The sequence below is a fragment of the Agromyces arachidis genome (assembly GCF_052805135.1).
The window spans coordinates 279,888-334,672 of record NZ_JBRBDK010000003.1; the positions used below are offsets into that span (position 1 = coordinate 279,888).

Sequence of the window (54,785 nt, forward strand, 5' to 3'; positions counted from 1 at the left end):
GCACGGGCACCCGCACGTTCGTCGCCCCGTCGAGCACGCTGCCGTCCGGGATGTGCGGGTCGAAGCGCCCGAACACCGAGACGATGCGGGCGTTGACCGAGTCGGCCCGCGAGAGCATCACGATGGTCTCGTCGCTCGGCAGCAGCGCCCGCACGCTCGGGTCGACGATCAGGCGCGCCATCCGCGACCCGGCGAAGGGCGTGCAGATCGCCACCACGCCGTGCAGTCGCCCCGGTCCCTCGCTGCGGCCCGCGTCGTCGCCCGGCGCCGTCGTGCCCGCGGCATCCGACTCGGCCAGCAGCAGGTGCTTCGCGATGAGCCCGCCCTTGCTGTGCGCGACGATCACCCGACCGGCCGGAGGCGTCCGGACCTTCGCGAGCGCGCGGCCGAGCCGCCGTGCGGTGTCGGCGACGCCGCGGCGGTTCGTGCCCATGCCGTGGACCACCCGGACGCGGTGCCCCGCCGCCGAGAGCGCGTCGCCGAGCGGGCGGAGGAACGACCAGTGCTCGTAGATGCCCGGCAGCAGCACGATCTCGGGCAGCGAAGGGTCGCCCGCCCGCCAACGCGCCGGCGGGCGCCGGCCCTCCACCAGCGCGGCGGCCTGCCGCCAGCCCGCGTACGCGTAGTCGCCCGCCCACCACCAGCCTCGCTCGACGAGCGACGGCGGCGCGGGCTCCGAGACCCGGTCGACCACGTGCCCCACGGCCTCGCCCCGCGCGTGACGCGCGACGAGGTCGGCGACCCGGTCGCCGGCCGTCACCATGGTCTCGTGGCCGCGGTCGGGCACCTCGACGTACCGTCCGCGGGGCAGCATGAGCGACACCTGCTCGGCCCACGGGCGCGGCGCCAGCCGGTCGTGCTCGCCGCGGATCACCAGCGCCGGCGCCGCGACGTCCGGCAGCACGAGCTCGAGGCGGTGGTCGAGCATCTGGCGGAGCTTCTTGAAGTACCAGCGCGGCCCGGCCTGCAGGTAGGAGCGGATGCCGAGCGCCACGACCTTGGGCCGGGTCAGCGACGGGTCCTCCAGCAGGCGGAGGCCCTGCGCCACCGACGAACGCTCGCGCGGGTTGACCGTCGGGGCGATGAGCACGACGGATGCCACGAGCGCGGGCCGCTGCACGGCGGTCTCCGCGACGATCTGCGAGCCCATCGAGTGCCCGACCAGCACGACGGGCCGGTCGAGTCCCTCCGCCTCGATCAGGTCGCCGAGGTAGTCGCCGGACTGCGACATCGTCAGGGGCTCGTCGGGTTCCGGTGCCTCGCCGAACCCAGGGAGGTCGAGCGCGAGCACGCGACCCTCGCGCGCGAGCGCGTCGGCGAGGTCCGACCAGTAGCGGTGGCCCATGCCGATGCCGTGGACGAGCACGAAGACGGGGCGGTCGCCGCCGGAGTCGCCGGACTCCGTGATGACGGTCACGCCGCCGCCGCGGCGGAACTCGCGCGTCCGCGACATCCGCACCCCCTCCCGGTCACGCGCCTGCGCCCATCCTTCCAGCACGTCGCGGCGGGACCGCCGCACGTCGCCCGAGATCAGTCGACGAGTCCGGATGCCGCGAGCCGCCGCAGCACCTCGACGCCGGCCGGCGGGCAACGATCGGCGTCGGCCGTGCCCACCCAGTGCACGGCGTCGACCTCGCCGGCCGGCTCGGGCACGGCGTCCGTCTCGGCGAGGAACACGTGCATCGTGACGTGGCGTCCCTCGCCCTGGCCGTGGGCGAGCTCGCGCACCGTGAACGCCTCGACCAGCTCCGCGGGGTCGAGCACGAGGCCGACCTCCTCCCGCGCTTCGCGCGCCGCGGCCTCGGCGGGCGTCTCGCCCGGGTCGATCTTGCCGCCCGGGAGGTAGTGCACCTCGCGGCCCCGCGCCGTCACCATCAGCATGCGGCGGCCGCGGATCACCGCGATCGCGGCGACGTGCAGGTCGGGCAGGGGCGGCATCCGCTCAGCCTAGGGGCAGCCCGCGGGCGCTCGCCCGGGGACGATCACGGATGCTGCGCCGTGACGAACACGTCGTTCAGGGTGACCGTCGTCAGGCCGCGTTCGTCGAGCAGGTCGGCGAGCGACCCGAACACCCGCGTGGCCGGGTCGTGGTTCAGGTGGCCGATCACGATGCGCCCCGCCGTGAACCACTCGTCGGCCGCCGCAAGGATCTCGCCCTCTGAGGCCGCCGGCGGGCCGAGCTCGCCGTACCAGCGAGTCGGCACGGTGTAGCCGACGGATGCCGCGGCGGCGTCGACCCGCGCGTCGTGCCGGCCGTACGGCGGCCGGTAGTACGGCCGCGCGTCGACCCCGTACACGTCGGCGAGGAAGTCGTGGTTGCGCTGCAGCTCCGCCCGGATGCCGGCGTCGTCGAGCGTGGTGAGGTCGGGATGCGACCAGGTGTGGTTGGCGAGCTGGATGCGGCTGCTCGCGACGTGCGGCCGCAGCGTCTCGGCGTTCTCGGTCCACGAGCGGTAGGTCCCGTTCACGAAGTACGTGAGCCGGAGGTCGCGTTCCACTGCGAACGCCGTGTACGCGGCGACCACGGCGGAGTCGGTGCCGTCGTCGAGGGTGAGCGCGATCAGGTCGCCCGCCTCGGGCGGGAGTGCGGTCAGGGCACCGGCGGGCACGGCCACCCGGGCGACTTCGGGCGCCGGCGCGACCGGCGGCGGGGGAGGCGCCGCCGCGGCGCCCGGCCCAGCTGAACCGCCTCCGCCCCGGGCGTCGGCGGCGAGCTTGCCGAACACCAGGACCGCGCCGATGCCGAGCGAGGCCACGACCGTGCGCCGTGTCACGTCTCCCATGGCGCTCCCGACCGGGCGTCGTCCGGGCGGCGCCCACGCCGCTGTTCTACACCTGCGCGGCGGTGCGGCACGGGCGCAGCACCCGCGTGGTGCGATCCGGTCGGCCGACGCGTCCGCCGGCCGGGGCGCCGGCGCCGGGGCGCGGTGACGGATGCCGAACGTGCGCGCGTTTCGGGGCGGCATCCGCTCGACCGTAGGATAAGGACATCGACTTGCGGGCGCCTCGCCCGACCCCTCCCGCTTTTGGACCATTGGAGCCACCGTGGCCGCACCCAGCCGTCTCGACGCCGTCATCACCCTCGCCCAGCACCGGGGCTTCGTCTTCCAGGCCGGTGAGATCTACGGCGGGTCCCGGTCGGCGTGGGACTACGGCCCCCTCGGCGTCGAGCTGAAGGAGAACATCAAGCGCCAGTGGTGGCGCTCGATGGTGCAGGGCCGCGACGACGTCGTCGGCCTGGACTCGAGCGTCATCCTGCCCACCCAGGTGTGGGAGGCCTCCGGCCACGTCGCCGTGTTCACCGACCCGCTGATCGAGTGCCTGCACTGCCACAAGCGCTTCCGCGAGGACCACCTCATCGAGGCCTTCGAGGAGAAGAAGGGCCGCGAGCCGGAGAACGGCCTCCTCGACATCGTCTGCCCCAACTGCGGCACGCGCGGCCAGTGGACGGAGCCGCGCGCCTTCTCAGGCCTGCTGAAGACGTTCCTCGGCGTCGTCGACGACGAGTCGGGCCTGCACTACCTGCGCCCCGAGACCGCGCAGGGCATCTTCGTGAACTTCGCCAACGTGCTCCAGGCGGCGCGCATGAAGCCGCCGTTCGGCATCGGCCAGATCGGCAAGTCGTTCCGCAACGAGATCACGCCGGGCAACTTCATCTTCCGCACGCGCGAGTTCGAGCAGATGGAGATGGAGTTCTTCGTCGAGCCCGGCACCGATGAGGAATGGCACCAGTACTGGATCGACACCCGTCTCCAGTGGTACGTCGACCTCGGCATCGACCCCGAGAACCTGCGCCTGTTCGAGCACCCGAAGGACAAGCTCAGCCACTACTCGAAGCGCACCGTCGACGTCGAGTACAAGTTCGGCTTCACCGGCGGCGAGTGGGGCGAGCTCGAGGGTGTCGCAAACCGCACCGACTTCGACCTGTCGACCCACGCGAAGGCGTCCGGCAAGGACCTCTCGTTCTTCGACCAGTCGAAGAACGAGCGCTGGACCCCGTACGTCATCGAGCCCGCAGCCGGCCTCACCCGCTCGCTCATGGCGTTCCTCGTCGACGCGTACCACGTCGAGGAGGTGCCGAACGCGAAGGGCGGCGTCGACACCCGCACCGTGCTGAAGCTCGACCCGCGCCTCGCGCCGGTCAAGGCCGCCGTGCTGCCGCTGTCGCGCAACGAGCGGCTGTCGCCCCTCGCCCGCGACGTGGCCGCCCGACTGCGCAAGCTGTGGAACGTCGAGTTCGACGACGCGGGCGCGATCGGCCGCCGCTACCGCCGCCAGGACGAGATCGGCACCCCGTTCTGCGTCACGGTCGACTTCGACTCGCTCGACGACCAGGCCGTGACGGTGCGCGACCGCGACACCATGCAGCAGGAGCGCGTGCCGCTCGCCGAGCTCGAGTCGTACCTCGGCAGCCGCCTCCTCGGCGCCTGACCCCCCACTCACCCTGGGCCCCCACCCCCCTGGGCCCCCACCCCCTGGGCCCCCGCCCCCTACCCTCGGGCCGCCCACCCCCACACGTCCCTCGGAGATCGCCGTGTCTTCGGACGGTTCCCGCGAATCCGTCCGAGGATGCGGCGATCTCCGTCGTCGCGGCGGGCGGGCGACCGTCAGCATTCCGTAACCACGGGCCCGGGCGCCCGCAGCGCGCCGCACGTACCGTGGAAGGACGGAGCGGGCCGAGGGCGCCCGCGGAACGAGGACCACGATGCGCGCACGACCCGACCGACCGGTACGACCCCTCGGCACGATCGCCCTGCTCGTCGGGGCGCTCGCGCTCACGGGGTGCGCCACGACGGATGCCGCGGGCGCCGACCCCGAGGCCACGCAGTCGGAGGCGATGACGTCCGAGCCCACGCAGGACGCGACCGAGACCCCCGAGGCATCCGCCGACGCCGCCGAGGAGCCGGCCGCCCCTGCCGAGGGCGCCTACCTCGACTACGAGGACGGCGCGATCGAGTCGACCGCCGGGCCGAAGGCGCTGTTCTTCCACGCGAGCTGGTGCCCGAAGTGCCGCGCGCTCGACGAGGACCTGAAGGCGCAGGGCGCGCCCGACGGGCTCACGGTCTTCAAGGTCGACTACGACTCCCGCGCCGACCTGCGCCAGCAGTACGGGGTCACCCTGCAGACGACCATCGTGTTCCTCGACGACGCGGGCGAGCCGGTCTCGACCGTGGTGCTCTACGACGACCCGTCGGTGGAGTCGCTCGTCGCGGCGATGCCGTGACCCGCGGAGTCCGTGCATGACCGCCTCGCTGACCCTCGCGCTCGCCGCGGGCGTGCTCACCGTCGCGGCGCCGTGCGTGCTCCCGCTGCTGCCCGTGATCGTCGGCGGCTCGATCGTGCAGGACGGCGACGAGCGCCGGGCCCGGTGGCGCCCGTACGTGATCGCCGGCTCGCTCGCGGCATCCGTCGTGGCCTTCACGCTGCTGCTCAAGGCGACGACCGCGCTGCTCGGCATCCCGCCGCAGGTGTGGCAGGTGATCGCCGGCGGCATCGTCGTGCTCCTCGGCGTCGACCTGCTCTTCCCGCAGCTCTGGGACCGGGTGTCGACCGCGCTCGGCCTGCAGGCGCGCAGCGGCGAGCTGCTCGACCGGTCGGTCCGCCGCCAGAGCGTCGGCGGCGACATCCTCACCGGTGCCGCCCTCGGCCCGGTGTTCTCGAGCTGCAGCCCGACCTACGCGCTGATCGTCGCGGCCGTGCTGCCCGTGTCGTTCGCCGAGGGCGTGACGTACGTGGTCGCCTACGCGATCGGCCTGGCCGGGATGCTGCTGCTCATCGCGCTCCTCGGCCGGAAGCTGGTGCGCCGCCTCGGCTGGCTCGCGAACCCCGACGGATGGTTCCGCCGCGCGATCGGCGTGGTCTTCATCGCCGTCGGCGTGATCGTCATCACGGGCTTCGACAAGACGCTGCAGACGTGGATCCTCGACGCGGGGCTGTACGATCCGATCGCACGCCTCGAGGAGGTGATCGGTGGCGGCTGACGCGGACCTGCTGCTCGACGGGCGCCTCGTGCTGCTCGTCGACGACGACCCGACCGTGCTCGAGGTGTGCCGCGCGTACCTCGAGTCGGCCGGGTTCCGCGTGCAGGACGCGGCGGACGCGTTCGTCGCGCTCGACCGGATCGCCGCCGAGCGGCCCGACCTCGTCGTGCTCGACCGGATGCTGCCCGGGGTCGACGGCATCGAGGTCTGCCGGCGCATCCGCGCAAACTCGCAGGTCCCGGTCATCATGCTCACCGCGCTCGGCGGCGAGGACGACCGTATCGCGGGGCTCGAGGCCGGCGTCGACGACTACCTCGCGAAGCCGTTCTCGCCGCGCGAGCTGACGCTGCGCGTGCAGTCCGTGCTGCGGCGCGCGCTCGCCGTGGAGGCGGCGGGCGCGGCGGCGGCCGGCTCGGAGGCCGCCGTGATCGCTCGGGGGCCGCTGCGCATCGACACGGCCGCGCACACGGTCGACCTCGACGGTCGCCGGCTCGCGCTCACGCAGCGCGAGTTCGAGCTGCTGGCGTTCCTCGCTCGTCGACCGGGCACGGTGTTCTCGCGCGAGGAGCTGCTGCAGGGCGTCTGGGGCTGGAGCCACGGCGACCTCTCGACCGTCACCGTGCACGTGCGGCGACTGCGCGAGAAGATCGAGGCGGATGCCGCGAACCCGCGCATGCTCGTGACGGTGTGGGGCTACGGCTACCGCTTCGACGACCCCGGTGCGGCCCCCGCCACGGCGGACGGGGGAGCCCCGTGAGCGGCACCGACCTGCTCCTCGTGATCGCCGTCTCCGCAGCGATCGCCGCCGGCGTCGGCTTCCTCGCCTGGCTCCTGCTGCGGCGCTTCGCGTGGGCGCCCATCGTCGTGCACCTCGTCACGGTGGTCGTCGCGGCCGTGGCCTCCGTGGTCGGTGGCGTGCTCGTGGCGACGCAGGCGATGTACCTCTCCGATCACGACGCGCAGATCGCGCTCGCGATCGCCGTCACGAGCGGGGTCGTCGCGATCCTCACGGCGTCGATCCTCGGGGCCGAGATCGCGCGCGCTGCGCGCGTGCTGCGGTCAGCGGCCGAGGACCTCGGTCGCGGCGTCCCTGTCGAATCGCGCCCGGTGCCGATCGGCGAGTTCCGGGCCGTGCTCGACGAGCTCGCGGCCTCGGACGCCCGCATCCGCGCCGCGCGGGAGGAGGTCGAACGCCAGGAGCAGGCCCGTCGCGAGCTCGTCACGCGCGTCGCGCACGACCTGCGCGTGCCGCTCGCCGGCATCCGCGCGCAGGCCGAGGCCCTGCAGGACGGGCTCGCGCCCGACCCCGACCGCTACCTCGCCCGCATCGCGTCGCAGGTCGACCGCCTCGACGCGCTCGTCGCCGACCTCTTCGCGGTCTCGCAGATCGACGCGGGCGCCCTGCGACTGCGCACCGAGCGGCTGTCGCTGGCGGACGTCGCGAGCGACGCCGTCTCGGAGCTGCGCGGCCTCGCGGACGGCGCGGGCGTGCGGCTCGACCTCGTCGTCTCGCCGGACGCGTCGAGTACGGTCGAGGGCGACGCGCTGCAGCTCGGCCGCGCCGTCGCGAACCTGCTCGCGAACGCACTCCAGCACACCCCGGCGGGCGGGCGAATCGCGGTCACGGTCGACGGGGGCGGCGACGAGGTGCGTCTCGCCGTCGCCGACACCGGCCCGGGATTCGCGGAGGAGGACCTCGCGCACGCGTTCGAGGCCGGATGGCGCGGGTCGTCCGCGCGCTCTCCGCACCGGCTCGACGTGACGGGGGGCGCCGGCCTCGGGCTCGCGATCGTGCGCGGGATCGCCCGCGCGCACGGCGGAGACGCGTCGGCGTCCAACGCGCCGGAGGGCGGCGCGGTGCTCGCCGTCACCCTGCCGCGGGCCCGCTGACGCGCCTGCGGGGTCGTTGCCGCCCCCGGATCGGCCTGCCATCATGGCGCGGGAGCGCACGTCCGAGCATCCACGGGGGAATGATGACGAACGCATCCGGACCGAACCCGCCCGACGACGGCCGAACCGAGGTGCTCGATGCGCCGGGTCGGGAGCCCGATGGCCGGCCCGAGGCGCGCAACGGCCTCGGCGCCGGGGCGCTCGTCGTCGGCATCGTCGCGGCCGTCGTGGCCCTGCTGTCGTTCGCCTGGGAGTGGGCGTGGATCGCGGCCGTGGTGCTCGCGGCGATCGGCCTCGTGCTCGGCATCGTCGGGCTCACGAAGGCGGACCGCGCGAAGGGCGCCGCGACCGCGGGCACCGTCCTCTCCGGCGCGGCCCTGGTGCTCGCCGTCGTCATCGCCGTGCTCTACGGCACCGGCGCGCTCGGCACGACCGCGCAGCCGGCCCCGTCGCCGACGCCGTCCGCGACGCCGACGGCGACCCCGACGGAGACCCCGACCCCCACGCCGACCGAGACGCCGACCGCGACGGTGCAGGAGTGGGCCGACCAGACCTGGGGCACGTTCGCGAAGGTCGACGCGAGCGGCACGGGCGACGACGTCGTGGCGATCCCGGACGGGATCGCGGGCGGGATCGTGACGGCCACGTTCGACGGGGACGACGGGGCCGTGTTCACGCTCACGCTCCTCGACGCGTCGAACCAGCCCTCGGGCGACCCGCTCGTCGATGCGACCGACGACTACGAGGGCACGACCGCCTGGGGCGTGGCGGATGCCTCGGCGGCGCGCAGCGTGCAGGTGACGGCGAGCGGCTCGTGGACGCTCTCGATCGAGCAGATGTCCGCGGCATCCGAACTGCCGAACGCCGCGAACGGCGAGGACGACGCGGTCCACCTCTACGGCGGGGGTGCGGCGACGCTCGCTGCGACCCACGCCGGCGACGACGCCGAGGACCCGTTCGTCGTCGCCCAGCAGTCGCAGCAGGCGTTCGGCGGGGCGGCGCTCATCGACGTAACCGGCGCGTACGACGGCAGCGTGCCGCTCGCGGCCGGGCCCTCGGTCGTGGTCGTCCGCTCGACCGAGGCCTGGACGCTCTCGGTCGGCTAGGCCGGATCGCGCGTCGCGCCGCCCGCACGCAGCGCGCGCCACTCGCGCCGCAGCATGCCGTACGAGGCGGTGTCCTGCCACTCGCCGTCGTGGTACTCCTCCTCGAGGAGCGTCGCCTCGCGTCGCATGCCGAGGCGCTCGCACAGGCGGGCGGATGCCGCGTTGCGGGCGTCGAGGTGCGCGACGACGCGATGCGCGTCGAGCCGCCCGAAGGCGAGGTCGAGCAGCACGTCGGCCCCCTCGGTGGCGAGGCCGCGCCCGTGGAAGTCGGGGTGCACGACCCACCCGATCTCGAGGCACGCGTGCTCCACGCTCGAGACGCGGACCATCAGGTCGCCGATGACGCGCCCGTCGAGCACCATGGCCAGGAAGGTCGCGTCGCCGTCGGCGACGAGCCGGCGCATGCCGGCGCGCGCCTCGGTGTGCTCACGAGCCTGGTCGCGGTCGCGGTCGGGCCAGGGGATGTACCGGAGGACCTCGGGGAGGCGCTGGTACTCCCAGACGTCGTCGGCGTCCTCCGCCGCGAGCGGCCGCAGCGTCATCCGCGCGGTCGTGTACGGCCGGTGCTCGACCTCGGCGACGTCGAACGGCAGTCGGAGGGCCGGCGGGCCGGCAGCGGCCGCCTGGTCGCGCGGCGCGTCGGGGATGGTGGACATCGAACGGCAGCGTACCGCGCCGGACCGGATCCGGCGGCCGTCAGCGGTCGCCGGCCGCGGGCCGGCTGCGGTCGTCGACCCCGCCGGCCTCCGCGTCGGCGGATGCCGCGGCCTCGGCCCCCGGCCGGATGCCGAACAGTGCTTCGAGCCCGTCGAGCCAGGCCTGCTGCTCGCCGGCTCGCGCGTACTCGCGCGATCGTGCCATCGGGGTGTGCAGCAGTACGCCGGCCATGTGCCGCAGCGCGGCCTCGGTGCGTCCGTCGTCGTCGCCGCGCACCCGGGCACGGCGGATCTCGGCGTCGAGCACGTCGAACACGTGCCGGCGGAGGGCGACGACGGCCGGGGCGAGGTCGAGCTCATCGCCGACCCGGCTGAACTTGCGGGCGGCCCGCTCGACGAGCTCGCGCGCGGCGTCGGTCGCGCCGAACTCCTCCAGCGGCGCGTGGATCTTGATCGTCTCGAGGTCGAGCAGGTCGACTCCGGCGACCTCCGCGACGTCGGGGTCGACGTTGCGCGGCAGGCCCAGGTCGATCACGAGCTGGCGGGGCGCGTCGGCCGGCGCGTCGTCCTCGGCGGCCGAGCCGACCGCGTCGGTGCCCGGCCGCAGCGCCACCGGAGCGGGGAGGGAGGCGACCGCGAGCTCGGTGCGGCCGAGTTCGATGAGCGACCGGTCGACGACGTGGTGGTCGACCGTGGTGCAGGTGACGATGAGGTCGGCACCCGCGGCGGTCATCGCGTAGTCGGCGGAGCCCACGGCCCGGATGCCGTGGTTCTCGGCGAACTTGGCGCCGCGACCGGTCGGCGAGTACACGGCGACATCCGTGACGCCGCGGTCGCGGAGCGCCGCGAGCGAGGCGCCGGCGTACCGGCCGGTGCCGACGAGCAGCACGCGCACGGCGGCCCAGTCGGTGACGCGGCTCTCGGCGAGGTCGAGCGCGAGCCGCACGAGCGATCGCCCCTCGGTGCCGATGCCGGTGCGGTTCTTCACGCGCCGCGACGTCTGCGAGGCGCGCTGGAACAGCCGCTCGAGTTCGGCGGTCGTGGTGCCCTCGCGCCGTGCGCGCTCGAGGGACCGGCGCACCTGGCCGGCGATCTCGCCCTCGCCGACGACGACCGACTCGAGGCCGGATGCCACGGCGAACAGGTGGCCGGCGACGGCGTTGCCGTGCACGAAGTCGAAGGTGGTGCGCAGCTCGTCGGGCTCGAGCTCGGCGACGTCGCCGACCGCGCGTATCGCATCGTGGACCGCCTCGACGGGGGACTCGCCCTCGGCCGTGTCGAGGTCGAGGTACGCCTCGAACCGGTTGCACGTGGCCACGACCACGGCGCCCTGCACCGCGTCATGGCCGTCGAGGATGCGCGGTGCAGCCTGTTCAGCGGTCGCCGAAAGCCGTTCGAGCATGTCGAAGCCGGCGTTCTTGTGGCTCGCGGTGAGGCAGATGAGCACCCGACGATTCTACCGGTGGTCGAAAGGTGCTCCGACCGGCCGTGCGGGATTCGCCGGCAGCCCGCGCGATCAGGCCGCGCTGGCCGGGCGGATGACCGGGATGGCCCCCGTGAGCGGCGGCAGTTCGAGGCCTTCCGCCGCGAGCGCGGCCCGGTGGAGGGCCTTCCACGATCGCACCGTGGCGAAGAACGGCGCGTCGGCGAGGGCGTACCGCCCGAACCGCGGGTCGCTCAGCATCACGGGCAGCTCGATGCTCGACCCGGCACGCCGGATCCGCACCACCGCGACGGGCACGCTCGTGCTGCCGGCCACGGTGGCGTCGGAGCGGATGTTGCGGACCTCGCGCCACGGGAACGACGCCACGCGGCGCGGCCGGCGCCCGCCGCCCCAGAACGAGATGCCGGCGTCGTCGGCGAGGATCGCGAATCGCGCCGGCAGGACGCCCCGCCCGGCTCCCGGCTGCCGCAGCTCGGCGAGGCGCGCGACGAGTTCGCGATTCCGGATGCCGCACGAGACCGAGCCGTCGTACGAGGCGGAGAGGGCGCGGGCACGCGCCCGCTCGCGGGCGGCCGCGCCGGCGCGACGCAGCGCGGCGACGAGCACGGCCAGCGCCGTCGCCGCGGTCGCGACGAGCGCGATCTGGCTGCCGGGTACGTCGGGCAGCAGCGGCACGAGCCGCTCGACCCAGGGCTCGCCGAGCACGAGCCCGGCGACGAGGAGGACGGCGGCGACCGCGACCAGGACGATCAGTCCGGTGCGATGCCGCGATGCAGAGCTGGACATGGGGACTCCGTGGGTGGCGGAGGCGCACCGCCGTCGGGACGCTGCGGCGCGTCGCCGTGCTCGGGGGTGCACGACCGTCCGACTGTAACCCGCGGGCGCGGGAACCACCAGACCTGTCGTCCACGCGGACAGCCGCGAACCGTCGCATGCGCGCCCGGCTCAGCACGCCCCCAGTCGCGATGGGGGAGGATGTTCGGCGTGATCCTCTCCCCGCAGCATCCGCTCGCTTCAGGCCTGACCCACGACTCGCGACTCGTGCGCGCCTACCGAGGCGAGCGGGGCGACACGGTGCCCGTGTGGTTCATGCGCCAGGCCGGCCGATCGCTGCCCGAGTACCGCGACCTGCGGGTCGGCACCCGCATGCTCGACGCGTGCCTCGATCCGGCGATGGCCTCCGAGATCACGCTGCAGCCCATCCGCCGCCACGGCGTCGACGCGGGCATCTTCTTCAGCGACATCGTCGTGCCGCTGAAGCTCGTCGGGGTCGACGTCGAGATCCAGCCGGGTCGCGGACCGGTGTTCGGCCGCGCGTACGGCGACGCCGCGGGCGTCGCCGAGCTCACCGCGATCGACCCGGCGCGGCTCGACGAGGCCGCCGCGCCGATCACCGAGGCCGTGCAGCGCACCGTCGCCGAGCTCGCGACCATCACCGCGCCGGGCGCCCCCACGTCGACGCCGCTCATCGGCTTCGCCGGCGCTCCCTTCACGCTCGCCGCGTACCTCGCCGAGGGCGGCCCGTCGAAGGACCACCTCGCCGCGCGGACGCTCATGCACGCCGACCCGGGTGCGTGGCGCGCGCTCATGGAGTGGACCGCCGAGCTCACCGGCCGTTTCCTGCGCACGCAGGTGCTCGCGGGCGCCTCGGCCGCGCAGCTGTTCGACTCGTGGGCGGGCGCCCTCGCCCTCGCCGACTACGAGGCGCACGTCGCGCCGGCGTCCGCGGCGGCGCTCGCGCACGTGCACGACCTCGAGTACGACGTGCCGGCGGATGCCGCGGGCGCGTCGTCGCGCCGTCGCGTCCCCGTCGTCCACTTCGGGGTGGGCACCGGCGAACTGCTCGGCGCGATGCGGTCGGTCGGCGTCGACGCGGTCGGCGTCGACTACCGCGTGCCCCTCGACGTGGCATCCGCCCGGATCGGCGCCGACGTGCCGCTGCAGGGCAACCTCGACCCGGCGCTCCTCGCGGCGCCGTGGCCGGTGCTCGAGCGGGCCGTGCGCGACGTGCTCGACCGCGGCAGGGTCGCGCCCGCGCACGTCTTCAACCTCGGCCACGGCGTGCCGCCCGAGACCGACCCGACCGTGCTGACGCGGGTCGTCGAGCTCGTGCACGAGGCCGGGCGCGGCTGACCGGCCACCGGCGCCGAGGCGCGCCCCCGGCCGAGCGACGACAATGGGAAGCGTGACCCACGAACCCAGCACGCCGCAGTCCGACCCGCGACCGGATGCCGCGCCGTCGCCCGAGCCGGAGCACCGCGCGACCGACGTGGTCGTCGTCGGCGGGGGGATCGCCGGGCTGGTCGCGGCCCTCGAGTGCGCACGGCTCGGGCTCGGCGTGACGGTGCTCGAGCGGGCCGGGCGGCCCGGCGGATGCGTCGGCCGCATCGACCTCGACGGGCTCGCGCTCGACAGCGGCGCGGAGTCCTTCGCGACCCGTAACGGCTCGGTCGCCGAGCTCGCGGAGCGGCTCGGGCTGGCCGACCGGATCGAGACGCCCGACCGGTCGGGCGCGTGGCTGGTCTGGGGCGAGGGCGCGACGAGGAAGGCCGCGCCGCTGCCGCGGACCGGGGTGCTCGGCATCCCGGCGAACCCGCTCGGCGACGACGTCCGCGCCGTCATCGGCTGGGGCGGTGCGTGGCGGGCGTGGTCCGACCGCATCCGCCCCATCCTGAAGATCGGTCGCGCCGAACGCCTCGGCCCGCTCGTCCGGGAGCGGATGGGCCGCGCCGTGCTCGACCGACTGGTCACCCCGATCTCCGCGGGCGTGTACTCGACCGACCCCGACGACCTCGACGTCGACGTCGTGGCGCCGGGGCTCAACGAGGCGATGACCCGCGCCGGATCGCTGTCGGGCGGCGTGGCGCAGCTCGTGTCCGAGCGCCGGGCGGGCAGCGCGGTGCTCGGCCTGCGCGGCGGCATGCACACGCTCGTCGACGCGCTCGTCGCCGAGCTCGCGCGCTTCGGTGCGGAGGTCCGCACGGGGGCGTCGGTGACGGCGCTCGAGGCGCGCGAGCCCCGACCCGGCGACGCCGACCGGACGCGCTCGTCGTGGCGCGCCGTCGCCGTGACCGAGGGCGACGACCCGTCCGGCATCGTCGTGGACGCCAGGTTCGCGATCGTCGCGACGCCCGCGCACGTCTCGCGCGAGCTGCTCGCCGGCGTCGCGCCCGAGGGCGCGCTCGACGAGGAATGGCCGGATGCGGCATCCGTCGAGCTCGTGACGCTGGTGCTCGATGCCCCGGCGCTGGATGCGCGCCCGCGGGGCACGGGCGTGCTCGTGGCAGCGGACGCGCCCGGGGTGGCCGCGAAGGCGCTGACCCACTCGAGCGCGAAGTGGGCCTGGCTGGCGGGTGCCGCGGCCGGACGCCACGTCGTGCGGCTCTCGTACGGCCGGGCCGGCGCCGCCGGTCCGCTCACCGGCCTCGACGACGACGCCGTCACCGGACTCGCCGTCCGCGACGCGTCCGCGCTGCTCGGGGTGCCCCTAGACCCGTCCCAGGTGCGCGCGTCCGGGCGCAGCGCCTGGCGCGACGCGCTGTCGCAGGCGGCGGTCGGCCAGCGCGACCGGGTCCGGGCGCTCGAGGCCGCGATCGACGACCGGTCCGGACTGGTCGTGACCGGATCCTGGGTCGCCGGCACCGGCCTGGCATCGGTGGTCCCGCACGCGATCGAGGCGGCCGGCCGCATCCGTCACCTCGCCGTCCGGATCGCGGACGACGCATAGCCCCAGCGGAATACGAGGCCCGGACGGGCCCCGCAACCCCCTTGCGCGCCTCGGAGCGGGGTCTACGCTGGAGTGACTGCTGTCTTCCAACCGCAGCGGGGGATGAGGTGCACATGAAGGGCAAGTTCCTCTTCGTCGTCGGCCTCGGCGTCGGCTACGTGCTCGGCACGCGCGCCGGCCGGGAGCGCTACGAGCAGATCCGCAGGGCCGCCGAAGACGTCTGGAACCAACCGAAGGTCCAAGAGGGCGTCGACACGGTCAAGGACTTCGCGATGAGCCGCGTCGGCGACGTCAGCGACGCGGTCCTCGACGGCGCCAAGAAGGTCGTCAGGCAGATCTCCGGCTCGCAGACGACCACGACCCGGTCGACCGGTTCGTCCACGGGCTCGTCGTCGTCCAAGTCGGGCTCGTCGTCCGGTTCGTCGAGCCGCAGCACGACCTCGAAGTCCGGCTCGTCGAAGTCGGGCTCGTCGAAGTCCGGCTCGGGCTCGTCGAAGTCCGGTTCCTCGTCGTCCACGTCCTCGTCCGGAGGCGGCTCGGGCTCGTCGAGTTCGTCCTGACCTGACACTGAGGGGGAACCCCGATGACCGCACCACTGAACGACGAGCGCTCGCTGTTCACGCTCGTCGGCGAACTGCCCGACCGCGTCTCCGCGCTGGTCCGTGCCGAGATCGACCAGGTCAAGGCCGAGATGAGCTACAAGGCGAAGCACTTCGGCATCGGGGCGGGTCTCGTCGTCGGCGCCGCCTTCGTCGGCATCTTCCTGCTCGGGACGCTCATCGCGACCGGCATCCTCGCCCTATCGCTCGTCATGCCCGGCTGGGCGGCGGCGCTCGTCGTCTCCGGCGTGCTGCTGCTGATCATCCTGATCCTGCTGGGCATCGCAGCGCTCAACTTCAGGCGCGGCAGCGAGCCGCTCGAATCGATCGAGAGCGTCCGGCAGGACCTCGACGCGATCACGGGAAGGGGGGCGTATGGCGGCCGGAACTGACGTCGCGACGCTCGACCGCAAGACGCAGCGCAACCTCACTCGGCTCCAGGCGCACGACAACGCACGGGCCGCACGCGACGACCTCGCCGCGACGCTGAGCGCGCTGGAGGAGAAGCTCAACGTCCCCAAGCGCGTGGCGCGCGCGTCGACCCGGGCGAAGCGCCGGGTGCGGCGGTTCGCCGACGAGCAGCCCGGGGCGGCCATCGCGGTCGCCGCGTCCGTCGCGGTGGCGGTGGGCGTGGGCGTCTGGCTCGTGGTGCGTGCGAACCTCGAACGCTGACGGCCCGTTGACGGATGGCGCGGCGCCTGCCCCTGCGGCCGGTGCCGCCGCCCCGCCGACGGCGGTCGACCGCGCGACGGCACTCCTGCGCGACGAGATCCTGAGCGGCCGGCTCGGACCGGATGCACCGCTCCGCGAGGAGTCCCTCGCGAGTCGGCTGGGCGTGTCCCGGCACACCGTCCGGGCCGCCTTCCAGCGTCTGGTCGCCGAGCGGCTGGCCGTCTCCGAGCCGTACCGCGGTGTGCGGGTGACGAGCTTCGACGAGGCGCAGCTGACGGCGCTGCAGCAGTTGCGCGCGGCCCTCGAGGTGGAGGCGGTGCGGATCGCCGTCGCGAGGTACGGCGGAGCCCTGCCCGACGAGATGCTCGCGCCCGCACGCGAGGCGATCGACGAGATGGAACGGCTCGATGCGCAGCACGGCGCCGACCTTGCCGACGCGGATGACGCGTGGTTGCGGGTCGAACGCCTGCACTCGCGGTTCCACGAGGTCCTGGTCGAGGCGTCCGGGAGCCCGCGCATCATCGAGATGCACGCCGCGATCGGCAGCGAGCTGCTGCTGTTCATCCTCCACGCGCGCTCGCACTACAGCGTGTCGGCCGTCGTGGACGAGCACCGCCGCCTGCTCGCGGAGCTCCCCGAGCGCGGCGCCGACGCCATGCGCGACCACCTCGAGCACTCCACCCGGCTGCTGCTCGGCTGAATCGGACGACGGAGGACGGAGGACCATGGACCGCGCCGGACTGCGCGCCCTGCAGGCGCCGCTCAAGGAGCGCTACCGCGAAGACCCGGATGCCGCGGTGGCGACCGTGTCGGCGCGCGGCTCCTTCGCCGACCCCGGGATCACCGCGACGATCGAGACCTGGGCCGGCCCGATCCGGACGGGTCTCCATCCGGCCACCGGCGGCGACGGCGGGGACGCGTGCTCGGCCGACTTCCTGCTCCAGGCCCTGCTCGGCTGTGCGGGGGTCACGCTGCGGTCGGTCGCGACGGCGATGGGCGTCGAGATCCGCTCGGCGGAGCTGCGCGCCGAGGCCGTGTTCGATGCCCGAGGCACGCTCGGCATCGACCGCGCCGTCCCCGTCGGGGTGATGGACGTGGTCGTCACGGCGATCGTCGACACCGACGCCGACGACGCGGCGCTCGAGCGGCTGCGCACCGGCACCGAGCGGTTCTGCGTCGTCGCCCAGTCGCTCGCCGAGACCCCCGAATTCGTCGTCGAGCGCGCCGGAGGCTGAGCCGTGGCATCCGTCGGTCGCAGGTTTTTGAGCTTTCAGCTTGCGGGGGGAGGATAGATCCATGTCTTCCCCCGCTGCCGAAGGGGCAGCCGACGCGCCCCGAACCGAATCCGACGCCGAGCAGACGTACGAGGGCTACACCCTCTTCGCGGTGCTCCGGAAGGACCCTGCACGACCCGACGACCTCGACGGCCGCGACGTCCCGCGGTTCGTGGACGAGCTCGACGGCGTGATCAACCTCGTCCAGGACGAGGGCGTCACCGTGCGCGGCATCTACGACGTCTCCGGCCTCCGCGCCGACGCCGACGTGATGCTCTGGCTCCACGGCGCGACCGCCGAGGGGCTGCAGTGGGCGCTGCGCGAGCTGCGCCGTGCCCGCCTGTTCCGCGCGATGCTGCCCACCTGGAACGCGATGGGCGTGCACCGCGACGCCGAGTTCAACAAGGCGCACGTGCCCGGTTTCCTGCGTGGGATCGAGCCCAAGTCATGGCTCACCGTCTACCCGTTCGTGCGGAGCTACGAGTGGTACCTGCTGCCCGGCGAGGAGCGCGGGCGGATGCTCGCGGAGCACGGCCGCAAGGGCGCCGCGTTCCGGGGTGTCATCGCGAACACCGTCTCGGCGTTCGCCCTCGGCGACTACGAATGGCTGCTGCCGATGGAGTCGGACGAGCTGACCGACCTCGTCGACATGATGCGCGACCTGCGCGCGACCGACGCTCGGCGCCACGTGCGCGACGAGCTGCCGTTCTACACCGGTCGGCGCATCACGACCGCCGAGCTCGTGGAGGTGCTGCAGTAATGGCCGCGACCAACCTCGGCGGTGTCGGCGCCGAATCGCCCGAGCGCGCGGAAGCGGTCGCACGCGGACGCAAGCCCGCCCCCGCGACCTCGGCGCCGTTCGCGCCGGGCGCAGTCGTCCCCGGCGCCACGCCGCCCGCGCAGCCGGGGCCCGAGCACGTGGAGGAGCCCGTCGCGTACGACGCCATCCTGCTGGCCGGCTTCGGCGGGCCCGAGGGCCAGGACGACGTGATCCCGTTCCTCCGCAACGTCACCCGCGGCCGCGGAATCCCCGATGAGCGCCTCGAGGAGGTCGCGCACCACTACCGCCACTTCGGCGGCGTGAGCCCGATCAACGAGCACAACCGCGAGCTGAAGGCCGCGCTCGAGGCCGAGCTCGCCGCGCGCGGCATCGACCTGCCGGTGATCTGGGGCAACCGCAACTGGGATCCGTACATGAACGACGCACTGCGCGAGGCGGGCGAGCGGGGCTTCACCAAGCTCATCGCCATCGCCACGAGCGCCTACTCGTCCTACTCGAGCTGCCGGCAGTACCGCGAGGACTACGCCGACGCGCTGGAGGACACCGGCCTGGCCGGTGTCGTGCAGATCGACAAGGTGCGCCAGTTCTTCGACCACCCCGGCTTCGTCGCGCCCTTCGTCGAGGGCGTGCGCGACGCGATCGCCCGGCTGGAGGCCGAGCACGAGGGGCTCGATCGCACGACGCAGGTCGAGGTGCTCTTCGCGACCCACTCGATCCCGACCGCCGACGCGGCGAAGTCGGGCCCGGCCGACCGCGGCTTCGGCGAGGGCGGCGCGTACGCCGCGCAGCACCTCGCGGTCGCCGAGGTCGTCATGCGCGAGGCGGGCGCCGCCGACGTGCCGTGGCAGCTGGTCTACCAGTCCCGCTCCGGGCCCCCGACGCAGCCGTGGCTCGAGCCCGACGTGAACGACGCCATCGCCGAGCTGCCCGGCGCTGGTCGGAAGGCCGTCGTCATCGTGCCCCTCGGGTTCGTCAGCGACCACATGGAGGTCATGTGGGACCTCGACGAGGAGGCGATGGAGACCGCCGAGGAGCACGGCCTCGCCGCGGTCCGGGTGCCCACCCCCGGTGTGCACCCCGCGTACGTCGCCGGACTCGTCGACCTCGTCCTGGAGCGGGTGAACGGCACGCCGGCCGCCGACCGCCCGCACGTGACCGACCTCGGCCCGTGGTACGACACCTGCCGGCCCGGCTGCTGCGAGAACGTGCGCCTCGGCTTCAAGCCGGCGCTCGCGGGGATCGCGCCGTGAGCGGCGGACGCAACGTCATCCGCGTCGGCACGCGCGGCAGCGCGCTCGCGCTCGCGCAGACCAACCAGATCGCCGAGCGACTGGGCCGGGCGGCCGAGGCCGACATCAAGATCGTCACCGTCACGACCCAGGGCGACACGTCGCGTGCCTCGCTGCAGCAGATCGGCGGGTCCGGCGTCTTCGCGGCGGCCCTGCGCGAGGCGCTCGTCGCCGACGAGTGCGACGTGGTGGTCCACTCCCTGAAGGACCTGCCGACGGGGGAGCACCCGGAGCTCCGGCTCGGCGCCGTCCCGAAGCGTGCGGACGCCCGCGACGCGCTCTGCGCGCGCGACGGGCTCTCCCTCGCCGAGCTCCCCGAGGGGGCGCGGATCGGCACCGGCTCGCCGCGTCGGATCGCCCAACTCGGGCGCGTGCGCCCCGACGTGGTCGCGGTCGACGTGCGCGGCAACATCGACACGCGCCTCGGGTTCGTCGAGCAGGGCGAGCTCGATGCCGTGCTGCTCGCCTCGGCCGGCCTCACGCGGCTGGGCCGGTCGGACGCCGCGACCGAGCGCTTCGAGCTCGCCGACTGGCCCACCGCGCCAGGGCAGGGCGCGCTGGCGATCGAGGTGCGACGCGAGCGCGGGCCCCGGCACGTGGAGCGGGCCCTCGAGGCGGTCGACCACGCGACGACGAAGGCGACGGTCCTCGCCGAGCGGCTCGTGCTGGCGGGCCTCGAGGCCGGGTGCGCGGCCCCCATCGGGGCGACCGCGTTCATCGAGGACGAACTTCTGTTCCTCACGGCGACGGTGTACAGTGCCGACGGGAACCGGTGGTTGACGAGTTCGCACGCCGCGACCCCCGAAAGCCGCTCGGCCGCCGACCTGGCGGACGCGGCCAGCGACGTCGCCGAGCGCGTCGTCGCTGAACTCCTCGGCAACGGCGCCGCCGACCTCGCACCTGCCCTGGAGTCGCCGTGACCGAATTCGAACCGATGACCGGCCCCCTCCACCTGCCCCCCGCGAGCGGCGCCAAGCCGCTCGCAGGATGGCGGGTGCTCGTGCCGCGCGGCGGGCCGTGGGGCGACTCCGTGGCCGCCTCGCTCCGCGCACGCGGGGCCTCGCCGGTCATCGCGCCGATGATCAACTTCGCGCCGACCGACGACCAGTCCGCCCTCGAAGCCGCGCTCGCGAAGCTCGCCGCCGGCGGGTTCGACTGGGTGACGGTCACGAGCGCGACCACGGTCGACGTGCTGTCCACGTACGGCGCGGTCATCCCGGAGTCGACGAAGGTCGCCGCGGTGGGCGAGACCACCGCGGCCGCCCTCGTTGCGGCCGGCTACCGCGCCGACATCGTCCCGAGCGAGGACAACTCCGCTCGCGGTCTCCTCGAGGAGTGGGAGGCGGCGACCGACGGGGTCGTGCCGCTCCGCGTCCTCGCCCTCCGGTCGGCCATCGCCAAGCAGGTGCTCTCCATCGGCCTCGAGCGCATCGGCCACCACGTCGAGGCCGTCGTCGCCTACCGGACCGTGGGCGTTCCCGTGACCCAGAAGGTGATCGACGACGTCCGCGCCGGCAAGGTCGACGCGATCCTGGTCACGTCGGGCAGCGTCGCCGAGCAGGTGCAGGCGCAGCTCGGCCCCATCCCGGAGCGCACGCTCGTCGCGGCCATCGGCCCCCAGACCCAGAAGGATGCCGCGGCGGCCGGCCTCCGCGTCGACGTCGTCGCCGCCGAGCGCAGCGCCGAGTCGCTGATCGCCGCGGTCGTGACCTCCGCCCTCGCCCGCGCCTGACCGCCCCGCGCCATCCGCCCCGCGGCCCGTGCGGCGCGCCGCGCCCCGCGCCATCCGCCCCGCGCCCTCCCGCCACCCCGCGCCAACCACCCTGCGCCCCGCGCGGCGCGCCGACGGGAGGTTTGCGCGCACGAGTGAGGTCTCGAGCGTGACTTCCACGCGGAAACCTCCCGTCGACGGGCGGAGGCGGGGCGGACGCGCGGCGGAGGCGGGGTGCACGACCGGTGGAGACCGACGGGCAGCCCGGCGCAGGGGGGCGGAGGGGGCGGGCGCACCGCCCACCTGCCGCTCAGCCGCACGCGCGTAGGCTTGGCGGGTGACTTCCGCACCCGTGCCCCGCGTGCGGCCCCGGCGACTCCGCGAGACGCCGGCCCTGCGCCGCCTCGTGTCCGAGACCCGCCTGGCCCCCGCCGAGCTCGTCCTGCCGATCTTCGTCCGCGAGGGCGTGACCGAGCCCATGCCGATCGCGTCGATGCCGGGGGTCGTGCAGCACTCCCTCGAGACGGTCAAGCAGGCCGTGGCGGATGCCGCGGCCGCCGGCGTCGGCGGCGTGATGCTGTTCGGCGTGCCGGAGACCCGTGACGCGACCGGGTCGTGCGGCGTGGACCCCGACGGCATCCTGAACGCGGCGACCCGCGTCGTCGCCGCGGAGGCCGGCGACGCGCTCGTCGTGCAGACCGACCTGTGCCTCGACGAGTTCACCGACCACGGGCACTGCGGCGTGCTCGACGCCGCCGGCCGCGTCGACAACGACGCCACCCTCGAGCGCTACCGCGAGATGGCACTCGCGCAGGCCGAGGCCGGCTCGCAGCTGCTCGGCCTCTCCGGGATGATGGACGGCCAGGTCGCCGCGGTGCGCGACGCCCTCGACGCCGCGGGCCGCACCGACGTCGCCCTCCTCGCCTACTCGGCGAAGTACGCCTCGGCGTTCTACGGCCCGTTCCGCGACGCGGTCGAGTCGACGCTCGAGGGCGACCGCCGCACCTACCAGCTCGACCCGGGCAACCGTCGTGAGGGGCTGCGCGAGGCGATGATCGACATCGACGAGGGCGCCGACGTCGTGATGGTCAAGCCCGCGGGCTCGTACCTCGACGTGCTGGCGGATGTCGCCGCCGCGAGCGACGTCCCCGTGTGGGCGTACCAGGTCTCGGGCGAGTACGCCATGATCGAGGCCGCCGCGATGCACGGCTGGATCGACCGCCGCCGCGCGGTGATCGAGTCGGTCCGCGGCATCCGCCGTGCCGGCGCCGACGCCGTGCTGACCTACTGGGCGACCGAGCTCGCCGGCTGGATCCGGGAGGGGATCGAATGACCACCGCGACGACCACCAACGCCGACCTGTTCGCCCGGGCGCAGGCCGCCATCCCGGGCGGCGTGAACTCGCCCGTGCGCGCGTTCCGCTCCGTCGGCGGCACGCCGCGCTTCCTCGTCTCGGCGCGCGGCCCGTACGTGACCGACGCCGAGGGTCGCGAGTACGTCGACCTCGTCGCCGGCTGGGGCCCTGCCATCTTGGGCCACGCGCACCCCGAGGTGATCGCCGCGGTGCAGGATGCCGCGGCCCGTGGCCTCTCGTTCGGCGCCTCGACGCCGGTGGAGACCGAGCTCGCCGAGCTCATCGAGCAGCGCGTGGCGCCGGTCGAGAAGCTGCGGCTCGTGTCGACCGGCACCGAGGCGACGATGAGCGCCATCCGCCTCGCCCGCGGCTTCACCGGCCGCGACCTGCTCGTGAAGTTCGCCGGTCACTACCACGGGCACTCCGACGGGCTGCTCGCCGAGGCCGGCTCGGGGCTCGCGACGTTCGCGCTGCCCGGCTCGGCCGGCGTGCCCGCCGAGATCGCCGCGCTCACGCTCGTGGTGCCCTACAACGACCTCGACGCGCTGCGCGCCGTGTTCGCCGACCACGGCGACCGCATCGCCGCCGTGATCACCGAGGCCGCCGCCGCGAACATGGGTGTCGTGCCGCCGCTGCCCGGCTTCAACCGCGCACTCGTCGAGCTCGCCCATGCGCACGGCGCGCTCGTCATCAGCGACGAGGTGCTCACGGGCTTCCGTGTCTCCAAGGCCGGCTGGTGGGGCGTCGAGGCCGAGACGGATGCCGCGTACACGCCCGACCTCGTCACCTTCGGCAAGGTCGTCGGCGGCGGCATGCCGGTCGCCGCGCTCGGCGGCCGGGCCGACGTCATGGAGCGGCTCGCGCCGCTCGGCCCCGTCTACCAGGCGGGCACGCTGTCGGGGAATCCGGTCGCGGTGACCGCGGGCGTCACGACCCTGCGCCTCGCCGACGACGCGGTCTACGCGAAACTCGACGAGGTGAGCGCGCTGCTGCAGCGCGAGGTGTCGGCCGCCCTGTCGGCCGAGGGCGTCGCCCACGGGGTCCAGGTCGCCGGAAACCTGTTCAGCTTCCTGTTCGGCGAGTCCGTCGCGGGCGGCGCGCACGACTACGCGGGCGTGCTCGCGCAGGAGTCGTGGCGCTACGCGCCCTTCTTCCACGCGATGCTCGACGCCGGCGTCTCGCTGCCGCCGAGCGTCTTCGAGGCGTGGTTCGTGACTGCCGCGCACGACGACGCCGCGGTCTCGCGGATCCTCGACGCCCTCCCGGGGGCCGCCCGCGCCGCGGCATCCGCCCCGCGCCCCTAGCGCGTCGCCTTTCTCAGGAGTTATGCGGCGGGTCGCGCCAGCGAACGGCGTGTCGTCCTGACAAACGTGCGGGTTCGGCCGCCCGGTCCTGAGAAACGTGCGGGTTCGGCGCCCGGTCCTGAGAAACGCGCGGATCCGTGGGCCGGGTCGTGAGGGACGGGCGGCGGGTGGTCGGAATCGTGCACGGAACGGATGCGGCGTTTGTGGAGCGTCGACGACGCCCCTGACGGCGGCCTCGGGCAGGATGGGACATATGGCCAACCTTCGCGTGCACAACGACCGGCTCGAGGTCCACCTCACCCCGGCCGAGAAGACGCTCGCGATGCGCTCGGCCGACGTGATCGTCCAGCGCGACGACATCCGCTCGGCCATCATCACCGACGATCCGTGGATCTGGATCCGCGGCATCCGTCGCCGGGGCTCGGAGCTTCCGCTCGTGCTCGCCGTGGGCGTCTGGAAGACCCACGGCGGCAGCGACTTCGTGCTCGTGAAGAACAAGCGGCAGGCGGTCGTCCTCGAGCTCTCCGGCGGAGAGTTCGCGCGACTCGTGCTGAGCACCAGCCGTGCGGCCGAGCTCATCGACCGGCTCAAGGTCGGCATGCCTGGCGAGCCCGACGCCGCGGACGGCGGCGAGGCGACCGCTCACCACGTGCCGAGCGACGTGTTCGCCGAGGAGGAGACGAGCGGCGACTGACCCGGCCCGGCCCGGCGGCGCCGATCAGACGAGGAAGAGCACGAAGCCGATGAGCGGCAGCGTGCCCTGGATGAGCGCGGGACGCAGGTAGCCCGGCCCCGTCGTCGTGAGGACGACCGCGGCCGCCGCCATCGAGGCCGTGGCGAACAGGACCAGGGCCCTGCCCGCCTCGGGCTGTCCGACCGCGAGCAGCGCGACCCCGACGAATGCGCCGACGGCGAGGAACAGGTTGTAGAAGCCCTGGTTGTACGCCATCGGCCGCAGCGTCTCCGCCTGCTCCTGCGTCCGCACCCCGAAGGTGCGCCACGTGCCGGGGTGCCGCCACCGGACGCTCTCGAGGACGAAGATCCAGACGTGCAGCAGCGCGGCGAGCAGCACGATGACGATGCGGGCGACCTCGAGGACCATGGTCGGATGCTACGCGGTGCGTCCGCCCCGACGCAGGCGCTCCGGCGGCGAGGGCTCGCGGGCGCCGGTGGAGCCGTGTCAGGACACGTCGCGCCGCCACGTGGTCGCGGCCCCGATGACCGTCGCGACGACGGCGATGCCGAGCAGGACGATGCCGCCCTGCCACCACTCCAGGGTCTCGACCGGGCCGCCCGTGCCCACGATCGTGTAGAGCGAGGCGCCCACGAGCGCATCGCTCGCCGCACCCGGCAGGAACCGCGCGATGTCGTTCGTGACCTCGTTGAACGACGCGGCGAGCCGGAGCACGGGCTCGACGAACTGGGTGAAGGCGATCACGATCACGATCACCGCCACCTGGTTCGGCACGAGGGCGCCGAGCCCGACGCCGATCGCGCCCCACAGCGCCATCGCGAGCACGCCGCGAGCGACGAGGAGCCACGTGTCCGACGAGTCGAGGCCGGTCTCGAGATCGAACGCCGCGAGCGCCGCCGCGCCGGCGCCGACGGAGGTGGCGAAGCCGATCAGGCCGAACAGCGCGCCCATCAGGAGCTGCGACGTGAACTTGCCGCCGAGCACCGTCGTGCGATGCGGCTCGGCGAGGAAGGTCGTGGTCAGCGTGCGATGGCGGAACTCGGTCGACACCGCGAGTGCGCCGAGCAGCACCGGGAACACGTACCCGACGGAGGTCGGGAAGCTGTACAGCAGGGGACCGAGCTCGAGCCCGGGCGGCAGCGGCGTGGCGTTGCCGGTCTGCGCCGCGAGGTCGGGGTTGCGGACGGTCCAGCCGAGGAACGCGCCGAACCCGCCGGACATCAGCGCCACGTAGGCGACGAGCACCAGCGCGAGCACCCACCACATGCGCGTGGTGAACACCTTCCGGAACTCCGAACCGATCGATCGCATCGATGACCTCACTGGTCGCCTCCCCGGTCGTCTCCTTCGACGAGCGCGAGGAAGGAGTCCTCGAGCCCCGACGCCATCGGGTGCAGTGCGGAGAGCTCCACGCCGCCGACGAACGCCGCATGGCCGACCACCCCCGGATCGGATTCGGACACGATCATGCCGTCCGGTCCCTCGGTGTACTCGAGGCCCGCCTGGTGGAGCGCCGCGGCCAGCCGCGCACGATCGGGGGAGTCCACGACGGTCGACGGCTCGGCCTCCAGCGCGAGGCTCGACAGCGGGCCGGACCTGACCAGCCGGCCCCGCGAGATGATCACCACGTCGTCGACCGACTGCTGCACCTCGCTCAGCAGGTGCGAGCTCACGAGGACCGTGCGGCCCTCGCGTGCGAGGGCCTGCAGGAACCCTCGGATCCACCTGATGCCTTCGGGGTCCAGCCCGTTGATGGGCTCGTCGAGCACGAGGACGCGCGGGTCGCCGAGCAGCGTCGTGGCGAGTGCGAGGCGTTGCCGCATGCCCAGCGAGTATCCGCCGACGCGGCGGTCGGCGAACTCGTCGAGGCCGACCTGCCCGAGGACGGCGTCGACCCGGTTCGAGCGGATGCCGCCGGCGGTCGCCACGACGCGGAGGTGGTTGCGCGCGGTGCGCCCGGGATGGAACGCCGCGTCGAGCGCGGCGCCGACGGTCTCGAGCGGGCGCGCCAGGTCGCGGTAGCGCCGGCCGGCGAAGGTCGCGGCGCCCTCGGTCGGGCGCACCAATCCGAGGAGGGCGCGCAGCGTGGTGGTCTTGCCGGCGCCGTTCGGGCCGAGGAAGCCGGTCACGCGGCCGGGTTCGACGATGAAGGAGAGGTCGTCGACCGCGGTCACCCGACCGAAGCGCTTGGTGAGGCCGCTGATCTCGATGGGGATGCCGTCCACCATGCGTGCTCCTCGGGTAGGGTCCGGGGCCCGCGACACCGCGAGCCCCCGTCAGCCTAGCGAGTCGACGTCGGTGCCGGCCGGTCGGCGTGCGTCTCAGGTGAGCGGGCGGATGCCGCTCGGCAGGACGCCGCCGCCGTACAGGTGGGTCGCGGCGTCCTGCAGCGCGGTCAGGGCGAGCCGATGCGGGTACGGTCCGTACGAGATCCGCGCGACGCCGAGTTCCTCGAGCCGATCGGGGGGCGGGATGGAGGGGAGCCCGATGACGCTGAGACGGCGCTCGCCGAGGCCGTCGACGAGCTCGGCGACGACGTCGTCGTCGAAGTCGCCCGGCACGAAGACGCAGGTCGCGCCCGCGTCGAGGTAGGCCAGCCCGCGTTCGATCGCGTCGGCGATCCGTTCGTCGCGCGGGCGGTCCCGCCCGAGCAGCCACGCGTCGGTCCGGGCGTTGAGCGCGAAGGGGACCCCCTCGGCCGCTCCGGCCGAGACCGCCGCGCGCACGGCGGCGACCGCGTCGGCGATCGGTCGCAGGCCGTCCTCGAGGTTGGCGCCCGCGACGCCGAGTCCGATCGCGCGGCGGATGGTCTCGCCGGGGTCGCCGTATCCCGCTTCGAGGTCGGCGCTCACCGGCACGTCGACGGCGTCGGCGATCCGCCCCACCATGTCGAGCATCAGGTCGACGGGGATGCGCTCGCCGTCGGGGTAGCCGTGCATCGCGGCGATGGCGTGGCTCGCGGTGGCGATCGCGGCGGTCTCCGGGAGGGCGGCGACCGCGCGGGCGCTCGCGACGTCCCAGACGTTCACGACCTGGAGGAGCTGCGGGTCGTGGTGGAGGCGACGCAGCTCGACGGCGCGCGCGGCGACGGGAGCGGAGGCGGGGGCGCTCATGAGCCCACCCTACGGGCGTCGGGCCAGCGCTGTGCCGAGGCCGGCGAGGAACCGGTCGACATCGGACTCGTCCGTGTAGGGAGCGAGCCCGACGCGCAGACCGCCCGCGTCGCCGAGGCCCAGGTGGCGGGACGCCTCGAGCGCGTAGAAGCTGCCGCTCGGGGCGAGCACCCGGTCGGCCGCGAGGCGTCGGGTCACGTCGTCGGCCGCATGCCCCTCGAAGGTCATGAGCACCGTCGGCGTGCGCCGGGCCGCGCGCGAGTGCACGGTCACCCCGTCCAACTCGTCGAGACCGGCGGCGAGCCGCTCGGCGAGGGCGCGCTCGTGCTCGTGCAGCGCGGCGTAGGACGTGGCGAGGCGCGTGCGACGCGAGGCCGCGGCATCCGTCGTCTCGGGGTCGAGGCCGGCGAGCACGTCGACGGCCGCGGTCACCCCGGCGAGCAGCTCGTAGGGCAGGGTGCCGAACTCGAAGCGCTCGGGCACCGCGTCGGTCGACGGCAGGAGCTTGTCGGGGTGGATGGATTCGAGCAACTCGGGCCTGGCGACGAGCACGCCGCAGTGCGGTCCGAGGAACTTGTACGGCGAGCAGACGAAGAAGTCGGCGCCGAGGGCCGCGACGTCGGGCAGCTCGTGCGCGGTGAAGTGCACGCCGTCGACGAAGAGCAGTGCGCCCGCCGCGTGCACGGCCGCGGCGATCGCCGCGACGTCGGGCATCGTGCCGATGAGGTTCGACGCCGCGGTGACCGCGACGAGCCGCGTGCGCGGGCCGAGCAGCGAGGCGACCGCCTCGACCGGCAGCTCGCCGGTCTCCGGGTCGAACTCGGCCCAGCGCACCGCGGCGCCGGCGCGCTCGGCGGCCTGCACCCACGGGCGCACGTTCGAGTCGTGGTCGAGGCGCGTGACGACGACCTCGTCGCCGGGCCCCCAGTCGCGCGCGAGGTGCCGCGAGAAGTCGTAGACGAGCTGGGTGGCGCTGCGCCCGTGCACCACGCCGCGCGGGTGCGCGTCGACGAGGTCGGCGACCGCGAGCCGGAAGCTCGTCACCGCCTCCTCGGCACGCACCTCGGACTCGCCGATGACCCCGCGGTTCGACAGCGGGCCCGTGAGCACGGATGCCACGGCGTCGCCCACCTGCCGGGGCGTCTGCGTGCCGCCCGGCCCGTCGAACTGCGCCCACCCGTAGTCGAGCGCGGGGAACCAGGAGCGGATGCGTGCGACGTCGTAGCCCATGTCGCGAGCCTATGCGCGGCGGGCCCGGCGCGGACGGCGCCTCGCGCCGCGCCGGCGTCACCGGCCCGGCGGGTTAGCATGCAGGCATGCAGGGGGTGGGGGAGTCGCCCGGGCCGGTCGACGAGCGACCGGCGCCCGACCTGCCGCCGCGGCTGTCGTTCACGGCGCTGCTCGACGGGTTCTTCTTCGTGTTCGCCGGCGCGTCGGCGGTCTGGCTCGCCTGGCTGCTCTTCGAGCAGACGTTCCGGTTCGGATGGTGGGGCATCGCGTTCTTCGCGGTGTTCTGGCTGGTGCTCGCCTACCTCGTGCTGCCGAGGCTCCATCGGATCCTCACGACCGTGTACGTGCCCGAGTACTTCATCGGCCGCACGCGGACGAGCGACGGGCTGCTCGGCGATCCGGTGAACCTGGCGTTCGACGGCCCCGAGTCCGCGGTGCACGTGGCGATGCGGGCCGCCGGATGGACGCGGGCCGACGACGTCACGCTCGCCTCGGGCTGGCGCATCGTGACGTCGACCCTCTCGCGCCGCAGCTACGACGAGGCGCCGGTGAGCCCGCTGTTCCTGTTCGGTCGCCAGCAGGACTTCGCCTACCAGCAGGAGGTGGCGGGCAACCCGGCGAAGCGACACCACGTCAGGTTCTGGCGCACGCCGGACGGCTGGCTGCTCCCGGGCGGCCGGCGCGTCGACTGGCTCGCCGCGGGCACGTTCGACCGGGCCGTCGGATTCTCGCTGTTCACCCTGCAGGTCACCCACAAGATCGACGCCGACATCGACATCGAGCGCGACCACATCGTCGCGACGCTCACGGCCGCCGAGCCGGGCATCCGCGTCGAGGTGCTGCGCGACTTCTCGACCGGCTACCACTCCCGCAACGGCGGCGGCGACACGATCCGCACCGACGGCGACCTGCCGGTGGTCGACGTCACGGGGGTCGGGGCGACGGATGCCGCGGCGGCTCCGGCCGCGGCGGCTCCGGCCGCGGACGCCTTCCCCGCCCGACCCGGCGGCGCGGAGGCGGGCTCGTGACCGCCGGTCCGGGCTCCGACGCGCGCACCGGCAAGCGCGCGGCGTTCGAGTCGCCGACCCGCCTCGCCGAGCGCGAACCGCGACCGCTGCGCGCGACCCGGCCGGCGGCGACGGCGTTCGGCGCGGCGCTCGTCCTGCTGCGCGTCGTCGCGGGCGCCGTCTGGCTCGTGGCGCTCTCGATCCAGTGGGATACGGTGCTCGGCGAGTTCGACGCGTCCGTCGGACGGGGGACGTCGACCTCGACGGCCTCCGCGGAGACGCTGCTCGCGATCGTCCTCGTCATCGGCGGCACGGTGCTCGTGCTCGACCTCGTGTTCGCCGTGCTCGTCTGGTTCGGCAGCAACTGGGCGCGCATCACGGTCATGGTCTTCTCGACGATCAACATCACCATCGCCGCGATCGACTCGTTCACCGGCGACACCGAGGTGACGGTGCGGACCACGTTCCTCACCGTCGCCCTCGACATCCTGATCCTGCTCGCCCTGTCGAGCCGCAATGCGCGCGCGTGGGCGCGCCTGCCGCGACTCGGCCGGCACGGGCGCACGCGCCGCGGGTGACGACGGCTCAGGCGACGGATGCCGCGTGGCGGGCGCACGGGGCGGACCCGCACGACTCGCACCGCACGAGCTGCCCGCGGCACGCGGCATCCGTGCAGTTCACGGTGCGGTTGGTCGCCGCGCCGCAGCCCTCGCAGACGCCCACGACCGCGGCGTGGTCGCTGAAGTCGACCGAACCGCGCCCGTCGAACACGTAGAGCGAGCCCTCCCACAGCCCGTCGTCGCCGAAGCGCTCGCCGTAGCGGACGATGCCGCCCTCGAGCTGGTACACCTCGCCGAACCCGCGGTCGGCCATGAGGCTCGAGAGCACCTCGCAGCGGATGCCGCCGGTGCAGTAGGTCACGACCGGACGGCCCTTCAGGTGGTCGTACGCGCCCGAGTCGAGCAGCCCGACGAAGTCGCGCGTGGTCTCGGTCGGCGGCACGATCGCGCCGCGGAACCGGCCGATCGCGGCCTCGACCGCGTTGCGGCCGTCGAAGAAGACGACCTCGTCGCCGCGCTCCGCGACGAGCTCGTGCAGGGCGTCGGGGGAGAGGCGCGTGCCGCCGCCGACCACGCCCGACTCGTCGACGACGAGTTCGCCCGGCGCGCCGAACGAGACGATCTCATCGCGCACCTTGACGCTGAGCTTCGGGAAGTCGACGCTGCGCCCCTCGTCGTCGAGCCCCGTGCCCTCGCTCCACTTCACGTCGAGCCCGCGGAACCCGCCGTACTCCTTCGTCTTGCGCACGTAGCGCTTGAGCGCGCCCATCTCGCCGCCGAGCGTGCCGTTCAGGCCGTCCTTCGACACGAGCACGCGCCCGCGGAGCCCGAGCGACTCGGCGAGGTCGCGCTGCCACAGCCGGATCGCGTCTGGGTCGGCGAGCGGCGTGAAGGCGTAGAACAGGATGATCTTGGCGAGCGGCACCCCGAGATCCTAGGCGCGCCGGCTGGGCGGATGCCACGTTGCGGCGCGTGCGCGGGCCCGCGGCGCGACCGCGGCCGTATCCTGACCGCGACGCCGACCACCCCCGACGAGGAGGTACGCGATGCTCGAGGTGGATCCCTACGACGCCCTCCAGCGCCTCCGCCCGGTGGGGTCGTTCCAGGTCGGGAGCAGCGACTTCGACGACGGCGGCCCGCTGGCCCGACCGCAGTGGTCGCACGCGGCCGGAGGCGTCGACCGTTCGCCCCAGCTGTCGTGGAGCGGCTTCCCCGACCGCACCCGCGGGTTCGCGGTGACCTGCCTCGACCCCGATGCCCCGAGCGGATCGGGGTGGTGGCACTGGGCCGTGCTCAACCTGCCCGTCGAGACCACGAGCCTCGAGGCGGGGGTCGGCGAGACCGGCGCGGCGCCCCTGCCCGACGGGTCGATGGTCCTGCGCAACGAGGACGGCGTGCGCGGCTACGGCGGCGCGGCGCCGCCGCGAGGCACCGGCCAGCACCGGTACGTGTTCGTCGTGCACGCCCTCGACGTGCCGAGCCTCGACCTCGATCCCGACGCGACGCCCGCGGTGCTCGGCCTCCGCTGCTTCGGCCACGCGCTGGCCCGCGGCATCCTCGTGGGCACCGCCAACCGCGACTGACGAGGCCGACCGCCGACCGTCGCCGGGCCGGGCTCAGTCGACGCGCCGGCCGAACAGGAGGTACGAGATCGGGCCGACGAAGTTCACGGCGATGACGATCGCCCAGACCCACTTGCGCCCGTTCACGTCCTCCGCCGGACGGCGCGCCAGGTCGGTCCAGGCGACGGATGCGAGCGCGAGCTGGATGACGCCGCCGACGATCCCCCTGACCCGCTGCCCCGTGGAGAGGTCGCTCCACTGCTTCGCCTTCGCCATGACTCCTCCGATCCTCGGTGGGATTCAGTGCTTGTTCCCCGACAGCGCGAGCACGCCGCCGAGGCCGATCATCATCACGCCGCCCGTCGCGGCGAGGTGCGACGCCCGCTGCGGCGAACGGCCGAACCAGTCGCGCGCCCACCCGGCCGCGAGGGCCCACACCGAATCGCAGGCGAGCGCGAGCACCACGAACGCCGTGCCGAGCAGCCCCATCTGCAGCGGGATCGCCCCCGCGTCGAAGGCGACGAACTGCGGCAGCACCGCGACGAAGAACGCGATCGTCTTGGGGTTCGTGACGCCCACGACGAAGCCCTCGCCGAGCAGCCGCCACGGCGAACGGGCCGCGACCTCGCCCAGGACCGCGTCCGCGGCATCCGCTCGATGCCGGATGGCCTGCACGCCGAGGTAGGCGAGGTAGAGCGCGCCCGCGATCTTGATGCCCGTGAACAGCAGCACCGACTGGGCCACGACGACACCGACCCCGAGCGCCACGGCGGCGACGAGCGGCAGCATCCCCAGCGCGTTGCCGAGCACGCTGAGCAGCCCGCCGACCCGCCCGAGGGCGAGCGACCGGCCGATGACGAACAGCACGCTCGGCCCCGGGATGACGATGAGCACCACCGAGGCGAGCACGAACGCCCAGAGGTTCGATGCGGGGACCACGAGCGGATGCTACTCCCCGTCCGGCCGCGACGCAGGGCCGGACGTCCTCATTCCTCCTCGGGCTGCGGGGCGATCGGCCGGGCCAGCCGGACCCGGGTGCCGAACGGGTCGGAGACCATCGAGACGCGCTCGCCCCACGGGGTGTCGTCGGGCTCCTCGATGACGAGGTACCCCGCTCGTGCGAGCGCGGCGGTCGTCTCGTCGACGTCGTCGACGTAGAACCAGAGCAGCATCCCGGCGCCCTCGCCGGCGGGGGAGTTCTCGGCGAGGCCGAGCCCGAGCTGCGACGAACCCGCCTGCAGGGTGACGAACAACGGGTCCCCCTCGACCGGGTACCGGTAGACGAGGGTCGCGCCGAGCGCATCGTGGTAGAACCGCATCGCGGCATCCATGTCGGGCACCTCGACGATGGCGAACCCGGATTCGATCATGACCCCTCCCGCCCCCGACGGTACGCGGCGCCGGGCGATGCCGCTAGCGTGGCAGCGTGAGCGAGCACATCTCCACCGACGTGGCCGACGGCGTCGGGCGCCTCACGCTCCAGCGCCCCCAGGCGCTGAACGCGTTGAGCTACGAGATGATCCGCGCCATCACCGCCGTGTTCGAGGCGTGGCGGCACGACCCCGAGGTGTCGACGGTCGTGCTCGACGGCGCCGGTGAGCGCGGCTTCTGCGCCGGCGGCGACGTCCGCGAGCTCTACGGGTACACCACGGGCGGGCACGCCGCCGAGGCGCTCCGCTTCTTCCGCGACGAGTACCGCCTCAACGCGATGATCGCGCGGTACCCGAAGCCCGTGGTCGCGATCATGGACGGCATCACCATGGGCGGCGGGATCGGGCTCGCGGGGCACGCGTCGATCCGCATCGTCACCGAGCGCTCGCGCGTCGCCATGCCCGAGACGCGCATCGGGTTCACTCCCGACGTCGGCGGCACCTGGCTGCTCGGCCGCGCCCCCGGCGAGCTCGGGACGCACCTCGCCCTGAACTCGCGCACGATGGACGCGCCCGACGCCATGCACGCCGGCTTCGCCGACGCCTACGTGCCGTCCGACCGCATCCCGCACCTGCTCCAGGCGCTCGCCGAACGCGCCGATCCCGGCACCCCGTGGGAGATCGTGATGCTCTTCGACGAGACCCCCGGGCCGTCGGCGCTCGCCGCGGCGCGCCAGTGGGTCGACGCGTGCTACTCGGCGCCGACCGTCGCCGGCATCATCGCCCGGCTCCGGGAGTTCGCCGACGGGCGGGCGGATGCCGCGGGGCCGTCGGACGGGTCCGCGACGCGGCATCCGTCGGAGCAGCCCGCGTCGGCGTACGCGGCGGCGGCGGCCGACGAGCTCGAGGTGCTCTCGCCCACCGCGCTGACCGTCACGCTCGAGGCGGTGCGGCGCGCTCGGACCCTGCCGTCGCTCGAGGACGCGCTCGAGCAGGAGTTCCGCGCCGTGTCGTGGTTCATCGGCCAGCACGACCTGCACGAGGGCATCCGCGCCCAGGTCATCGACAAGGACCGCAACCCCGCATGGGATCCGCCGACCCTCGACGGCGTGCCGGCCGGGCTCGCGGCGCGCGTGCTCGAGGAGCAGCTCCACGAGCCCATCTGGCCCGAAGCGCCCTGAGCGGATGCCGCGTCAGCGCGCCTTGGCCACGGCGGCCTCGAGCGCGACCCAGCCGAGCATGGCGCACTTGATGCGCATCACGTACTTCGCGACGCCGTGGAACGCGATCGCGTCGCCCAGGACGTCCTCGTCGGGCTCGCCCTCGCCCTTCGAACGAAGCATCTCGCGGAACACCTCGGCAGTCGCCAGCGCCTCGTCGACCGGCCGGCCCTGGACGAGGTCGGTCAGCACCGACGCCGACGCCATCGAGATGCTGCAGCCGTCGCCCTGCCAGGCGACCTCGTCGATGGTCTCGTGCGCGGGGTCGAGCCTGACGCGCACCGTGATCTCGTCGCCGCACATGGGATTGAACTCGTGATGCTCGGCGTCGGCGCCCTCGAGCGGGCGGTCGCCGTGCCGCTCCTTCGCGTGGTCGAGGATGATCTGCTGGTAGAGGTTCTCGAGTCCGGCCATCAGGACACCTTCCGTCCGAGTCCGAAGAAGCCGCGCACCTCGCCCATCGCGGCGACGAAGCGGTCGGCCTCCTCGGCGGTCGTGTACACGTGGGCGCTCGCGCGGGTGGTCGCCGTGATGCCGAGCGCCCGGTGCAGCGGCTGCGCGCAATGGTGGCCGACGCGCACGACGAGCCCGGCGTCGTCGAGGAACTGGCCGACGTCGTGCGCGTGCACGCCGTCGACGACCACGCTCACGAGGCCGGCGCGGGGCTCGCCCGCCTGCGGACCCACGATGCGCACGCCGGGGACGGCGGCGAGGCCGTCGATCACCCGGTCGGCGAACGACTGCTCGTGGGCGGCGACGGCGTCCATGCCGATCGACTCGAGGTAGCGCACCGCGGCGCCGAGTCCCACCGCCTGCGACACGGGCTGCGTGCCCGCCTCGAAGCGGTGCGGCGCGGGGAGGAGGTGGGACTCCTCCATGGTGACCTTCGTGATCGTGGACCCGCCGGTCCGCGCGGGCGGCAGCGCGTCGAGCAGCTCGCTTCGGCCGTACAGCACCCCGATGCCGTTCGGGCCGAGCATCTTGTGGGCCGAGAACGCGGCGAAGTCGACGCCGTACGCGGCGAAGTCGACGGGCCGGTGCGGCACCGACTGGCAGGCGTCGAGCACCACGAGGGCGTCGGCGACGCGGCCGTGCACGAGGGCGGCGATGTCGGCGACGGGCGCGATCTGGCCCGTCACGTTCGAGACCTCGGGGAACGCCACCACGCGGGTGCGCGGCGTGAGCACGGCGCCCAGGTCGTCGATGCCCCAGCGCCCGTGCTCGTCGACGCGGACCGGGACGATGCGGGCGCCGGTCCGCTGGGCGACGCGCTGCCACGGCAGCAGGTTGGCATGGTGCTCGGCCTCGGTCACCACGATCTCGTCGCCCGGCTGCAGGGCGAAGCGCTCCGCATCGGCGCCGCCGATGCCCGCGCTGGCGTCGGCGATGCCGAGCGCGACGAGGTTCAGCGCATCCGTCGCGTTCTGCGACCAGACGACCTCGCGCTCTCGGGCGCCGACGAACCGCGCGACGTCCGCCCGGGCCGACTCGAACAGGGTCGTCGACTCACCCGTCGCGGCGCTCGTGCCCCGGTGCACCGCGGCCAGGTGGTGCTCCAGGTAGTCGCGTTCGGCGTCGAGCACGGCGAGCGGTCGCTGCGACGTCGCGGCGGAGTCGAGGTACGCGGCCCTGACGGCGTCGCCGGCTGCGGCGAAGGCGGGGAAGTCGAGTCGGATGTCGCGGACCGGGCGGCCGCCGACCGAGTCGGCGTCGGTGTGATTCATCGCCTCCATGGTCTCATGCGGGGGAGACGACGCGGCTGGGAGGCCCGCAGCGGCCGGCACCGCGACATCCGTCACCCCATTCGGTAGCGTGGCCCCGTGAAGACCCACCACCTGCGTACCCACCGGAGCGACGAGAACCTCGCGCGAGAGGGCCAGCTCGCCTGGCAGCTCGCGGCCGTCGCGATCGATCCCGTCGAGGTCGAGGACGACGTCACCGACATGGTGGTGAACCGCGTGATCGACAACGCCGCGGTCGCCGCGGCCTCGCTCGGACGCCGTCCCGTCGTCGCCGCCCGGAGCCAGGCCCTCGCCCACCCGGTCTCGATCGGCGGCGACGGCGCCACCGTCTTCGGGGCCGACGCCGGGCGGCGCACCTCGCCCGAGTGGGCCGCATGGGCCAACGGCGTGGCGGTCCGCGAACTCGACTTCCACGACACGTTCCTCGCCGCCGACTACTCGCACCCCGGCGACAACATCCCGCCGATCGTCGCGGTCGCCCAGCACGTCGCCGCGGCGCGGGGCCTCACCGGGCGCGACGTCGTGCGCGCGATCGCGACCGGCTACGAGGTGCAGATCGACCTCGTGAAGGCGATCACGCTGCACGCGCACAAGATCGACCACGTCGCGCACCTCGGCCCGTCGGCCGCGGCGGGCATCGGCACGCTGCTTGGCCTCGACCAGGAGACGATCTTCCAGTCGATCGGGCAGGCGCTGCACACCACCACCGCGACCCGGCAGTCGCGCAAGGGCGAGATCTCCACCTGGAAGGCGCACGCCCCCGCGTTCGCGGGCAAGATGGCCGTCGAGGCGGTCGATCGCGCGATGCGCGGCGAGACGAGCCCGGTGCCCATCTACGAGGGCGAGGACGGCGTGATCGCGTGGCTCCTCGGCGGACCGGAGGCGAGCTACGACGTGCCGCTGCCCGAGCAGGGCGAGGCGAAGCGCGCCATCCTCGACTCCTACACGAAGGAGCACTCGGCCGAGTACCAGGCGCAGGCGCTCATCGACCTCGCGCGCCGCATCCACGAGAACTACCCGATCATCCTCGACGACCCCGAGCGCATCGAGTCGATCACCATCCACACGTCGCACCACACGCACAACGTCATCGGCTCCGGGGCGAACGACCCGCAGAAGTACGACCCGGATGCCTCGCGCGAGACGCTCGACCACTCGATCCCGTACATCTTCACGGTCGCGCTGCAGGACGGCACGTGGCACCACGTCGACTCGTACTCGCCCGAGCGCGCGCACCGGCCCGACACGGTCGCGCTGTGGCGCAAGGTCTCGACGGTCGAGGACCCGGAGTGGACGCGCCGCTACCACTCGCTCGACATCGACGAGAAGGCGTTCGGCGGCCGGGTCGTGATCCGGCTCGCCGACGGCAACGAGATCGTCGAGGAGATCGCCGTCGCCGACGCGCATCCGCTGGGAGCCCGGCCGTTCGGCCGCGAGCAGTACGTGCAGAAGTTCCGCACGCTCGCGGAGTGGGTGCTCGAGGAGTCCGAGATCGAGCGCTTCCTCGACGTCGCGCAGCGCCTGCCGGAGCTCGGCCCGGACGAGCTCGGCCAGCTGACGATCACCGCCGCCCCGGGTGTTCTCGCCCACGTGGAGGTCCCCTCCGGCCTCTTCTGATCCGCCGGCGCCCCCGCCCCCTGACCCCCTGACCCCATCTCGCGCAGTATCGGACGCTTCACCGGCCACCTTTCCGTCCGATTCTGCGCGAGATCGCGGGGTCGCCGTGCCATCCGCGGCGGGCGAGGTTGCGCGCGATGCGCTCGACGAGCCGGGCGGGGGCGTCGAGGTCGGCCTGGGTGACCTCCATCACGTGGAAGCCGAGCGATTCGAGCTCCGCCTCCCTCGTCCGGTCCCGGCGCCATTGCCGCAGGTCGGTGCGGTGGTGGTCCCCGTGGTACTCGAGCACCTCGCCGAACTCGCGGAACAGCAGGTCCACCCGGCCGACCAGGCGCCCGGCGGGGTCGCGGATCTCGACGTTCGCCTCGGGCCGGGGCAGGCCGGCCAGCACCACCAGCGCGCGGAGCTCCGACTCCTTCGGTGATTCCGACGCCGGATCGACGAGGTCGAGCGCGCCGCGGAGCTTCGGGCGACGTCGGAAGTCCGGGTACGCGTCGGCCGCCGCATGCAGCTGCTCCGCGGTCGTCGTGCAGGAGCGGATCGCCGCATCCGCCGCGGCCACCAGCTCCGGCACCGTGAGATCGATGGCCAGGTCGCACCAGGTGCGCTCGAGGCCGGTCACCGCGATCCGTCGCACCTCGGTGATCTCGGTCGGCGGGATCCGCAGCCGCCGACCGACGACACCGGCACGCCTGACGGCGGGGGCGTCCGGCGGCACGGCGATGTGCAGCCTCGCCGCCTCGCGGAACCGGTGCGGGACCGGGATGCCGTGCAGGAGCGCCGCCGTCGGACCGCAGAACACCGCGCCGGGCCGGCAGACGGTGAGCAGTGCGCGGCAGCGCCCCTCGAGGCCGGCGCCGAGCGGCATCCGAGCGCCGTGGATCGACGAATCGAGATCGCGTGCACGAAGTCGGTCGATCGTGATGCCGGCCTCCAGCGCCTCGGCGACGGGGAAGGGGATCGCGGCGAAATCGTCGGGGAGCGGTCCGGGGCTGCGCACCGCTCCAGCGTCCCCATCGCCGAGTCGCCACGGTCGCCGACCGAGGACGCGCGCCCTCCCGCTCGTACTGCGCACCCTGTGCAGGACCAGTCCCGCCCGGCCATCTCGCGCAGTATCGGGGCGAATGCCGGCCACCGAACCGTCCATTTCTGCGCGAGATCTGCGCGAGGGCTGCGGGCGTGGGGCGGGCTGGGGTGGGGGGCGATGGGGCGAGCGGATGCCGCGTCCCGCCGCCGGGCCCTAGGCTGGGGTGGCGTCCGCGACGCGGCGGACGACCGAGATCCCCACGAGGAGCACGATGAGCGAGCAGACGACGCAGGAGACGACCGCCGCCGGCACCGCATCCCCGCCGCAGATCTACAAGGGGCTCGCGGGCGTCCCCGTCGACTACACCGCGATCTCGAAGGTCAACCCCGAGACGAACTCGCTGCTCTACCGCGGATACCCGGTGCAGGAGCTCGCGGCATCCGTCACGTTCGAGGAGGTCGCGTACCTGCTCTGGAACGGCGAGCTCCCGGATGACGCGCAGCTGGCCGAGTTCGAGGAACTCGAGCGCGGCCACCGCGGCCTCGACCACGAGGTGAAGCGCATCGTCGACGAGCTGCCGCTCACTGCGCACCCGATGGACGTCGTGCGCACCGCGGTCAGCGTGATCGGCGCGAGCGACCCCGCGACGCCCGACGACTCCCGCGAGGCCAACCTCGAGAAGGCGATCCGCCTGTTCGCGAAGCTGCCGTCGATCGTCACCTACGACCAGCGCCGACGCCACGAACTCGACTTCGTCGAGCCGCGCGCCGACCTCGGCTACTCCGCCAACTTCCTGTGGCAGGCGTTCGGCGAGGCGCCCGAGCTCGAGGTCGTCAACGCGTTCGACGTGTCGATGATCCTGTACGCCGAGCACTCGTTCAACGCGTCGACCTTCACGGCGCGCGTGATCACCTCGACGCTCTCCGACCTGTACTCGGCCGTGGTCGGGGCCATCGGCGCGCTCAAGGGCCCGCTGCACGGCGGGGCGAACGAGGCCGTCATGCACGCCTTCGACGAGATCGGCCTCGGCGACGGGTCCGGCGACCGCGCGGCCGCCTGGCTCGACACCGCCCTCGCCGAGAAGCGCAAGATCATGGGCTTCGGCCACCGCGTCTACAAGAACGGCGACTCGCGGGTGCCGACGATGCGCGATGCGCTCGAGCGGATGGTGGAGCACTACGGCCGCCCCGACATCCTCGACCTCTACACCGCGCTCGAGACGGGCATGGGGGAGCGAAAGAACATCAAGCCGAACCTCGACTACCCCGCCGGACCGACGTACCACCTGATGGGGTTCGACACCGAGACGTTCACGCCCCTGTTCGTCGCGAGCCGGGTGACCGGCTGGACCGCGCACATCATGGAGCAGAACGCGTCCAACGCCCTGATCCGGCCCCTGTCGGTCTACAACGGACCCGACGAGCGCCACGTGCCGCCGAAGGGCAACGCCGCGGGCGGCGACGCGGCCTGACGGCGATCGACCCCGTACGGGGGGCGTGCCCCGAACCGAAGATGAGTAATCTTCACGTCAGCGGCCGACGCCGACCCGACGCCTGACCGGACGTCTCGCTGGAGGTGCGCTCATGCGCGCGCATTCCGACGGAGGACGCGGTTCGGAACCGCGTCGCCGGATCAGGCTGGTCGCCGCAGCGGCGACCTCGGCGCTCGCGCTCGCGGGCCTGGGCGGCGCGCAGGTCGCGCTGGGAGCGGACGGCAACGTGGGCGTCAGCGTCCTCCTCGCCTCGACCGACTTCTTCGGCCCTGCAGAGAACGAGAGCCTGCCGCCGGGCACCATCGAGGTGTACGACGCGACGGGCGATGGTTCCGCGCCGATGCTCACGGTGCCCGTCGGTCCGATGGCGCTGTTCGAGCACACCTGGCTCGACCTGCCGGACGGCTCCTACCGGATCCGCGCCAGCGTCGACGGATACCTGCCGACCTGGGCGGGATGGGCGGTCGACGGCGGCGCGGAGTCGACCGACGAGCAGGGTCGGATCCCGTCCCTCATCGACGCGTACCATCCGTTCAGCGCGCCCGTCGCCTTCGCCGACGCGCCGGTGCTCGATGTGGCCGAGGGCGACGAGTCGCTCGAGCAGCCCGCCTACGCGACGGTGCTCGCGGCACGATCCACCGCCTTCATCGGCGGCGTCGTCTTCGACGAGCAGCTGGCCCCCGCCGAGTCGGGCACGGTCGAGCTCTACCGGATCGGGCAGGGCACGCCGGCCCTGACCGCGGCGATCGAACGCGGACAGTACGTGATCGACGACGTCGCGCAGGGCAACTACCACCTGCGGTTCGTGCTGGGCGAGCAGGAGCAGTGGTGGCCGTACGAGGCGACGCGCTCGCGCGCCCAGGTCCTGAACATGCCGTCCGCCGGCGGAGGGTGGGTCGCGATGGATGCGACCTTCGCACCGGTCGACCCGAGCGCGCCGGGCGAGCGCCTGGCCATCGACGGCGACCCGGTCGAAGGCGGCATCCTGAGCCTGGCGCCGTCGCTCGCCGACCCGTTCGACATCCCCGGGCTCAACGACGCGCGACTGACCCGCATCGCCTGGTTCCTCGACGGCGAGGCGATCCCCGGGGCCGTCGGCCCGACGTTGGTGGTGCCGCCCGAGGCCGTCGGCGGCGAGATCACCGCGACCGCCGAAGCGGTGCAGATGCTCGGGTACTTCCGCACCCGCATCGAATCCCTGCCGGTCGGGCCGGTGGGCGAGGCGACCGAGCCCGAGATCGCGCCCGCGCCGATTCCGGAGATCGTCGGCGATCCGATCGTCGGCGTCCGGCTCGACACGACGCTCGGCACCTGGGCGGCCGGCACGGCCCGCACCTTCCAGTGGTACCGCGACGGCGAGCCGATCCCGGGGGCGACGAACCGGGGCTACGTGCCCAAGGGCACCGACCTGGGCGGCGAGCTCGTCTTCACCGTGACCGGCGTCCTCGACGGGTACCGCGCCACCGTGCGGTCCAGCGCATCGACGGATCCGGTCGCCGAGGGGACCTTCGCCTCGCCGTCGGCGACCCTGAAGACCGACCGGATGGCGCTCGAACCCCGGGTCGGCGACCAGATGCGGGCGGTGCACGGGGCGTGGACGCCCGGCGCGGAGGCCTGGAGCTACCAGTGGTTCCGCGACGGCGCGCCCATCGACGGGGCGACGGGCGAGTACTACACCGTGACGATCGACGACCTCGACGCCGTCCTCTCCGCCGCGATCACCGGGTCGCGGCTGGGCTACGCGACGACCACGGCGGAGAGCGCACCCAGCGGCGTCGTCACGCCGGGTCTGTTCCGCGCCGACCGGCCGGTGATCGTGCCGACCCCGCAAGTCGGCGTGGAGCTCTCGGTCGACCTCGGCACATGGGTGCCCGAGCCCGACGTCCTCACCATCCGCTGGGTGCGCGGGACCAGCATCCTCGCCACCGGGCCGACGTACACCCCGGTGGCCGCCGACGCGGGTCGGAACCTGAGGGTCGTGGTCACGGGCGAGAAGGAGGGCTACACCACGATGCAGCGCGCGAGCCTGGCGGTCGAGGTGCTGCCGTAGGCGGTTCGCGACTGCGCACAACGCCGCGCCGCGGCATCCGTCGTCGCGCTGTGCGCCGTCACCAATGATGGAAGACCCACGACGGATCGGGCATACAGTCGTGGACCATGCACATGTTGTTCCGCACGCTGCTGCACGTGCTCTTCCTCTCGCGGCGCAAGCCCGACCTCGGACACTACGACGTCGCGCATACCCGCTTCCGCGTGCTGCCGACCGACCTCGACGTCAACCGGCACATGAACAACGGCGTCTACTTCTCGATCATGGACGTCGCCCGCTTCGACCTCCTCGTCCGCAGCGACGTCTGGCGCATCATGCGGCAGCGCCGCTGGTACCCGGTCGTGGTCAGCGAGACCATCACGTTCCGCAAGTCGCTCGAGCCGTGGCAGCGGTTCACGATCGAGTCGCGGCTGCTCGGCTTCGACGAGAAGGCCGTGTACTGCGAGCAGCGGTTCGTGCGACCCGGCGCCGACGGCGAGCCCGAGATCTACGCGAAGGGCTTCATCCGGGCGCGGTTCCTCCGCAAGGAGGGCGGCACGGTGCCCGTGTCCGAGCTCGTCGAGGCCTTCGGCGCGCCGCCCGTGAGCGACGAGCTGCCCGAGTGGATCGAGCAGTGGGGGGCGGATGTCGCGCTGCCGGCGACCCGCGCGGAGGCGCCGTCCGTCTGGGCCTGATCCGCCGGACGACCGGATGCCGGCGACCGCGCGCCACGCGAGGCCGGTTCGCCGCCGGGACCGATGGCCTGTCGAGGACCGGTCGTCGCGGATATCCTCGGTACGAGGCGAGGTCCCGGCGAGGAGGTCGAGATGCCGTTCCGGAGTCTGAGTACCATCCGATCGTGGCTGGTCGAGTTCGAGCAGCTCGGGTACCGATTCAGCGGTGAGGTGCGTGCGATCGAGCAGGATGGCGCTGCCGGCGCCGATACGGGCCTGGTCGCGGTCCGCCTGTCCGACGGCGCGACCGTGATCACGATCCAGCCCGAGATTCGCGGCGCAGTCCGCTGGGCGGTGACGATCGAGGCCCGGGAGACGCCGTTGATACTGGACGCGCCGGCTCTCCTCAACCAGGCGGCCGAGCTCTCGGTCGTCGCGGCGCTCTGCGCCTTCCTGCAGGCGAAGTCCATCGAGTTCGTCCGCGCCGACCCCGTTTGAGTCGCCCGCCGAGGCCTACGAGACCGCCTGCCTCGGCACCACGATCTCGCGGAGGATCAGCAGGATGCCCGCCGAGATCGGGATGGCGACCAGCGCGCCGAGGAGCCCGAGCAGGGTGCCGCCGGCCAGTGCCGAGATGAGCACGATGGCGCCCGGTACCTGCACCGCCTTGCCCATGACGCGCGGGGTGAGCACGTACGCCTCGACCTGCATGTAGATCAGCATCGCGACGAGCACGATGGCGGCGGCGGTCGGGGAGACGAACAGCGAGACGAAGGTCATCAGGATGGTGGTCAGGACCGTGCCGATGAGCGGGATCAGGGTCACGAACAGCGCGACCACGCCGAGGATCAGTGCGTACGGGTTGCCGGTGAGCACGAGGAGGATCGTCGAGTACGTGGCGTTGAGGAACGCCAGCACCACCATGCCGCTCAGGTACTTGCCGATGGACTGCATGATCCGCTCGGCGAGCGGGACCACCACCGGTCGCTCGGATGCCGGCACGAGCGTGTAGATCGCCTGCTTCGAGCTGTCGAGGGTGGCGATGAAGTAGATCGACAGTACGACGACGAAGAAGCCCGTCGACACGGCGTTGAGGATGCTGACGCCGAACGCCAGCGCGCCGCCCCCGATGGTCGCCCAGGTGTTGGGGTCGGAGAGGAGGTCGCCGAGGCCCGCGGCGACCGCGGCGGCGATGCCGTTCGTCGTCTCGTTGAACTGCTCGAACCACCCGGACTGGACGAGCGCCTCGATCTGGCCCGGCAGGCCGGTGATCAGCGCCGTCGCCTGCTCGACGACCGGCGGCACGAGGATCCAGATGATCCCGACCACGACGACGATGAACAGGATCAGCACCGTCACGATCGCGGTGCCGCGCCGCATCCCGCGCCGCTCGAACCAGCGGATCAGCGGGTCGAGCCCGAGCGCGACGAACGCGGCGACGAAGACCGACAGCATGACGTCGCTGAGGTTGATGAAGATCAGGGCGAGCAGCGCGGCGCCCAGGAGCCCGAGCGCCACCCGGAAGCCCCAGACGGAGGGGTGGGTGGCCATCGACTGCAACGGGTCGGCGCGGTGCGGGGTGGGCTCCGGCAGGGCGGGGGTGGTCTCCGGCAGGGCGGGGGTGGGCTCCGGCGAGGCGGGGCGGGGGTCGTCGGTCATGTGCGGGCTACGCGGCCGGTGTCCGGAGTTCGCGGTAGTGGGGCCCCAGGGTGTCGAGGTACCCGTCGGCCTCCCAGTCGGGCAGCCGTTCGCCGGCGCGGGCGGCGGCGAGCCGGTCGAGGTAGTAGTCCCAGCCGGCGCCGAGGCTGCCGACGTCGCCGCCGGGCGGGATGCGATGGGCGAGGGTCAGCGTGGTGAGCCCGCTGCCCTCGTTCAGGTGCACGAGGAGCCGCCACGGCGGCGCGTCGTCGGGCTGCTCGATGTCGAGGTGCACCCGGTGCGGCGGCGCGCACTCGAGGATGCTGACGTCCTCCCACGGGGCGTCGGGGCCCTCCGCCGTCATCCGGAACCGCACGGCGCCCGTCGACGGGCTGCCGGTGTACGTTCCGATCCAGCCGTCGAGCGAGGCCGGGTTTGTCAGGGAGAACCAGACGTCCTCGATCGGAGCGCGGAACAGGCGATCGAACTGCAGGTACAGCCCGTCCGCCTTCTGCGTGTAGTGGCCGGTCGGTCGGATGCTGGTCATCGTCGCCCCCCGCGTGTCGTCCTGGGTTCAGGCTAATCCCGGCTCGCGCGCAGGGCTAGAGTGACGCGCATGGGCAGTTCGGGTTCGAAGCCCCGGGTGAAGCACACGCCGGCGCAGACGCATCACGACGAGGAGCCGCTCCGCATCGGCGGCCGCCATCCGGACATGTGGGGGTGGTTCGTCGGCGTGATCGTGTTCGCGCTGCTCGCGGTGCCGCTCAGCGCGGCGTTCGCGTTCGCCACCAATCCGGCCACGCAGCAGCTGTTCGCGGGGCGCCTCTCGGACGCCACCACGGCGGGCTACCAGGCGTTCTGGTGGGTGGTGACGCTGCTGCTGCTCGCGCTGCCGGTGCTGGTCGGCTACGGCATCGCGCGGATGTCGCCGCGGGCGCTGGCGATCGTCGGCGGCGTCGTGGCGGTGTTCTTCGTCGCCATCCTCATCCTCGGCCAGCTGTTCGTCTTCTGACGTAGGCCCGTCGGGCGGATGCCGCGGCGCGGGCCGGCGACCCCGCCGCCGACTACGGCAGGTCGCCCTCGAGCACGGCCATCGCGGCGTTGTGCCCGCCGATACCGCTGACCGCGCCGCCGCGCACCGCACCGGAACCGCAGAGCAGCACGCGGGGGTGCGCGGTCGCGACGCCCCACCGGGCGGCGGGGCTCGCGAGCTCGTCGCCGGGCCCGGCCCACGGCCACGACAGCGGCCCGTGGAAGATGTTGCCGCCGGGCATGCCGAGGGCCTCCTCGAGGTCGCGGGTGGTCTTCACCTCGATGCAGGGCCGGCCCGCGGCATCCGTCGAGATCACGTCGGCGATGGGCTCGGCGAGCACCGAATCGAGCGAGGCCAGCACGGCGTCGCGGAGCAGGTCGCGCAGCTCGTCGTTGCCGTAGCGGTCGACGAGCCGGTCGGGCACGTGCAGGCCGAACACGGTGAGCGTCTGGGCGTCCGAGTCGGCGAGCTCGGGGCCGAGGATGCTGCGATCGCTCAGGGTGTGGCAGTAGATCTCGCAGGGCAGCGGGTCGGGAAGGACGCCCCCGGAAGCGCTCGCGTAGGCCTCGGCGAGCTGCGAGCCGAGCTCGTTGATGTGGAACGTGCCCGCGAACGCCTGCTCGGGCGCGACCGCGTCGTCCCGCAGCCGGGGGAGGCGCGAGAGCAGCAGGTTGACCTTCACCTGGGCGCCCTCGGGGATGCCGAGCCGTTCGACGCGGCGGCGCGCGTACTCGTCGAGCGGGACCTCCGGTTCGTCGGGGAACGGCGGCTCGTCGCGCGGGGCGACCGCGGGTGCGGGCTCCGCGTCGGCGTCGGCGTCGGCGTCGCGGGTCGGGGCATCGCCTTCGCTTCCGGCCCCGGCGCCGCGTGCGCCTTCGGTCGCGCTCTCGACGGGGGATGGCGGGAGGAGCCGGTCGAGCACGACCGGCGCGACGTTCGCGAGCACGACGTGTGCCCGCGCCATCCGCTCGTCGCCCGCCTCGAGCCAGCGGACCTCGCCCGTGTCCGGGTCGACCGCGGTGACCTCGGCCTCGGTGCGCAGGGTCGCGCCGGCCTCGCGCGCCGCCCGCGCGAGCTCGCCGGTCACGGCGCCCATGCCGCCGACCGGCACGTCCCAGTCGCCGGTGCCGCCGCCGATCACGTGGTACAGGAAGCACCGGTTGGCATCGAGCTGCTCGTCGTGCAGGTCGGTGAAGGTGCCGATGAGGCCGTCGGTCGCGATGACGCCGCGGACGAGGTCGTCGGCGAACCGCGCCTCGATCGTCTCGCCGAGCGGCTGCTCCACGAACTCGCGCCAGATCCGCTCGTCGCCGACCAGCGCCATGGCCTCGTCCCGCGTGGGCAGCGGCTCGGTCAGGGTGGGGAAGAGCGCCTCCGCGATGCGGGCGGTGTCGGCGTAGAACGCCTGCCACGGCTCGGCGTCGTCGACGGCGCCGATGCGGGCGAAGGCGTCGCGGGCGGCCGCGGCATCCGCTTCGACGTCGACGAGGAGTCCGCGTGCCGGGTCGCGCGGGTCGGGGGTGTACGACGAGAAGCGGCGCCGCACGAGTCGGATGTCGAGCCCGAGGTCGTCGATGATGCGCTGCGGCAGCAGGCTCACGAGGTACGAGTAGCGGCTGAGGTGCGCGTCGACGCCGTCGAACGCCTGCGCCGAGACGGCCGCTCCGCCCAAGTGGTCGTCGCGCTCGAGCAGCAGCACGCGTCGGCCGGCGCGGGCGAGGTAGGCGGCGGCGGTCAGCCCGTTGTGGCCGCCACCGACGATGACGACGTCGTGGCCGGGAGCGGCGGCGGAGTCGGGGGCGTTCGGCACGTCATCGGGCATCCCACGAGCGTAGACGACCAGCCCATGCCACCGGCCCCCTGCCACCGCCGCCGTCCCGCCCCACCCCCCACCGCCATCTCGTGCAGAAAAGGGGGCTCTCCGCGGCTGCGAAGCGTCCATTTCTGCACGAGATGGGTGGGGGGGGGGGGGGGGGCAGGTGGGGGGTCAGGGGGGCGAGGGGGCGCCGGGACGGTCGCTGCGCGCCGCGGCCCGGGCGAGCGCGTCGCGCGCCGCCACGACGGCGGGGCGCCGGGCGGATGCGCGCCGCGTCGACGAGAAGACCTCGCGCTCCGGGTCGCCCGGCAGCGGCGCGAGGTGCACGCTCGGCGGCTCACCCGCCCAGACGAGGTCGGGCAGCAGTCCCACGGCGATGCCCGAGCGGATCAGCCGGATGTGGGCCATCAGGTCGGCCGTCTCGAACCGCACGTCGGGTTCGAACCCCGCGTCGCGGCAGAGCTGTTCGGCGAAGCGGCGGGCGGCGGTGCCCCGCGGTTCCATCACCCAGGGCAGCGAGGACGCCCCGCGCAGCTGGTCGGCGGACGCACCGCGCGGCAGCCCGCCGCCGTTCCCGGCGAGTGCGGCGTGGTCCTCGGCCGCGCGGATGCCGCCGGGGGTGGGCGGGTCCGCGGGTGCCGGGCCGGGGGGCGCCGCGACGTCGACGGGAGCGGCGGCCGGGTCGAGACGGCGGACCCCGCGTCGCCGCGCCGACGGGTGCGGCGGCAGCGCGAGCCGGATCGCGTCGCGGGCGAGCGGCACCCGGTCGAGCTCGGGGTGCAGCGGGCGGGTCGTACCGGGGTACTGCTCGGCGACGACGAGGTCGAAGTCGCGCGCGGCGACGTCGAACAGGGCGAGCTCCGGCTCGCGCTCGGTGATCTCGACGCGGAGGTCGGGGTGCTCGGCGGCCAGCAGCGTGAGCGCCTGCGGCACGACGGCGTGCGCCGCCGACTGGAACACCGCGATGCGCACCGTGCCGCTGACCGTGGTGAGCGAGCGCGCGACATCCGCTTCGGCCTCTTCGAGCCGTTCGAGCACCGCCTGCGCGTGCCCGACGAGCAGTTCGGCCTGCGGCGTGAGCTGCACGCGCCGGCCGACCTGCACCAGCAGGGGGACGCCGGCCTCCTTCTCGAGCTGGCTGAGCTGCTGGGACACCGACGACGGGCTGTAGGCGAGCGCCTCCGCGACGGCGACGAGCGTGCCGCGCCGGCTGAGCTCGACCAGGAGGCGCAGGCGGCGGACATCGAGCATCGCGTGGCACCTCCTCGTGCGCCATCCGTCGGAGTACGTTCGGCGTGCCGGATGTCGAGACCTCGAACGTTCGGGAAACATGAACAGTATGCATCGGATTCGTTCGCTGTACCGAACGGATGCAACGGGCGCAGACTGGGAGTGCCGGGCGTGCACCACCCCCGGGCGCCCTCCGAGACAAAGGACATCGCCGTCGTGACCACCCAGAACACGCTCGCGGACGTCGTTCCGAGCACCGACCACGTCGTCGCCCTCGTCGAGCGCTGGCTCGCCGAGAGCACCGAGCACCCGGTCGACCCGGCCGCCCAGCGCCTGGCCGGCGTGCTCAAGGATCCGAAGGGCCTCGCGTTCACCGTCGGGTTCGTCGACGGCGTCATGCGCCCGGAGGACCTCGGCGTCGCCGGTCGCAATCTCGCCCAGGTCGCACGGCTCACCCCGAAGTTCCTGCCGGCTCACCTCAAGGCCGCGATCCGCCTGGGCGGGGCGATGGCGCCGACGTTCCCGTGGATCGTCATCCCGATCGCGCGCCGGGTCCTGCGCGCCATGGTCGGCCACCTCGTGCTCGACGCCACCCCGACCAAGCTCGGCCCGGCGATCCAGACGCTCCGCGAGACCGGCAACCGCCTGAACCTCAACCTGCTCGGCGAGGCGGTGCTCGGCGAGCACGAGGCCGACCGCCGCCTGCAGGGCACGTACGACTTCCTCGCGCGCAGCGACGTCGACTACGTCTCGATCAAGGTGTCGAGCGTCGTCAGCCAGCTCTCCATGTGGTCGTTCGACGAGGCCGTCGAGAAGGTCGTGACGAAGCTCACGCCGCTCTACGAGCTGGCGGCGAAGAGCCCCACGCCCAAGTTCATCAACCTCGACATGGAGGAGTACCGCGACCTCGACCTCACCATCGCGGTCTTCAAGAAGGTGCTCGAGCAGCCCCAGCTGCAGGGTCTCGAGGCGGGCATCGTGCTGCAGACCTACCTGCCCGATGCGCTCGGCGCGATGCAGGACCTCACCGCGTGGGCGCAGGCGCGCCGCGCCGCGGGCGGCGCGCCCATCAAGGTGCGCGTCGTGAAGGGGGCGAACCTCGCCATGGAGCACGTCGACGCGGCGGTGCACGATTGGCCCGTCGCGACGTACTCGACGAAGCAGGACTCCGACACGAACTACAAGCGGGTGCTGCACTGGTCGATGACGCCCGAGCGCATCGACGCGGTCAGGCTCGGCGTCGCCGGCCACAACCTGTTCGACGTCGCCCACGCGTGGCTCACCGCCAAGGAGCGCGGCGTCGAGCACGGCGTCGAGTTCGAGATGCTGCTCGGCATGGCCACCGGGCAGGCCGCGGCGGTCCGGGGCGACGTGGGTCGGCTGCTCCTCTACACGCCCGTCGTGAACCCGAGCGAGTTCGACGTCGCGATCGCGTACCTCATCCGCCGTCTCGAGGAGAACGCGAGCCAGGACAACTTCATGTCGGCCGTGTTCGAGCTCTCGGAGAACCGCGCCCTCTTCGAGCGCGAGCGCGACCGCTACCTGCGATCGCTCGACGCGCTCCGCGGCGAGGACCCCGAGGGCCCTGCCCCGCAGCCGAACCGCACCCAGAACCGCCGCACCGAATGGGACGAGAAGGATGCCGCCGAGCTCGGCCTGCCCGTCGCGGCGCCGGCACCCGGCGACCAGCACGAGGGTTCGCTCACGAGCGTCGTGCTCGGCATCACGCGAGGCTCCGACGGTGAGCCGGTGCTCGGCTACGCCGACGAGGTGGACGCCCTCAGCGGCCCCGGGGTCACGCCCGGCTTCCGCAACGAGCCCGACACCGATCCCGCCCTCGCAGCCAACCGCGAGTGGGGCCGCCGCATCCTCGAGCGCGTGCCGACCTCGACGCTCGGCATCGACACCCTGGCGGACCACCGTATCGAGACGGCCGAGGAGCTCGAGCAGCTCATGTCCACGGTCGCCGCGAACGGCGCCGAGTGGGGCCGGATGCCGGGCGAGGAGCGGGCCGCCGTGCTGCACCGCGCCGGCCTCGCGCTCGCCGCGAACCGCGACCGGCTCATCGAGGTGATGGCGGCCGAGACCGGCAAGACCATCGCCGAGGCCGACCCCGAGATCTCCGAGGCGATCGACTTCGCGCACTACTACGCCGAGCGCGCCCGCGAGCTCGACCGCGTGCAGGGCGCCCGCTTCGTGCCGTCGAAGCTCACCGTGGTCACCCCGCCGTGGAACTTCCCCGTCGCGATCCCGGCGGGCGGCGTGCTCGCCGCGCTCGCCGCGGGCTCGGGCGTGATCATCAAGCCCGCGAAGCTCTCGCAGCGCTCGGGCGCGATCATGGTCGAGGCGCTCTGGGAGGCCGGCATCCCGAAGGACCTGCTCGCGCTCGTCGACCTCGGCTCGCGCGAGCTCGGCACCAAGCTCGTCTCCGACGAGAAGGTCGACCGCGTCATCCTCACCGGCGCCTACGAGACGGCCGAGCTGTTCCGCTCGTTCCGGAAGGACCTGCCCCTCCTCGCCGAGACGAGTGGCAAGAACGCGATCATCGTCACGCCGTCGGCCGACCTCGACCTCGCGGCATCCGACGTCGTGAAGAGCGCCTTCGGGCACGCCGGCCAGAAGTGCTCGGCGGCGTCGCTCGTGATCCTCGTCGGCTCCGTCGCGAAGTCGGAGCGGTTCCGCCGCCAGCTGGTGGATGCCGCGACGAGCCTCCGCGTCGGCTGGCCCGAGCACCCGGCGAGCCAGATGGGCCCGATCGTCGAGCCCGCGAACGGCAAGCTGCTGCACGCGCTCACCACGCTCGGCGCCGACGAGGAATGGCTCGTCGAGCCGCGGCAGCTCGACGGCACCGGCCGCCTGTGGTCGCCCGGCATCCGCGGGAACGTGAAGCCCGGCTCGTACTTCCACCTCACCGAGTTCTTCGGCCCCGTGCTCGGCATCATGCACGCGAAGGACCTCGACGAGGCGATCCGCTTCCAGAACGCGGTCGACTTCGGCCTGACCGCGGGCCTGCACTCGCTCGACTCCGACGAGCTCGCCACGTGGCTCGCGAACGTCGAGGCCGGCAACCTCTACGTGAACCGCGGCATCACCGGCGCCATCGTGCAGCGACAGCCCTTCGGCGGCTGGAAGCGCTCGTCGGTCGGTGCGGGCGCCAAGGCCGGCGGCCCGAACTACCTGTTCGGCCTCGGCGACTGGGAGCCCGACCACGGCGACGGCAGCCGGTCGCTGCACCTCCGCGGGCTGGAGAAGCGCGTGATCGAGCTCATCGAGGCGTCGCAGTCGTCGCTCGACTACGAGTCGTACGAGGTGCTGCGCCGCGGCGCGCTCTCCGACGAGGTGGCCTGGGCCGAGGAGTACGGCACCGTCAAGGACGTGTCGGGCGTGGGCGTCGAGCGGAACCTGTTCCGCTACCTGCCGCTGCCCGTCACGGTCCGCATCAGCGAGGACGCCACCCTCGCCGACGGGCTCCGCACCATCGCCGCGGGCCTCCTCGCGAAGTCGCCGCTCACCGTCTCGACCGCGCACGAGCTGCCCAAGGGCGTCCGCGCGCTGCTCGCGGCCCGAGACATCCGCGTCATCCGGGAGGGCGACGCCGGCTGGCTCGACCGCGCGCGTCGCGGCGAGGTCACCGGTCGCGTCCGCCTCGTCGGCGGCTCGGCGACGGCGCTCGCCGAGGCGACGGATGGCACGCCCGACCTCGCGGTGTGGTCGCACCCGGTCACCCCGTCGGGCCGCGTCGAGTTGCTGCCGTTCCTGCACGAGCAGGCGGTGTCGATCACCAACCACCGCTTCGGCAACCCGACGACGATCTCCGACGACGTGATCTAGGGGCGCTCCCGAACGGATGCCACGAGGGGGCGGTCGCGTGACGCGGCCGCCCCCTCGCCATGCCCGGCGTGCCGCGGCCGGCCGGCGGCATCCGCTGCCCGCGACCTTGTGCGCGCGGGAACGCTGCGCTAGACACGGAGCAGGTTGCGACGCCGCGTCCTGAACCATCCGCCCGATGGCGGATCGAACGGGGGAGGGGGCCTTGATGGCATCGACGGCCGAGGCGCCGGCGACCTCGAAGCTGAGCCTCCCCGCGCTGACCGCGATGGTCGTCGGCTCGATGGTGGGCGCGGGCGTGTTCCAGCTCCCGGCGCGCTTCGCGAGCGAGACCGGGGTCTCCGGCGCCCTCATCGCCTGGACCATCGCCGGGCTCGGCATGCTCACGCTGGCGCTCGTGTTCCAGACGCTCGCGATGCGCAAGCCGCAGCTCGACAACGGGGTGTACGTCTACGCGCGCGCGGGCTTCGGGGTGTACCCCGGCTTCCTGTCGGCGGTGGGCTACTGGGCGTCGGCGTGCGCGGGCAACGCGTTCTACTGGGTGCTCATCATGACGACGCTCTCGCAGCTCTTCCCCGACCTGAGTCCGGTGCTCGGCGAGGGCGACACGTGGCCGGCGTTCCTCATCTCGGTCGCCGCGGTCTGGGGCGTCTACCTGCTGATCCGCCAGGGAGTGCGCGAGGCCGCCGCGATCAACTTCATCGTCACGGTCGCGAAGCTCGTGCCGCTCGCGCTGTTCCTCGTGCTCGTGATCTTCTTCTTCGACTGGGACGTCTTCGTCGGCAACCTGTCGGGCGATGCCGGGCCGGCGGGCGGCGAGGCGCTCTTCACGCAGGTGCAGGGCACGATGCTCATCACGGTGTTCGTCTTCCTCGGCATCGAGGGCGCGAGCGTGTACTCGCGCTACGCGAGGAAGCGCTCGGATGTCGGGCGGGCGACCGTGCTGGGGTTCCTCTCGGTGCTCGCGCTGTTCGCGTCGGTGTCGATCCTGTCGTACGGCATCCTGCCGCAGGCCGAGATCGCGGAGCTGCCGCAGCCGTCGGCGGGCGGCGTGCTCGAGGCGGCCGTCGGCCCGTGGGGCGGCGCCTTCGTCCGCATCGGGCTCATCATCTCGGTGCTCGGCGCCTACCTGGCCTGGCAGCTGCTGGCGGCGGACGTCGTGTTCGCGGCCGCGAAGGACCGCGACCTGCCGCGGTACTTCGCGCACCTGAACGCCCGGGAGGTCCCGGAGCGCGCCGTGCTGTGGACGTCGATCCTCGTCACCGTCATCCTCTTCCTCGTCCAGTTCGTGAGCGATGCGCTCGACTTCACGCTCGACCTCACGGCGGCGCTCTCGCTCACGCCGTACGCGCTGGCGAGCGCGTACGCGGTGAAGATCGCCGTGCAACGGGACGGGTACGCGGACGTCGCGCCGGGGCGCCGCACGCGCGAGCTCGTGATCGCGGTGATCTCGACCGCGTACACGCTGTTCCTGATCTGGGCGGCGGGATTCGTCTTCCTGTTCCTCGCGTGCATCCTGCTCGCACCCGCGACCGCGCTCTACGTCGTCGCCCGGCGGCAGCAGCAGGCCCGGGTCTTCACCCCCGCCGGTCTCGTGGTCTTCATCGCCATCGTGGTGTTCGCCGTGATCGGCGTCGCCCTGCTCGTCACCGGGGTCGTCCGACTCTGATCGTCCTCGGCGCCGCGGCGCAGAAGGGAGCACGTCATGTCGAACCCCTACGGGGTCCATTCGGAGGTCGGGCGGCTGCACAAGGTGCTCGTCTGCCGGCCGGGCCTCGGCCACGAACGGCTGACGCCGAGCAACAGCGACGAGCTGCTGTTCGACGACGTGCTCTGGGTGCAGAACGCCCAGCGCGACCACGCCGACTTCGTGCAGCGCATGCGCGACCGCGACGTCGAGGTGGTCGAGCTCCACGACCTGCTCGCCGAGACCCTGGCGGTCCCCGGGGCGCGCGACTGGCTGCTCGACCGCAAGATCGTCGCGAACGAGGTCGGCACCGGGCTCGTCGCCGACACGCGCGCGTTCCTCGACTCGCTCGACCACGCGGCACTCACGGAGTACCTCATCGGCGGGTTGTCGACTCGCGACCTGCCGGCCGAGTTCCGCGCGGCGGA

At 73.5% G+C, this 54,785-nt stretch carries 55 protein-coding genes (2 of these 55 cut by a window edge); 33 read left to right on the forward strand and 22 right to left on the reverse strand.

All coding sequences use genetic code 11. The features are described 5' to 3' along the window. The 3 genes from ACUY4T_RS06245 to ACUY4T_RS06255 all read right to left on the reverse strand — a co-directional run. Window positions 1-1,453, reverse strand: the 5' portion of a protein-coding gene (locus tag ACUY4T_RS06245; RefSeq protein WP_446018044.1) for an alpha/beta hydrolase. It extends 92 nt beyond the left edge of the window; 1,453 of the gene's 1,545 nt are visible here — the first part of the coding sequence; the start codon lies at window positions 1,451-1,453; its stop codon lies beyond the left edge, outside the window. A 77-nt stretch (window positions 1,454-1,530) separates the two neighbouring features. Further along, the gene (locus ACUY4T_RS06250; protein WP_446018045.1) at window positions 1,531-1,938 is read right to left on the reverse strand and encodes an NUDIX hydrolase; all 408 of its coding nucleotides are present in this window, start codon (window positions 1,936-1,938) and stop codon (window positions 1,531-1,533) included. Window positions 1,939-1,982: 44 nt separating this feature from the next. After that, window positions 1,983-2,783: a polysaccharide deacetylase family protein gene (locus ACUY4T_RS06255; protein WP_446018046.1), complete on the reverse strand. Its 801-nt coding sequence runs from the start codon at window positions 2,781-2,783 to the stop codon at window positions 1,983-1,985. Window positions 2,784-3,045: 262 nt separating this feature from the next. Here ACUY4T_RS06255 and ACUY4T_RS06260 point away from each other — a divergent pair, with 262 nt between their 5' ends. From ACUY4T_RS06260 to ACUY4T_RS06285, 6 genes are all read left to right on the forward strand, one after another. Continuing rightward, a complete protein-coding gene (locus ACUY4T_RS06260; protein WP_446018047.1) occupies window positions 3,046-4,431 on the forward strand; it encodes a glycine--tRNA ligase in 1,386 nt (461 codons plus the stop codon). Between the two features lie 274 nt (window positions 4,432-4,705). Then, window positions 4,706-5,224: a thioredoxin family protein gene (locus ACUY4T_RS06265; RefSeq protein WP_446018048.1), complete on the forward strand. Its 519-nt coding sequence runs from the start codon at window positions 4,706-4,708 to the stop codon at window positions 5,222-5,224. Between the two features lie 16 nt (window positions 5,225-5,240). Further along, entirely contained in the window at window positions 5,241-5,981 is a 741-nt protein-coding gene (locus ACUY4T_RS06270; protein WP_446018049.1) for a cytochrome c biogenesis CcdA family protein, read from the forward strand. Next, a complete protein-coding gene (locus ACUY4T_RS06275; protein WP_446018050.1) occupies window positions 5,971-6,738 on the forward strand; it encodes a response regulator in 768 nt (255 codons plus the stop codon). Before ACUY4T_RS06270 ends, ACUY4T_RS06275 begins: the two co-directional genes overlap by 11 nt. Continuing rightward, entirely contained in the window at window positions 6,735-7,871 is a 1,137-nt protein-coding gene (locus ACUY4T_RS06280; RefSeq protein ID WP_446018051.1) for a sensor histidine kinase, read from the forward strand. The genes ACUY4T_RS06275 and ACUY4T_RS06280 overlap by 4 nt, the downstream gene beginning before the upstream one ends. Before the next feature lie 83 nt (window positions 7,872-7,954). After that, window positions 7,955-8,977 carry a hypothetical protein gene (locus ACUY4T_RS06285; RefSeq protein ID WP_446018052.1) on the forward strand — a complete coding sequence of 341 codons (1,023 nt, stop codon included), beginning with the start codon at window positions 7,955-7,957 and terminating at the stop codon, window positions 8,975-8,977. Here the strand turns inward: ACUY4T_RS06285 and ACUY4T_RS06290 are convergent. The 3 genes from ACUY4T_RS06290 to ACUY4T_RS06300 form a co-directional block, all read right to left on the reverse strand. Continuing rightward, window positions 8,974-9,633 carry a GNAT family N-acetyltransferase gene (locus ACUY4T_RS06290; RefSeq protein WP_446018053.1) on the reverse strand — a complete coding sequence of 220 codons (660 nt, stop codon included), beginning with the start codon at window positions 9,631-9,633 and terminating at the stop codon, window positions 8,974-8,976. The genes ACUY4T_RS06285 and ACUY4T_RS06290 overlap by 4 nt on opposite strands. A gap of 40 nt (window positions 9,634-9,673) precedes the next feature. Then, window positions 9,674-11,080, reverse strand: coding sequence for a glutamyl-tRNA reductase (locus ACUY4T_RS06295; RefSeq protein ID WP_446018054.1), 1,407 nt, complete (start codon window positions 11,078-11,080; stop codon window positions 9,674-9,676). A gap of 69 nt (window positions 11,081-11,149) precedes the next feature. Next, entirely contained in the window at window positions 11,150-11,863 is a 714-nt protein-coding gene (locus ACUY4T_RS06300) for a hypothetical protein (RefSeq protein ID WP_446018055.1), read from the reverse strand. 189 nt (window positions 11,864-12,052) lie between these two features. Here ACUY4T_RS06300 and hemE point away from each other — a divergent pair, with 189 nt between their 5' ends. The 14 genes from hemE to ACUY4T_RS06370 all read left to right on the forward strand — a co-directional run bounded on the left by hemE (window position 12,053) and on the right by ACUY4T_RS06370 (window position 24,482). After that, the gene (gene hemE / locus ACUY4T_RS06305) at window positions 12,053-13,210 is read left to right on the forward strand and encodes a uroporphyrinogen decarboxylase (RefSeq protein ID WP_446018056.1); all 1,158 of its coding nucleotides are present in this window, start codon (window positions 12,053-12,055) and stop codon (window positions 13,208-13,210) included. 52 nt (window positions 13,211-13,262) lie between these two features. Further along, on the forward strand, window positions 13,263-14,804 hold the full coding sequence (gene hemG / locus ACUY4T_RS06310; RefSeq protein ID WP_446018057.1) for a protoporphyrinogen oxidase: 1,542 nt from the start codon (window positions 13,263-13,265) through the stop codon (window positions 14,802-14,804). A 113-nt stretch (window positions 14,805-14,917) separates the two neighbouring features. Beyond that, a complete protein-coding gene (locus ACUY4T_RS06315) occupies window positions 14,918-15,364 on the forward strand; it encodes a YtxH domain-containing protein (RefSeq protein WP_446018058.1) in 447 nt (148 codons plus the stop codon). Between the two features lie 23 nt (window positions 15,365-15,387). Next, the gene (locus ACUY4T_RS06320; protein ID WP_446018059.1) at window positions 15,388-15,795 is read left to right on the forward strand and encodes a phage holin family protein; all 408 of its coding nucleotides are present in this window, start codon (window positions 15,388-15,390) and stop codon (window positions 15,793-15,795) included. After that, window positions 15,779-16,075: a hypothetical protein gene (locus tag ACUY4T_RS06325; RefSeq protein WP_446018060.1), complete on the forward strand. Its 297-nt coding sequence runs from the start codon at window positions 15,779-15,781 to the stop codon at window positions 16,073-16,075. Before ACUY4T_RS06320 ends, ACUY4T_RS06325 begins: the two co-directional genes overlap by 17 nt. Window positions 16,076-16,082: 7 nt before the next feature. Continuing rightward, window positions 16,083-16,775 carry a GntR family transcriptional regulator gene (locus ACUY4T_RS06330; RefSeq protein WP_446018061.1) on the forward strand — a complete coding sequence of 231 codons (693 nt, stop codon included), beginning with the start codon at window positions 16,083-16,085 and terminating at the stop codon, window positions 16,773-16,775. A 25-nt stretch (window positions 16,776-16,800) separates the two neighbouring features. Next, the gene (locus ACUY4T_RS06335; RefSeq protein ID WP_446018062.1) at window positions 16,801-17,310 is read left to right on the forward strand and encodes an OsmC family protein; all 510 of its coding nucleotides are present in this window, start codon (window positions 16,801-16,803) and stop codon (window positions 17,308-17,310) included. A 61-nt stretch (window positions 17,311-17,371) separates the two neighbouring features. After that, the gene (gene hemQ, locus ACUY4T_RS06340; protein ID WP_446018063.1) at window positions 17,372-18,109 is read left to right on the forward strand and encodes a hydrogen peroxide-dependent heme synthase; all 738 of its coding nucleotides are present in this window, start codon (window positions 17,372-17,374) and stop codon (window positions 18,107-18,109) included. Beyond that, window positions 18,109-19,380, forward strand: a complete 1,272-nt coding sequence (locus ACUY4T_RS06345; protein ID WP_446018064.1) for a ferrochelatase — start codon at window positions 18,109-18,111, stop codon at window positions 19,378-19,380. The genes hemQ and ACUY4T_RS06345 overlap by 1 nt, the downstream gene beginning before the upstream one ends. Then, window positions 19,377-20,339 carry a hydroxymethylbilane synthase gene (gene hemC, locus ACUY4T_RS06350; protein ID WP_446018065.1) on the forward strand — a complete coding sequence of 321 codons (963 nt, stop codon included), beginning with the start codon at window positions 19,377-19,379 and terminating at the stop codon, window positions 20,337-20,339. Before ACUY4T_RS06345 ends, hemC begins: the two co-directional genes overlap by 4 nt. Before the next feature lie 14 nt (window positions 20,340-20,353). Continuing rightward, window positions 20,354-21,151 carry a uroporphyrinogen-III synthase gene (locus ACUY4T_RS06355; RefSeq protein WP_446018139.1) on the forward strand — a complete coding sequence of 266 codons (798 nt, stop codon included), beginning with the start codon at window positions 20,354-20,356 and terminating at the stop codon, window positions 21,149-21,151. A 316-nt stretch (window positions 21,152-21,467) separates the two neighbouring features. Further along, a complete protein-coding gene (hemB, locus tag ACUY4T_RS06360; RefSeq protein ID WP_446018066.1) occupies window positions 21,468-22,463 on the forward strand; it encodes a porphobilinogen synthase in 996 nt (331 codons plus the stop codon). After that, window positions 22,460-23,788: a glutamate-1-semialdehyde 2,1-aminomutase gene (gene hemL / locus ACUY4T_RS06365; RefSeq protein ID WP_446018067.1), complete on the forward strand. Its 1,329-nt coding sequence runs from the start codon at window positions 22,460-22,462 to the stop codon at window positions 23,786-23,788. The genes hemB and hemL overlap by 4 nt, the downstream gene beginning before the upstream one ends. Window positions 23,789-24,041: 253 nt before the next feature. Then, complete coding sequence (locus ACUY4T_RS06370) at window positions 24,042-24,482, forward strand: hypothetical protein (protein WP_446018068.1); 441 nt, start codon at window positions 24,042-24,044, stop codon at window positions 24,480-24,482. A gap of 24 nt (window positions 24,483-24,506) precedes the next feature. Here ACUY4T_RS06370 and ACUY4T_RS06375 read toward each other — a convergent pair whose 3' ends face one another. From ACUY4T_RS06375 to ACUY4T_RS06395, 5 genes are all read right to left on the reverse strand, one after another. Then, complete coding sequence (locus ACUY4T_RS06375) at window positions 24,507-24,890, reverse strand: DUF1304 domain-containing protein (RefSeq protein WP_446018069.1); 384 nt, start codon at window positions 24,888-24,890, stop codon at window positions 24,507-24,509. A gap of 78 nt (window positions 24,891-24,968) precedes the next feature. After that, a complete protein-coding gene (locus ACUY4T_RS06380; RefSeq protein WP_446018070.1) occupies window positions 24,969-25,793 on the reverse strand; it encodes an ABC transporter permease in 825 nt (274 codons plus the stop codon). Window positions 25,794-25,801: 8 nt separating this feature from the next. Then, the gene (locus tag ACUY4T_RS06385; RefSeq protein WP_446018071.1) at window positions 25,802-26,710 is read right to left on the reverse strand and encodes an ATP-binding cassette domain-containing protein; all 909 of its coding nucleotides are present in this window, start codon (window positions 26,708-26,710) and stop codon (window positions 25,802-25,804) included. Between the two features lie 93 nt (window positions 26,711-26,803). Next, window positions 26,804-27,595, reverse strand: a complete 792-nt coding sequence (locus tag ACUY4T_RS06390) for an isocitrate lyase/PEP mutase family protein (RefSeq protein ID WP_446018072.1) — start codon at window positions 27,593-27,595, stop codon at window positions 26,804-26,806. 9 nt (window positions 27,596-27,604) lie between these two features. Further along, entirely contained in the window at window positions 27,605-28,825 is a 1,221-nt protein-coding gene (locus tag ACUY4T_RS06395; protein WP_446018073.1) for a cysteine desulfurase-like protein, read from the reverse strand. Between the two features lie 86 nt (window positions 28,826-28,911). Between ACUY4T_RS06395 and ACUY4T_RS06400 the strand changes: the two genes are divergently transcribed. After that, window positions 28,912-29,853: an LssY C-terminal domain-containing protein gene (locus tag ACUY4T_RS06400; protein ID WP_446018074.1), complete on the forward strand. Its 942-nt coding sequence runs from the start codon at window positions 28,912-28,914 to the stop codon at window positions 29,851-29,853. Next, window positions 29,850-30,410, forward strand: a complete 561-nt coding sequence (locus tag ACUY4T_RS06405) for a hypothetical protein (RefSeq protein WP_446018075.1) — start codon at window positions 29,850-29,852, stop codon at window positions 30,408-30,410. The genes ACUY4T_RS06400 and ACUY4T_RS06405 overlap by 4 nt, the downstream gene beginning before the upstream one ends. A gap of 7 nt (window positions 30,411-30,417) precedes the next feature. Here ACUY4T_RS06405 and trhO read toward each other — a convergent pair whose 3' ends face one another. Then, window positions 30,418-31,317, reverse strand: coding sequence for an oxygen-dependent tRNA uridine(34) hydroxylase TrhO (trhO, locus tag ACUY4T_RS06410; RefSeq protein ID WP_446018076.1), 900 nt, complete (start codon window positions 31,315-31,317; stop codon window positions 30,418-30,420). A 121-nt stretch (window positions 31,318-31,438) separates the two neighbouring features. On the opposite strand from trhO, the gene ACUY4T_RS06415 reads away from it, so the two are divergent. Beyond that, complete coding sequence (locus ACUY4T_RS06415; RefSeq protein WP_446018077.1) at window positions 31,439-31,975, forward strand: YbhB/YbcL family Raf kinase inhibitor-like protein; 537 nt, start codon at window positions 31,439-31,441, stop codon at window positions 31,973-31,975. Between the two features lie 33 nt (window positions 31,976-32,008). On the opposite strand, the gene ACUY4T_RS06420 is transcribed toward ACUY4T_RS06415, so the two are convergent. Genes ACUY4T_RS06420 through ACUY4T_RS06430 form a run of 3 tightly spaced genes read right to left on the reverse strand, consistent with a single transcriptional unit; the run spans window position 32,009 to window position 33,324 of the window. Next, window positions 32,009-32,230: a PLD nuclease N-terminal domain-containing protein gene (locus ACUY4T_RS06420; RefSeq protein WP_446018078.1), complete on the reverse strand. Its 222-nt coding sequence runs from the start codon at window positions 32,228-32,230 to the stop codon at window positions 32,009-32,011. Window positions 32,231-32,254: 24 nt separating this feature from the next. Next, entirely contained in the window at window positions 32,255-32,893 is a 639-nt protein-coding gene (locus tag ACUY4T_RS06425) for a LysE family translocator (RefSeq protein WP_446018079.1), read from the reverse strand. 47 nt (window positions 32,894-32,940) lie between these two features. Then, entirely contained in the window at window positions 32,941-33,324 is a 384-nt protein-coding gene (locus ACUY4T_RS06430) for a VOC family protein (RefSeq protein WP_446018080.1), read from the reverse strand. Window positions 33,325-33,380: 56 nt separating this feature from the next. Here ACUY4T_RS06430 and ACUY4T_RS06435 point away from each other — a divergent pair, with 56 nt between their 5' ends. Beyond that, window positions 33,381-34,505 carry an enoyl-CoA hydratase/isomerase family protein gene (locus tag ACUY4T_RS06435; RefSeq protein ID WP_446018081.1) on the forward strand — a complete coding sequence of 375 codons (1,125 nt, stop codon included), beginning with the start codon at window positions 33,381-33,383 and terminating at the stop codon, window positions 34,503-34,505. Between the two features lie 12 nt (window positions 34,506-34,517). On the opposite strand, the gene sufU is transcribed toward ACUY4T_RS06435, so the two are convergent. Both sufU and ACUY4T_RS06445 read right to left on the reverse strand, forming a co-directional pair. Next, entirely contained in the window at window positions 34,518-34,958 is a 441-nt protein-coding gene (sufU, locus tag ACUY4T_RS06440) for a Fe-S cluster assembly sulfur transfer protein SufU (RefSeq protein WP_446018082.1), read from the reverse strand. Beyond that, entirely contained in the window at window positions 34,958-36,268 is a 1,311-nt protein-coding gene (locus ACUY4T_RS06445; protein ID WP_446018083.1) for an aminotransferase class V-fold PLP-dependent enzyme, read from the reverse strand. The genes sufU and ACUY4T_RS06445 overlap by 1 nt, the downstream gene beginning before the upstream one ends. Window positions 36,269-36,364: 96 nt before the next feature. Between ACUY4T_RS06445 and ACUY4T_RS06450 the strand changes: the two genes are divergently transcribed. Then, window positions 36,365-37,903, forward strand: coding sequence for an MmgE/PrpD family protein (locus ACUY4T_RS06450; protein ID WP_446018084.1), 1,539 nt, complete (start codon window positions 36,365-36,367; stop codon window positions 37,901-37,903). A gap of 58 nt (window positions 37,904-37,961) precedes the next feature. Here the strand turns inward: ACUY4T_RS06450 and ACUY4T_RS06455 are convergent, their stop codons facing one another. After that, entirely contained in the window at window positions 37,962-38,903 is a 942-nt protein-coding gene (locus ACUY4T_RS06455) for a hypothetical protein (RefSeq protein WP_446018085.1), read from the reverse strand. Between the two features lie 298 nt (window positions 38,904-39,201). On the opposite strand from ACUY4T_RS06455, the gene ACUY4T_RS06460 reads away from it, so the two are divergent. From ACUY4T_RS06460 to ACUY4T_RS06475, 4 genes are all read left to right on the forward strand, one after another. Continuing rightward, window positions 39,202-40,401, forward strand: a complete 1,200-nt coding sequence (locus tag ACUY4T_RS06460; RefSeq protein ID WP_446018086.1) for a bifunctional 2-methylcitrate synthase/citrate synthase — start codon at window positions 39,202-39,204, stop codon at window positions 40,399-40,401. Between the two features lie 112 nt (window positions 40,402-40,513). Then, complete coding sequence (locus ACUY4T_RS06465) at window positions 40,514-42,472, forward strand: hypothetical protein (protein WP_446018087.1); 1,959 nt, start codon at window positions 40,514-40,516, stop codon at window positions 42,470-42,472. 107 nt (window positions 42,473-42,579) lie between these two features. Beyond that, window positions 42,580-43,146, forward strand: coding sequence for an acyl-CoA thioesterase (locus ACUY4T_RS06470; protein ID WP_446018088.1), 567 nt, complete (start codon window positions 42,580-42,582; stop codon window positions 43,144-43,146). Window positions 43,147-43,278: 132 nt separating this feature from the next. After that, on the forward strand, window positions 43,279-43,623 hold the full coding sequence (locus ACUY4T_RS06475) for a hypothetical protein (protein ID WP_446018089.1): 345 nt from the start codon (window positions 43,279-43,281) through the stop codon (window positions 43,621-43,623). 15 nt (window positions 43,624-43,638) lie between these two features. On the opposite strand, the gene ACUY4T_RS06480 is transcribed toward ACUY4T_RS06475, so the two are convergent. Next, window positions 43,639-44,784 carry an AI-2E family transporter gene (locus tag ACUY4T_RS06480; RefSeq protein ID WP_446018090.1) on the reverse strand — a complete coding sequence of 382 codons (1,146 nt, stop codon included), beginning with the start codon at window positions 44,782-44,784 and terminating at the stop codon, window positions 43,639-43,641. A gap of 7 nt (window positions 44,785-44,791) precedes the next feature. Beyond that, window positions 44,792-45,310, reverse strand: a complete 519-nt coding sequence (locus ACUY4T_RS06485) for an SRPBCC domain-containing protein (RefSeq protein WP_446018091.1) — start codon at window positions 45,308-45,310, stop codon at window positions 44,792-44,794. 69 nt (window positions 45,311-45,379) lie between these two features. Here ACUY4T_RS06485 and ACUY4T_RS06490 point away from each other — a divergent pair, with 69 nt between their 5' ends. After that, on the forward strand, window positions 45,380-45,775 hold the full coding sequence (locus ACUY4T_RS06490; protein ID WP_446018092.1) for a hypothetical protein: 396 nt from the start codon (window positions 45,380-45,382) through the stop codon (window positions 45,773-45,775). 52 nt (window positions 45,776-45,827) lie between these two features. Here ACUY4T_RS06490 and ACUY4T_RS06495 read toward each other — a convergent pair whose 3' ends face one another. Together ACUY4T_RS06495 and ACUY4T_RS06500 are read right to left on the reverse strand one after the other, a co-directional pair. Continuing rightward, window positions 45,828-47,618, reverse strand: a complete 1,791-nt coding sequence (locus ACUY4T_RS06495; RefSeq protein ID WP_446018093.1) for a phytoene desaturase family protein — start codon at window positions 47,616-47,618, stop codon at window positions 45,828-45,830. 165 nt (window positions 47,619-47,783) lie between these two features. Continuing rightward, on the reverse strand, window positions 47,784-48,863 hold the full coding sequence (locus tag ACUY4T_RS06500; RefSeq protein ID WP_446018094.1) for a LysR family transcriptional regulator: 1,080 nt from the start codon (window positions 48,861-48,863) through the stop codon (window positions 47,784-47,786). Between the two features lie 195 nt (window positions 48,864-49,058). On the opposite strand from ACUY4T_RS06500, the gene ACUY4T_RS06505 reads away from it, so the two are divergent. From ACUY4T_RS06505 to ACUY4T_RS06515, 3 genes are all read left to right on the forward strand, one after another. Continuing rightward, window positions 49,059-52,673 (forward strand): proline dehydrogenase family protein, encoded by a 3,615-nt coding sequence (locus ACUY4T_RS06505; protein WP_446018095.1) that lies wholly within the window; start codon window positions 49,059-49,061, stop codon window positions 52,671-52,673. Between the two features lie 205 nt (window positions 52,674-52,878). Then, entirely contained in the window at window positions 52,879-54,339 is a 1,461-nt protein-coding gene (locus ACUY4T_RS06510; protein WP_446018096.1) for a basic amino acid/polyamine antiporter, read from the forward strand. 36 nt (window positions 54,340-54,375) lie between these two features. After that, window positions 54,376-54,785, forward strand: partial view of an arginine deiminase gene (locus tag ACUY4T_RS06515; protein ID WP_446018097.1) — the 5' end (the start) only. Its footprint extends 826 nt past the window's final position; the window shows 410 of its 1,236 coding nt (coding positions 1-410); its start codon is at window positions 54,376-54,378; the stop codon falls past the right edge of the window.

Bases quoted from the DNA above. Each gene is read 5' to 3' on its own strand.
- ACUY4T_RS06250 (WP_446018045.1), bottom strand. From the start codon at position 1,938: ATGCCGCCCCTGCCCGACCTGCACGTCGCCGCGATCGCGGTGATCCGC.
- ACUY4T_RS06255 (WP_446018046.1), bottom strand. From the start codon at position 2,783: ATGGGAGACGTGACACGGCGCACGGTCGTGGCCTCGCTCGGCATCGGC.
- ACUY4T_RS06265 (WP_446018048.1), top strand. From the start codon at position 4,706: ATGCGCGCACGACCCGACCGACCGGTACGACCCCTCGGCACGATCGCC.
- ACUY4T_RS06270 (WP_446018049.1), top strand. From the start codon at position 5,241: ATGACCGCCTCGCTGACCCTCGCGCTCGCCGCGGGCGTGCTCACCGTC.
- ACUY4T_RS06285 (WP_446018052.1), top strand. From the start codon at position 7,955: ATGACGAACGCATCCGGACCGAACCCGCCCGACGACGGCCGAACCGAG.
- ACUY4T_RS06290 (WP_446018053.1), bottom strand. From the start codon at position 9,633: ATGTCCACCATCCCCGACGCGCCGCGCGACCAGGCGGCCGCTGCCGGC.
- ACUY4T_RS06300 (WP_446018055.1), bottom strand. From the start codon at position 11,863: ATGTCCAGCTCTGCATCGCGGCATCGCACCGGACTGATCGTCCTGGTC.
- hemE (WP_446018056.1), top strand. From the start codon at position 12,053: ATGTTCGGCGTGATCCTCTCCCCGCAGCATCCGCTCGCTTCAGGCCTG.
- ACUY4T_RS06315 (WP_446018058.1), top strand. From the start codon at position 14,918: ATGAAGGGCAAGTTCCTCTTCGTCGTCGGCCTCGGCGTCGGCTACGTG.
- ACUY4T_RS06320 (WP_446018059.1), top strand. From the start codon at position 15,388: ATGACCGCACCACTGAACGACGAGCGCTCGCTGTTCACGCTCGTCGGC.
- ACUY4T_RS06325 (WP_446018060.1), top strand. From the start codon at position 15,779: ATGGCGGCCGGAACTGACGTCGCGACGCTCGACCGCAAGACGCAGCGC.
- ACUY4T_RS06335 (WP_446018062.1), top strand. From the start codon at position 16,801: ATGGACCGCGCCGGACTGCGCGCCCTGCAGGCGCCGCTCAAGGAGCGC.
- hemQ (WP_446018063.1), top strand. From the start codon at position 17,372: ATGTCTTCCCCCGCTGCCGAAGGGGCAGCCGACGCGCCCCGAACCGAA.
- ACUY4T_RS06345 (WP_446018064.1), top strand. From the start codon at position 18,109: ATGGCCGCGACCAACCTCGGCGGTGTCGGCGCCGAATCGCCCGAGCGC.
- ACUY4T_RS06355 (WP_446018139.1), top strand. From the start codon at position 20,354: ATGACCGGCCCCCTCCACCTGCCCCCCGCGAGCGGCGCCAAGCCGCTC.
- hemL (WP_446018067.1), top strand. From the start codon at position 22,460: ATGACCACCGCGACGACCACCAACGCCGACCTGTTCGCCCGGGCGCAG.
- ACUY4T_RS06370 (WP_446018068.1), top strand. From the start codon at position 24,042: ATGGCCAACCTTCGCGTGCACAACGACCGGCTCGAGGTCCACCTCACC.
- ACUY4T_RS06375 (WP_446018069.1), bottom strand. From the start codon at position 24,890: ATGGTCCTCGAGGTCGCCCGCATCGTCATCGTGCTGCTCGCCGCGCTG.
- ACUY4T_RS06380 (WP_446018070.1), bottom strand. From the start codon at position 25,793: ATGCGATCGATCGGTTCGGAGTTCCGGAAGGTGTTCACCACGCGCATG.
- ACUY4T_RS06385 (WP_446018071.1), bottom strand. From the start codon at position 26,710: ATGGTGGACGGCATCCCCATCGAGATCAGCGGCCTCACCAAGCGCTTC.
- ACUY4T_RS06390 (WP_446018072.1), bottom strand. From the start codon at position 27,595: ATGAGCGCCCCCGCCTCCGCTCCCGTCGCCGCGCGCGCCGTCGAGCTG.
- ACUY4T_RS06395 (WP_446018073.1), bottom strand. From the start codon at position 28,825: ATGGGCTACGACGTCGCACGCATCCGCTCCTGGTTCCCCGCGCTCGAC.
- ACUY4T_RS06400 (WP_446018074.1), top strand. From the start codon at position 28,912: ATGCAGGGGGTGGGGGAGTCGCCCGGGCCGGTCGACGAGCGACCGGCG.
- ACUY4T_RS06415 (WP_446018077.1), top strand. From the start codon at position 31,439: ATGCTCGAGGTGGATCCCTACGACGCCCTCCAGCGCCTCCGCCCGGTG.
- ACUY4T_RS06420 (WP_446018078.1), bottom strand. From the start codon at position 32,230: ATGGCGAAGGCGAAGCAGTGGAGCGACCTCTCCACGGGGCAGCGGGTC.
- ACUY4T_RS06430 (WP_446018080.1), bottom strand. From the start codon at position 33,324: ATGATCGAATCCGGGTTCGCCATCGTCGAGGTGCCCGACATGGATGCC.
- sufU (WP_446018082.1), bottom strand. From the start codon at position 34,958: ATGGCCGGACTCGAGAACCTCTACCAGCAGATCATCCTCGACCACGCG.
- ACUY4T_RS06445 (WP_446018083.1), bottom strand. From the start codon at position 36,268: ATGAATCACACCGACGCCGACTCGGTCGGCGGCCGCCCGGTCCGCGAC.
- ACUY4T_RS06460 (WP_446018086.1), top strand. From the start codon at position 39,202: ATGAGCGAGCAGACGACGCAGGAGACGACCGCCGCCGGCACCGCATCC.
- ACUY4T_RS06465 (WP_446018087.1), top strand. From the start codon at position 40,514: ATGCGCGCGCATTCCGACGGAGGACGCGGTTCGGAACCGCGTCGCCGG.
- ACUY4T_RS06470 (WP_446018088.1), top strand. From the start codon at position 42,580: ATGCACATGTTGTTCCGCACGCTGCTGCACGTGCTCTTCCTCTCGCGG.
- ACUY4T_RS06475 (WP_446018089.1), top strand. From the start codon at position 43,279: ATGCCGTTCCGGAGTCTGAGTACCATCCGATCGTGGCTGGTCGAGTTC.
- ACUY4T_RS06480 (WP_446018090.1), bottom strand. From the start codon at position 44,784: ATGACCGACGACCCCCGCCCCGCCTCGCCGGAGCCCACCCCCGCCCTG.
- ACUY4T_RS06485 (WP_446018091.1), bottom strand. From the start codon at position 45,310: ATGACCAGCATCCGACCGACCGGCCACTACACGCAGAAGGCGGACGGG.
- ACUY4T_RS06490 (WP_446018092.1), top strand. From the start codon at position 45,380: ATGGGCAGTTCGGGTTCGAAGCCCCGGGTGAAGCACACGCCGGCGCAG.
- ACUY4T_RS06495 (WP_446018093.1), bottom strand. From the start codon at position 47,618: ATGCCCGATGACGTGCCGAACGCCCCCGACTCCGCCGCCGCTCCCGGC.
- ACUY4T_RS06500 (WP_446018094.1), bottom strand. From the start codon at position 48,863: ATGCTCGATGTCCGCCGCCTGCGCCTCCTGGTCGAGCTCAGCCGGCGC.
- ACUY4T_RS06510 (WP_446018096.1), top strand. From the start codon at position 52,879: ATGGCATCGACGGCCGAGGCGCCGGCGACCTCGAAGCTGAGCCTCCCC.